This window comes from Microvirga rosea (assembly GCF_020595095.1).
Classification (GTDB): domain Bacteria; phylum Pseudomonadota; class Alphaproteobacteria; order Rhizobiales; family Beijerinckiaceae; genus Microvirga; species Microvirga rosea.
In genome coordinates, this window is the sequence record NZ_JAJDOP010000003.1 from 687,183 (window position 1) to 736,958 (window position 49,776).

Below are 49,776 nucleotides of genomic sequence, written 5' to 3' on the forward strand. Positions count from 1 at the left end.
GCACACTCCAGCAGAAGAGCATGTTCATTGGCGGCGATGTCGCCCCGGTAGCTCAGGGCGATCATCTGGTAGCGCAGGTACTTGTCGAAAACTGCTGCATGATTGTCGATGAGCATCTTTGATCCGCATGCTGAGATGAGCGCCTGATGGAACTGCCAGTCATACCGCTTCCATTCCTCGGTGTGTGTCCAGTCGCCCTGCGCCATCCGCTCCTCCATTCGGGCCAATCTGTGATGAGCGGCGACGACCCGGCCTTCCCATTCCATGTCGCCAGCCCGAAACGACTGCTCCAACGCACGGCACTCGAGAAGCTGCCGAAGAGCCGCTATCTCTCTCAGGTTTGCGATGGAGACAGGCGCCACCTCGAAGCCTTTCTGCCCTTCGGCGACTACGAGCCGCTCAGAGTGGAGGCGATTCAGAATCTCGCGGAGCGTGCTGACGCTGGCTCCATAATCCGCTTTCAAACGATCGAGCTTCAATTTCCTACCGGGAGGAAGCCGGCCAAACACGATATCCGACCGGATCTTCTGGTACGCGCTTTCTCCGACCGTCGAGGGCTGCGAGACAGGCTGCACATCATCGATCATGCCAGCGCTCCCCTTGCCAGCGTATAGGCCACACATTCATTCACATGCCGGGTGAGAACCGCGCAGGCTCGATCGGAGTCCCGGGAAAGAGCGCAATCCAGCAACTGCCTGTGCTCCTCGGCTGCAATGTCGCCCCGGAAGACGACGGCCACCATCTGGTAGCGAAGATATTGGTCAAAGACCCCGCCATAGAGGTCGAGCAGGGTCTGGGAGGCGCAGGCCTGGATCAGAGTTTGGTGAAACTCTCGATCATAGCGTTTCCAGAGTTCGGTTCCCCCTTGGTCCCCAGCCATCATCCGCCGCTCCATGAAGGTCAGCTTGTGATGAGACGCCACGACACGGCTCTCCCATTCCAAATCGCCGGCTGCGAAGGACAAGGGCAGAGCATAGGTTTCCAGGAGTAGCCGCATGGCCGCCACATCCTCGAATCCGGCTGGCGAAACAGGAGCAACCCGGAACCCGCGCTGCCCTTCGGCGATGACAAGGACCTCCGAGGAAAGACGGCTCAAAATCTCCCGCAAGGTGCTGACGCTCGCGCCATAGGCGCCTGCCAGCCGGTCCAATCGAAGACGTTCGCCGGGCTTCAGACGCCCGAACACGATGTCCGCCCGTATCTGTTCATAGGCGCGATCCGCAATGGACGTCGCCAGCAACTCGATGCTCATTCACCCACCAATGCCATTCGTCTTGGTCCCGACAGACCTCCTGGCCCAACGTTTCCTAGGTTGAATTCGAAAATATCAGATGATTTTTGAAATGCCTATTGATTTAGCAAATATCGGAGCGGATAGTGTGAACCAAGACGCAAGATCATTGCGCAGCAATTCAAAGGAGAGGAAATTATGGGATTGAACATCAACCGGCGCTTCCTAATGGCTGCAGGGGCAGCCGTTCTGCTATGGGGCGCAGGCTATCCGGCAAGTGCGCAGACCCCGACGAACTTGAGATTTTCTGCCGTCTTCTCGGAGCAGGACATCCGAGCCGAGATGATGAAGCGCTTCGGAGACGAGGTGAAATCTCAGGGTTTCACTCTTCAGCCCTATTACGGCGGAACTCTCTTTAAGCAAGGCACCGAGTTGGTTGCCATGCAGCGGGGCAATCTCGAGATGGGCAATATCGCCCCGCAGGACATCTCAAATCAGATTCCGGAATGGTCCATTGTTACCTCCGCGTACCTGTTCCGCGATGCCGATCATCTGAAGAAGGTGTTTGCAAGCGATGTCGGGCAGCAATTGAAGAAGCTCGCATCCGACAAGCTGGGCATCCACATCCTCGGACCCACATATTTTGGCGCACGCCATGTCGGGTTGAAGCCGAGCAAGAAAATCAACAAGCCGGAGGATCTCGCCGGTATCAAGCTGCGCATGCCCGGTGGCGATGCCTGGCAGTTCCTGGGCCAGGCGCTCGGAGCCAATCCCACGCCGATGGCCTATGCCGAGGTTTATACGGGGCTGCAGACTGGCGCCATTGACGGCCAGGACAACCCGTTGCCGAACGTACAGAACATGAAGTTCTACGAAGTGATGTCGCAGATCGCCTTAACCTCTCACCTCGTAGGCTTTGATCTGCTTGCTGTCTCCAACAAGGTCTGGAACGCCATGTCGCCTGAAAAGCAGGCTGCATTCCAGGCGGTCGCCGACAAGGCTATCGAGTGGAGTACGCAGGAACACTTGAAGAAGGAAGCGGAACTCGCAGTCTTTTTCAAGGAGAAAGGTCTCGACATCTACACGCCTGACCTGAAGGCATTCCGCGAGTTCGCCCAGAAGAAGTATCTGGCCTCCGATCTCGCGAAGAGCTGGCCAGCAGGCATGCTGGACAAGATCAACGCAATGTAGGGCTTGCGCTGCAACCGCCGGGGCGCTGCGCCTCGGCGGTTCCTTCCATCATTGTTCAGCCCCTTCTCACGACGGGAGCCGCTTTCATGACTGCATCCTGGCGGGCAACCGGCTCATGGTTTGCGCGGCGAGCAGAGAACGTCGCAGCAGCCATGCTGTGCGCGATGTTCCTGGCGTTCCTCCTACAGATCGCATTTCGGTATCTTCTTGGGCTCCCCATAGGTTGGACGCATGAAATCAGCGTCATCCTCTGGATCTGGCTCGTTCTTTGGGGCGCTGCATTTGTCGTCAGAGAAAGCGAGGAAATCCGTTTTGACATCCTCTACGGCGCAGTTGGTCCCAAGGCACGCAGGATCATGGCGCTGATCACCGCCGTTGCACTGATCGCCCTCTACGGCATCTCATTTCCTGCGGTCCTGGACTACGTCTCCTTCATGAAGGTGGAGAAGACCAGCTATCTCAAGATCCGCTTCGACTGGTTGTTCTCGATTTATATCGTCTTCGTCGTGGCGACAATTATCCGCTACATCTGGCTATCCTGGCAGGCTTTGCGAGGTGTGGCGCCCGACGAATTCGATCCCACAAAGGCGAGTTCCGGCGTATGAACCTGACAAGTCCTTTTTCTCTTTCCGTGGTCGCGATTACCGCCCTCGCCTTCCTCGGGCTGCCCATCGGTCATTCGATGATCGCCGGCTCGATCCTGTACCTGCTTCTGGCTGGTCAGGACATGGGCACCGTCGCTGAGCAGCTTCTCAACGGAATGTACTCGAACTATGTCATCCTGTCGGTGCCGCTGTTCATTCTCGCTGCCGAGTTCATGAATATCGGCAGCATGACCGACCGCCTCATGACATTCTGCAATGCGCTCGTGGGGCGGTTCCGGGGCGGACTGGCTCACGTCAATATTCTGCAGAGTATCATCTTCGCCGGAATGTCTGGCTCTGCCGTCGCCGACGCCGCCGGCACGGGGCGGATGATGCAGGTCATGATGACCCGTGATGGTCGATATCCGGCCAGCTATGCGGCGGCTCTCACGGCCGTCTCGTCTGTGATCGGTCCGATCATCCCCCCATCCATTCCAATGGTGCTCTACGCCCTTGTCTCGGATGCTTCGATCGGCTTTCTCTTCCTGGGTGGCGTCATCCCCGGACTGCTGATGGCGCTGAGCCAGATGATCATCGTTGCGACGACGGCACGCCGAAAGAACTTTCCTGTCGAGAAACCGGTGCCTTTACGCAAGCTGCCGCGGATCACTTGGGAGGCCTTCCCGTCTCTCATGATGCCTGTCGTTCTTCTCGGGGGCATTTATAGCGGCGTCATGACCCCTACCGAAGCGGCGGCTGTGGCAGCTGCTTACGCGCTTGTCATCTCAGCCGTGCTTTATCGCAGCGTGAGCTGGCGCGACTTCTACCGTTCGCTGGCAGTCAGTGCCCGAACCACAGCATCCATCGGCATGCTGATCGCAGGCGCCCTCGTCTTCAACTACGTTGTCACTGTCGAGAACATTCCAGAATCCGTGAAGGCGCTCCTGGCCAATTGGGATCTCTCGCCGGTCGGCTTTCTGATCCTCGTGAACGTGTTGCTGCTTCTTCTGGGTTGCGTTCTCGAAGGAACGGCCATTCTGCTGATCGTCGTGCCTGTCTTCATCCCGACCGCACAGGCGCTCGGCATCGATCTCGTGCATTTCGGTGTGGTCGTGGTGGTCAACATCATGATCGGGCTGATCACACCGCCTTATGGGCTTTTGCTCTTCATCATGGCGAATATCTCGGGAGAACCTTTGCGCGATATCGTCCGCGACACGCTACCGTTTCTCTTCGCCATGATCGTGGCCCTCGCCATCCTCACATTCGTGCCCGAAACCGTCCTCTGGCTGCCTCGCCTCTTTGGCTATCAGGGATAACCTGTGGCGTCCTGAAGAGAATTACTCCTATGAACCAGCCAATCTATGTTCTCAATGGACCTAACCTTAACCGCCTCGGAAGTCGCGAGCCGCAAATCTACGGACGGACGACGCTGGCCCAGGTGGAAGCCATGTGCAGGGAGGCTGCGTCCGATCAGGCTATCGTCTTCCGGCAGTCGAATCGGGAGTACGAAATCATCGATTGGGTGCACGAGGCCATTGACGAAGGCAGCGGCATCATCATCAATCCCGCCGCCTTTACTTTCACGTCCATGGCGATCATGGACGCCTTGAAAATGTTTCCTGGCCCCATCATCGAGTTGCACATCTCGAACATTCATCGACGCGAGCCGATCTATCACAAATCCTATATTTCTCCGGTCGCGACAGCCGTCATCGCCGGGCTCGGCACGGACGGCTATCCAGTAGCCGTGCGCGCCATGCGCGGCATGATCGGCGCACTTTCGGCAAAGGCCTGACCTCATGGTAGGCAACGATGCGATCGGATCATCCGTTCGGACAGATGGAGGCCTAGATTCATGGCGCAATCCGTCCATTCTCATCGGGTTGGTGGGTGCTGGAATTCAGGCTTCTCGGACTCCTGCCCTCCATGAGAAGGAAGGCGTCGAGCAGGGTTTGCGTTATGTCTACAAACTCATCGATCTCGAGGTGCTTGGTCTCGATGAAAGCGCGCTTCCGGAGATCCTCACGGCTGCCCAGCGCTTGGGCTTTGCCGGCCTTAACATCACACATCCGTGCAAGCAGGAGGTTATTCCCCTTCTCGACGAACTCTCACGTGACGCAGCGGCGCTCGGCGCGGTGAACACGGTCGTTATGAAAAACGGTCGGCGCATCGGGCACAACACTGACTGGTGGGGCTTCGCCGAGAGCTTCCGGCGTGAGCTGTCGGACGTGCGTCGAGACCGGGTCGTACAATTCGGTGCCGGCGGAGCAGGCGCGGCGGTCGCACATGCCCTTCTGGCTCTTGGGACTCGTGAGGTCATCATCCTCGACAAGAACCAGAGCCGCGCCGAAGATCTCGCCGCGGCCCTCAGTGAACGGTTCGGTGAAAACCGCGCCTCTTTCTGTTCCTCGCCCTCAGACGCGTTGGCCAGGGCCGATGGAATGGTCAACACTACGCCGCTCGGCATGGCGAAATATCCTGGCATGGCGGTTCCCGTCGGCCTGCTGCGTCCCGATCTGTGGGTTGCCGATATTGTTTACTTTCCCCTGGAAACAGAGCTGCTACGCCAGGCCCGTGCTCGCGGCTGCCGCACCATGGCCGGCGGCGGGATGGCTGTGTTCCAAGCAGTCGAAGCCTTTCGGCTCTTTACCGGCATCGAGCCGAGTGCGGAGCGAATGCTCCGGCACTTCAGCGAAATGTAACATCTAAAGATCAGAAATATGCAGCGACCTTCAGAAATGGCCTGGCATCTCCCGGGATGGTGGCGCTTGCCCCGGACCAACGGAGTACCCACCTGCCCCTAAGAGGCAAGGAGAAGCTTGGTCGGCGCCAGCCGGACATCTGGTGCGATCTCGCCCGCGACATTTCCGAGACAGTGCCCCTCACACCCAAAGGCCCCTTGATTCATCCGCACTCCATTCGTGCCGGATCACCGATGTCGGCCCTGTCAGGGTAAACCCTGATGGCTTTCTTATTGCGGATGCTCGACACTAACGAGCATTCATGTGGTTGTCCCGGTGCGAGGGAGCATCGCGAGTGGTTTCGCCGAACCCTTTCAGCAATCTGTTACGAGCGATGATCCTCCTGATCATCAGCTTTTGTATTCTTGGTTGCGCAACCGTGGAAGGCGCTCTCATACCAGTAGAAGCCACAGTGCCCGGCGCCAGCAAGGTCGACATATTGGTTGCCACTACCCGGATGCGGGCAACGGACCCGAAGCAGTTCTTCTCAGGCAACCGCAGTCCCGAGCCAAGCTTTGCCGAGTTCCTGGTCTCCATCCCGCCGGAAGCCAATAGAAGGCAGGGCGAGGTCCAGTGGCCGCGTCGTGTTCCCGGTAACCCGGCCACCGATTTTGTGACCCTGAAGGCCGAAATCATGAGCCGTGCCCAAGCTATGGGACGCTTCCACCAACTGGTTCGGCAAGGACCGCAGCGGCGTGTGCTGGTGTTCATCCACGGCTTCAACAACCGTTTCGATGATGCGGTCTTCCGCTTCGCGCAGATCATACACGACGCGGGAGCACCGGTCGTGCCTGTCCTCTTCACTTGGCCCTCGCGTGGCCGAGTGCTGGCCTATGGCTATGACCAGGAGAGCAATACCTATTCGCGTAACGCCCTTGAGAGCACGCTCGGGACTTTAGCCGCCGATCCGGCAGTCGGGGAGATTTCGATTCTCGCTCACTCGATGGGCAACTTAGTTGCCTTGGAGGCGCTGCGTCAGATGGCGATCCGCGACGGACATATCGCTCACAAAATCCGCAACGTGCTCCTCGCTGCGCCCGACGTGGACGTCGATTTGTTCCGCAAGGCAGTTCTGGATATGGGCAAGCCGCGCCCAGCTTTTACCCTGTTCGTCTCTCAGGACGATCGGGCGCTGGCGATCTCGCGTCGTGTCTGGGGAACTGTGCGGCTTGGCGCCGTCAACCCCGAGGAGGAGCCCTACCGCTCCGAACTTGAAGGCACGGGTATCACCGTGCTCAACCTCTCTGGTCTTCGCACCGGCGACTCGCTGAACCATAGCAAGTTCGCCAGGAGTCCGGAGGTCGTGCGTATGATCGGGCAAGAGCTTATCAAAGGGCAGACCCTTACCGATTCTCGCATCGGTTTGGGTGATCGCATCATTCAGGTTACGACCGGTGCGGCCGCGGCTGTTGGAACGGCGGCCGGTCTTGCAGTCTCGGCTCCGGTCGCCATCATCGACCCGCAGACGCGTGACACCTTCGGAAGTTACGCGGATGACCTCGGGCGGAATCTGTCTGGAACCCTTGCACCATAAGGCTTGAGGTTCTGTCCGCGCGTATTTGTGAACAGGCGCTCCAGAATCCTCCGAAGCAACCTATCGGGTTACGCTGCGAATTGGAGATTTGCGCCGAATTCAAGAACGCGTGGCTCGTGGAAGAGCAGCATAGCCCAGCCACGCTGCACCGTGCACAATGAGATCCATCCCGAGCAGCAATCCGAAGATCCATAGCCCTGTCTTCGGAAATTCGGCCAAGACGATGAGGCCAGCCAGCACGCCGAACGCGCCTGAGAACAACATGATCCAACCGCTCTCTCGCCATCGGCTGTATCCGAGGAGTATCCTGACGATACCTGACAGCAGAAGGACCAGGCCCAGCCCGTAGGTGAGCAACAATTCGCCCTGCCCGGCCGAGCGTACGAAAATATAGGTGAGAACCATCACGCTGGAGCCTGCCACACCGACGAGCACAACCCCAAGGGCGATGTAAAGCAATCCCAGGAGCATCTGCCAGCCGAGCCCTCCCCAGCCTCTCGTCCAGGCCGCATAGGCGACCTCGAACACGCCGACGACAATCGCGACAGCACCGAGAAGGGCCGAACTGACGAGGGAAGCGAACGCGACATCAGCCAGAACCGCGATGCCAGCAAGGATCATAACGCCCCCCAAAGACAGGCGCACCCATCCGGGAGGTCTGGTGGGACTCGTTACACCGTTCATTGAAACGGGCTCCTGGGCAACCATCACGTCCTCCATGCCTCAATCGTCTTGATCCCGATCGCTTGTCTTCCTCGGCAGCTTACTGCTCCTTTCCCGCCTTCGATGTTGCGCCCAGAGGCGATCCCACCGAGTGCCGTCCCATTGCGACCTCGACGATATGCCGCCGCCACGGCAGACACCCCTCTATTTCGACTTGGAGCGCGAAGCTGAGGAAGGTTCGGATCAGGACGATAAGTCCGAGCACGGCCAGGTTCTTGATCGTCGGCTCAACCGCGACAGTGCCGATGATGTCTGCCGCAACGAGAAGCTCCAGCCCAAGCAGGATGCCGCGCCCCAGGTTGGCATGATAATGCCGGAAGGCTTCGGACCACCCGGCCCGCGACGGACCTCCCTGGAGAAAGATCCAGGTCGCGGATATCGCCCCGATCAGGATGACGGCGACGGCCGCAATCTCAACGCCGACCGCAATTGCATACAGCGTCTCATTGAGCACGAAGACCTCCTTCCTCGCGGAGGCAGACGAATCTTGGTCTGGTGGTCGTCGCCCTTCCGGCAGAAGCTTCGGACGGTCGTGTCTCCAGGAATTCGCAGGTGTCTTGGTCGATGGCGTAGAGGATTGAGGTCAGCACGAGGCCGGTCAGGGTGCCAACCGACGGGCCGACGACCACCAGCTCAACCATGGGACGATCTCCTCAAACGCTCAGGGGTCGCATGGGCACGCCATGAGAGTATCGACCACAGGCGGCGTGGCTATCGGGTACAACCCTGAGACAGACCGAGGGATGTCTTGAGACGGCGCTCAACAGAAGCGGCCACGGCGAAGCTGCCTTGGCGCCACGGCCGCCGAGCCTCATCGGCACCTCGCCATTGCTCACCATCCATCGGATCGTGCCTTCGGATCATGGGCCAATGAAAGGGGCTTCCCAGGGGTGTCCCTCAACTAGAGAACAGCTCTTTGCTCTGTATTGCTCGGAATTCCTGTCGCTCCACAGCCCAATTCCCACTTGTTTTCTATTGGAAAGACGGAATTCCTGTGCAATCTTGAAGTAATTCAGAGGTTTGATCGGCGCAATGGCGCCGGGGCTGAAGGCGACTTGGAAGCGCACTGCCCTAGCGTTCCCGCAATTGCTCGTATTCCCTTCCGGAACATGCGGCGGCGTGACTGCGAGCACTACAGGATCTGACCAGGAGGTGACATGTTCTCCTCGGTTCGACTCGGACTCCCGGTCCTCGAAACGGCCCACCTTGGTGGCATCCGGGGACGGATCGCGGTTATTGCGACGGCCACCATCGGTCTTTCACTGCTGACGACCTGGACCGCGTTGCTCTGGCGCGGTTATGGGGAGCGACACGCCATCACGCATCAGGGGATGGCCGCCTCGGTCACGGCGAGCAATGCGGTCGAGCGCGAGGTTCAGGCCATGGGCTACCTGCTCAAGGGGCTGTCGAGATCGCCCCTGCTCGAGTCCGGGGATCTCAAGGGCTTCTACGACCAGCTTCAGGCGACCCCCAGACCGGAAGGTTCATGGTTCACCCTCTGGGATCACGACCGGGTGCTTTTCAGAACCACAGATCCCTTTGGGACCGCCATGCCTCGCATTGACGAGATCCCAGGCATCCGGCAGCGGCTCGAGGTTGTCCGCGCCGTCGGCCTGAGCATATCGGACCGCATGTACTCCCCGCTCATCAAGCGCTGGATCGTTTCCGTGAGCCTACGGTTGAATTCCGCGACCGGCGAGATGAACCGGGTACTATCGCTCCTTGTGCCGGAAGAGCATCTCAACCAAGCCGTCCAGGAAGCGGTCGGATCGAGCACTTGGCGGACAATCGTTCTCGACCGCAAGCTCGAACAACTGGCCACCGGCACCCCCGCAGCGGCCATCGCCCCGGTGCCCCCGGATACGACGGCAATGCTTGCGAACCGCGACCGAAATGGTCTGTTCGGGACCGGACAAGGCCAGCTTGTCGCCTTCGAGCGCTCCCCCAAAACCGGCTATACGACCCTATCGGAACTTCCGGCCACAATGGCCAACGCCCCCATTCTTGCGGCTCTTTATCATGCCACGTTGGCCAGTCTCGCTCTGGTCATGGTCGGCGGCATGGCTGTCAGGGCCCTGCTGCGGAACGTGGGTCCCATCGATTCCCTCAAGCACACCATGGCGGCCACACGGACCGAGCTCCTGGTCACCAATCAGCGTCTGCGCGACATTCTGGAGAGCATGAGCGATTGCCACTTCATGCTCGACCATTCGTTCCGCATCACGTTCGCCAACGCAGCGACCCTTCGCTGGTGTGGCCGGTCATGGAACGAGATCGTCGGCCAATCCTACCTCGACCTCGTGAGACACGATGGCGCCTGCATCGCAGCGGTGACCCAGGCGGTCCGGCATCGCAAGGCCTACCGGGGCGAGCTGCCTTCGGGCCTTTATCCCGACCGCTTCATCGAGCTGCGCGCCTTTCCGACGCCAGACGGGGCCAGCATCTTCTTCAGTGACGTCACCGACCGAGCTCTGGCCCACAAGACGGCGGTCAAGGAACGCAAGCTCTTCCAGGCTTCCCTTGATGCCCTCACGAAGCGCATCGCCATCCTGGACGAAACAGGCCGGGTCATCGCCGTGAATCAAGCTTGGCGACGCTTCGTCGACGGCGCAGGCTCGGATCTTCCAGCCCACGGCCTCGGCGTACCGGGGGAACGCAGCCTTAGCGGGATGGAAGAAGTGATCAACGGACTCCGTCCCAATTTCCAGGCCCTCTATCATTTGGTTTCGCCTGGCGTCGACCGGTGGTTCACGGTGCGGGCCTTCCGGTTCCGTGTGGAGGACGAGACACGCATCATTGTATCCCATGACGATGTTTCGGACCTGATGTCCGCGCGGGCCACCATCAACGAGCTGTCTGACCGCCTGCTCACTCTTCAGGAAGACGAACGCCAGCGCATCGCCTCGGAACTGCACGACTCGACGACCCAATACCTTGTCGCCGTCGGTCTCAACCTGATGAAGGTCGAGCGACTGTTGCCCCAGAAGGATGGGCAAAGGCTTCTTGGCGAGATCGACCACCTGCTGGAGGAGGCGCTGAAGGAGCTGCGCCTCTTCACATACCTGCTCCATCCGGCCAGTCTCGATGAGAACGGGTTCGGCGACACCGTCCAGGCCTTCGCGGAGGGCTTCTCCGATCGGACCGGCCTCAAGGTGACATGCCGGATCGCCGAGGGCCTTGACGATCTGCCGCTCGACCTCCGGAGAGCTCTCTTGCGGATCATTCAAGAGGCGCTATCGAACGTCCACCGCCATGCCAATGCCTCCCAGGTCGCCATCAAGCTGCATCTGACGTCCAATGGCGCCGTCCTTTGCGTCGCAGACGATGGACGCGGGATGCAGGCCCGTCCCAAGACATCGAGAAGCGGCAAGGCCTCGCTCGGAGTCGGCATTCCGGGCATGCGCATCCGCCTGCACCAGTTCGGCGGCACCCTACGGATCCGGTATAGCAGGAAGGGCACGGTCATCCGTGCCCGCGTCCCGCATGGGAGCAGCATCTCGGATGGAGCGATGGTGGCGTAAGGCCACCTCGGCGCCATCGGCGGAGCATCGCTGTCCCTCCGTATTTATCCCTGGCGTTTTCAGGGTTTCACCCGAGTGTCGCGGGTCATCCCGCGGGAGTATGTAGGAACGTCACCGTGAGCAAGCCTTGCCATGACCCGCATCCTGATCGCCGATGACCACGACGTCGTCCGTTCCGGACTTCACTCCATCCTGGGCAGCCAGCCGGGATGGGAGGTGGTCGCCGAGGCTGGGGACGGCAAACGCGCGGTCGAGCTGGCATCGGAGACGCAGCCGGACGTCGCCGTCCTTGATTACCAGCTCCCGTTTCTCAACGGGGTCGACGCCACCCGCGAAATTCGATCCGTTCGCCCTCAGACCGAGGTGCTCATCTTCACCATGCACGAGAGCGAGCCACTCATCCGCGAATTGCTTCAGGCCGGGGCACGGGGATACCTGTTGAAATCGGATGCCCGGCGCTTCCTGATTGCGGCGGTCGAGGCCCTCGCTCGCCACCAACCATTCTTCACCGGACGCGTGTCGGAGACCCTACTGAGCTCCTATCTGGCTGGCGGCTCCACATCCGGCAGCACCCTGACGCCCCGGGAACGGGGGGTGGTGCAGCTCATCGCGGAGGGGCGCACCAACAAGGAGGTCGCCATGGTCCTCGGTATCAACATCAAGACGGTGGAGACCCACCGCGCCGCTGTCATGCGCAAGATCAACGCGAACTCGTCCGCCGACCTCATCCGTTATGCGATCCGCAACAAGCTGGTCGAGCTGTAAGACCGGTTAAGCGAGGCTCAGATTGTCCGCATGTCCACAAAGGGAGGCCTGAATGCATGGATCGTGTTGAGCGGCTTGGTCATCCTTCTTACGGCCTTGAATATCGCCAGCGCGGTTTTCGCACCTGTCGCCTTCGCCCTGTTCCTCATCGCCTTGCTTTGGCCGTTCCAGAAGCGGCTTCAGGCATCGATGCCTCAGCTTCTCGCTCTCTTGGTGAGCATCCTCGTCCTTGTCGTTGCGTTCGCCGGCTTCGCCGCGCTGATCGCATGGGGTTTCGGTCGCGTCGGACGCTGGGGACTCGCGAATTTCGGGCGCTTCCAAGCCCTCTATGACAGGGCCGCTATGTGGCTCGAAGCTCAAGGAATCGTGGTGGCGAGCCTCTGGGCCGACCACTTCAACGTCGGCTGGCTTTTAGGGATCATGCAGAAGTTTACCGGGCACGTGAATACGACCTTGAGCTTCTGGATCATCGTGCTCGTCTACGTGATCCTCGGCCTTCTCGAAGTGGAAGGTACCGCACGGAAGATCAAAGCGTTGCCGGATGGGGCCACGGTCCGGCTTCTAAGTGAGGGCAGCAGGCAGACAGCGGTCAAAATCAGACGCTATATGGCGGTCAGGACCCTCATGAGCCTGTTGACCGGGATGCTCGTCTGGGGCTTCGCGGCCCTCTTCGGGTTGCCGCTGGCTCGAGAATGGGGCGTCATTGCCTTTTCACTCAACTATATTCCGTTCATCGGTCCGTTCATCGCGACCTTGTTCCCAACATTGCTTGCAATGGTGGATCTCGAGAGCTGGGAGGCCGTCATCGCGGTATTCGCCGGCTTGAACGTGATCCAATTCGTAGTCGGGAGCTATGTGGAACCGCGTCTGTCCGGCACTGCGCTGGCGATGTCGCCTTTCCTGGTCCTGTTCTCGATCTTCCTATGGACCTTTCTCTGGGGTTTGCCCGGAACCTTCATCGGCGTGCCGATCACCGTCGCAGTGCTCACGTTCTGTGCCGAACATCCTGCAACACACTGGCTTGCCGTCATGTTCGGGCCACCTGATGACAACGGGCAATCCGGTGTCGCACGGGAACACGCGTGAAGGTGAAGCCGGAGAAGCTCGACCCTCGACCGTGACGCGGGTTGCCAAGGATCACGAACCGGAAAGAACAAGATCAGCGGGAACACTTGCGTGACGAAGTGACGTCGCTGACTTGCCTGACATCATCCCCTGCCAAGCAACAATAACGTCTCGAACCCGATTCACGAGCAATAGCCTGGAAGGACGCGCAAGCACGGTTGATACTCCGTGCAATATGTTACATAGAGCCGCAAGGTCTTACTAAAAAGTCCGGACGCTATGCCCCAGATCACATTGGAATTCACCGAGAACATCGCCAAGCTCGTCGACTACCGGAGCGTTGCTCTTGGGCTGCACGATCTTCTCGTCAAAGAAATCTCGTGCAGCCTTGAAGATTGCAAGACCCGCCTCGCAGCCGTCGAGAACTACGTCATCGGTGACGGCTCTTTCGACGAAGCGTTCGTGCATGTCACATTCTCAATTCTCTCCGGTCGCACACAAGCCGTCAAAGAGAGCCTTGGCACGAAGGCCGTAGAAACGATCGCCAGAGCCATGCCAAGCGCAGTCGCGCAAAGAACCATTCAAATCACCGTCGAGATTCGTGACCTCGAAAGAAGCACGTACAAAAAGCAAGTCGTTCTCGGCTCCCCTGCGCGAAACCTGGCTTAGGTGTCCTCACTCGCTTTGAATGGTCGGCTTCGGATTGTGACCGAGATCGTACGCCGGCAGAAGGCTAGGAAGCGTCGGAGATGCGCCGGACGCTCCACGGCCCACGATATCGAGCAGCGATGAAGAGCTTATGGCTCTCAGCCTTCGACTGCCTGCTCGACAGCGGCTTCAGCATGCAAGGTGGTCGTATCGAACAGCGGCACCGCGCTATCCTCTGCCTGCACGAGCAACATGATTTCCGTGCAGCCAAGAATGATAGCCTCTGCTCCTCGTTCGATCAGGCGCTGAATGATCGCGCGATATTTCTCACGAGAGGCGGCAAGAACCCGGCCCACGACCAGTTCTTCGTAGATGATCTGATGCACCACCGCCCGATCGTCGGCCTCCGGCACCAGAACTTCCAGACCATGCTTTGCCGTTAGTCGGCCCTTATAGAAATCCTGCTCCATCGTGAAGGCGGTTCCCAGAAGGCCGACACGGTTGTAGCCGGCCGCTTTGATCTTTTCCGCCGTCGGATCGGCGATGTGCAGAATGGGAATTGAGACCTTTGCGGCGACCTCGTCGGCCATCCGGTGCATGGTGTTTGTGCACACAAGGAAAAAGTCTGCCCCTCCACGTTCCAAGCGTTGGGCAGCCTCGATCATCTTATCGGTCAGCACCCTCCACTCACCATCGTGCTGCAGCCGCTCGATTTCGCCAAAATCCACGGAGAACATCAGGCTTTGGGCGGAGTGCACACCGCCGAGGCGTTCCCGAACCCCTTCATTGATGATGCGATAGTATTGCGCTGAACTTTCCCAGCTCATGCCTCCGATCAAACCTATCGTCTTCATCTCCGTCGCCCCTTCGCGCGCAGCACTGTTGCGACGACCCCTAACTCACGAGGAGAATTCTATAAATAGGTTTTCGTGTAATTGGTGAACCACGATCTCCTAATGGCTCGAAACGATCTATGGCCTGGATCATGCGGAAATGGCCGGCGCGAGACGATGAGAGAGTTTGTGGCGGCCATCTTTCGAGAGGTCAGGGCTCTTCCTGTGTCCGGCCGCTTTGAAGCTTATGACGAAGAGAAGCCCGGCTTGAGGCCGGACCCCGCTAACTCTATGAACGACGCCGGAGAGGCTCATTAGATTTGCCCAGGGACTGAACGGCAGCCACATCGTCATCCCAACCTATCGCGGCAGGCACCGGCCCAAGGGCTTCGATGGCCATGCCTAATCTGGGAAGTGCGCGGAGCTTTTCAGGCCCGAGTTTCTTTTCCACATCCTTGCTATAGGCCCAGAAAAGGAGGACCAACAGCTCTTCCTCCGGGCTCAAATGGACAGCTTCATTACTCATGGTTAACCTGCTAGTCGACGCCAGGTCGTGCCAGGTTCAGCCAGAACCTTTTCGTGATCGCCTCTCATTTCCTGAAGGCGAGCGAGAGTGCGCTGATCGAAGGTCGCCGTCACGGCGATCACGTCCTGATCACCGATCTTCTGCGGCAGGCCCAGTGGCATCGTGCGGAAATGGAGCTGAACCAGTCGCAGGAGCCAAAGCGGATTCATCTCGATTATGATGGTCGAGATCCCGCCGGCCAATCCCCATTCGACAATTCCGGACAGAAGCGCATTGGCAACGGGGCTGAGTGCCCTGCCCCGCTCACGATGGCCCGGTTCAACACAATAGCGGGTCCATTCCCAAACATGGCTCCCGACCGGGCGCTCGACCTCGCAGAGCTGGGGCAGGACATGGGAAAGGAGATGGGGCCTCGTCGAAGGCAGCATGCGCTGATAGCCAAGTACCTTGCCTTCGTCGATATACAGCATGTGAACGGCATGCTCGTTGTCGAATTGATCGATCTCCCGGCCGTCGTCCTTTGCCAGATCGGTCCACTTCATTTCCTCGACAAAGACCCGATGGCGCAGTTGGTAGGCCTGTTCCATCTCGTCACGGAACAAATGTTCGTTTTCAGGCGTCACGATGTGAATCATGGTCCCTCCTCTGGGTTAGTGGCAGCCAATCTGCCACGTTCCACGGAGGGCAAAAGTACGCGCTCGCGTACTCTCTAATTAATGAGGCCCATGCGGATAGCTTCCGCTACGGCATGCGTGCGACTCGTCGTACCAAGCTTCATACGCGCCGCACGCATGTGCTTATCAACACCGTGCTCGCTGATGCCCATAATCTCACCGATCTCCCATTCCGACTTGCCCTCGGCGGCCCATTGCAGGGCTTCACGCTCACGGGGAGAAAGTTTGGCGATTGTCTTGAGATCGGCCTCCCGCAAAAGGAGCGCCCGTCCCAGTGCGTAGGTCGCGAGCAAAGTCAGCATGCCCCGTTCTTCCGGTGGGATCTCCAACCGCTCCCCGGCAATGGAAAAACCAGCAACGTCACCTTCAAGGGTGGCAAGCGGTATCGTAAAACCGGATTTGAGCCGAAAGTCCGAGGCCTCCTCCATGACACGCCACGCTGCGGGACTGTCCCGATAGAGTGGTCTCAGATCACTCCACAGGAACGGTGAGGCGCCCAGAGAAACGCTTTTGATGGCAGGATCCCGAGCAATGTAACCATGGGTAAAGTACCGGCGGCTCCAATCTGCGGGCCAGTGATCCAGGATGATATGAGAGATCTGCTGTTGACGATTGCTGTCCGGTCGAGGGATCAGACCAGCCAGGATATGCTCGGCGCCGAAACGGCTGAGAATAGGCAGCAACATGCCGCAGACCTCGGTCGGGCTGCGTGCCCGTTCGAGCTGTTGAATAAAGCCGATCGTCTGAGTGAGAGCCTTGCGCGGCGAGCTTTCGTTCATATGGAAACAATGTTTCCTATATGGCCATTCGTCAATCGAACCAGTTTGAGACCAGTCGTGGTACTCACCTGAGCCGTCGCTGACGTATTCGGCTCCCACAGCTGCAGCCGAACCCAGATTCGAGGAGGCCTATGAATGACTGCCCTCGGATTGGGACGACAACCGGTCGACATAGGCGATCCCGATAGCCGAGAGGATAAAGACGGAGTGGATGGCCGTCTGGAGGATGATCCCAGTTTCCGTATAGGTGCTTCTCGCGGTGCCGACGAAGCCCGCTTCGATAAAGGTGCGCAGGAGATGGATCGATGAAATCCCAATGATTGCCATGGCCAGCTTCACCTTGAGAACACCAGCATTGACGTGGCTCAGCCACTCGGGCTGGTCCGGATGTCCTTCGAGATTAAGGCGGGACACGAAGGTCTCATACCCACCGACGATAACCATGACCAGCAGGTTCGAGATCATCACGACATCGATGAGCCCGAGCACCACGAGCATGATCTGCATCTCGGTAAAGTCGGCGGCATGAAGCACCAGGTGCACCAGTTCCTTTAGAAACAGGTACACGTAAACGCATTGAGCGATGATCAGACCGATATAAAGGGGCAGCTGCAACCAGCGAGAGCTGAAAATGAGCGCAGGCAAGGGCCTGAGGGCGGCTGAACGAGCAACCGACGACTTATCTCGGATTTTGTCCATGATCTTTCAGATTATTCAGGATGGAATCGAGGCAGGTGGGACTTGGTAGCTGGAGTACCGGTCCGGACATGGGATGACAGGTGACGAGGCGCAAGATCTTTCAATGCGCGATCTGCCGACAATCCGAAGATGTCATTTTGTTCCATAAGCTGCAGTCGTTGCCGACGGATCGGCTTACTCCTCCGGACAAGGGCCGCAGCATTCTTAAAACGCATCATCGAGAATCCACGGCAATCCGGCTCGCCCTCCAGGCTCGGCAGACAAGTATCGCGACAATCGTCGCCTTGAAACTCACTTACAGTCGGAACGTTTTCCCAGCCCTAAGAATTCTGTTCCTCGTTCGTCAGGGACGGCTGAACACTCGTGAAAAGTTATACAGTTCGACCAGGCCTATCAGTGGTGGCCCTTGTTTTGGGCGACCTGTCACCCATAACGCTACAGTCGGCCAACCCAAGGTGAAGTGCATGCCTTCCTCCTCACATGCTGCCCCAGCACTTCCGCTCCACCCTGGATGGATTCTGCGTGACCGGGTTCTGCCGGGCCTTGGTCTCTCCGTCAGCCAAGCGGCCCGTGAGCTTCGCATCGCGCGTCAGACTCTCCACAGGGTTCTGGCCGGCACCGCCGCGGTCAGCCCCGAGATGGCGACGCGTCTGGCCCGTCTCTCAGGCACGACACCGAATTTTTGGCTCGATCAGCAGCAGCAGCATGACCTCTGGCATGTGGAGCAGGCGCTCGCTGGCGTGCTCAGACTTATCCCGGCCCACACCCTTCCGGCCATTGTTCAGAAAGAGATTGGACTTCGTTATGATCGCTAAGCCTCAGCCCTCCCCAAAAGCACGCACGGGCGTTGCAGGGCTGGACAACATCCTCATTGGCGGTTTGTCCCCGGGACACGTCTACCTTCTGGAGGGAAGTCCCGGCACCGGCAAGACCACTATTGCTCTCCAGTTTCTGCTCGAAGGAGCCAGGAATGGAGAACAGGGACTCTACATCACGATGTCCGAAACGGAAAAAGAACTGCGTGAGGGTGCGGCCTCCCATGGCTGGGATATCGGAGATGGCGTTCAGGTGTTCGAACTGGTTCCGCCAGAGAACCTCCTGGACGACGAGCACCAGCAGAGCCTGCTCTACTCCTCTGATCTTGAGCTTGGCGAGACTACCAAGGCCGTGTTCGAGGCTATAGACCGGACACAGCCGGTTCGGATCGTCATCGACAGCCTGTCCGAGATCCGCCTGCTGGCGCAAAGCTCCCTGCGCTATCGTCGCCAGATCCTCGCGATGAAGCACTATTTTGCCCGGCAGGGCGCAACCGTGTTGATGCTGGATGATTTGACCACGGACACGAATGACAAGACCGTGCATAGCTTGGCTCACGGCGTCATCCGTCTGGAAGAACTTACCCCAACCTACGGATCCGAGCGCCGCCGCCTGCGCGTCATCAAGTACCGCGGCCAGTCGTTCCGGGGAGGCTTCCACGACTTCATCATCGCCGAGGGTGGCGTCCAGGTGTTCCCGCGCCTGGTCTCAGGCGAGCATAAGACAGGCTTTGCCCGACACGTGCTCACCAGCGGAATCCCTGAACTTGACACCCTTTTGGGAGGGGGTCTCGAGCAAGGATCAAGCACATTGCTTATGGGGCCTGCTGGGGCGGGCAAATCCCTTCTGGCGGTGCAGTTCGCTGTCGCTGCCGCATCACGCGGCGAGAGAGCAGCGCTGTTCATCTTCGATGAGGAGCTTGGTTTACTCATCGACCGAACCAAACTGATGGGCATCGATTTGGACGCGCTGTGCAGCAGTGGCCACCTGTTCATCGAGCAGGTCGACGCCGCTGAACTCTCCCCCGGAGAATTTGCCCATAGAGTAAGGGCCAGTGTCGACCGCAACAGGGTGAAAACCATCGTGATCGATGGCCTCAACGGCTATCAATCCGCGATGCCGGAAGAGAACTTTCTGATCCTGCATCTTCATGAGCTGCTGCAATACCTGAACCGGCAGGGTGCTTCGACCTTCCTGACGGTAGCCCAGCATGGACTTGTCGGTGATATGAAGTCCCCGGTCGATCTGACCTATCTCGCCGACACAGTGGTCCTGCTGCGCTACTTCGAGGCCTTCGGCCAGGTCCGCCGCGCGATCTCGATCATCAAGAAGCGGTTTGGTACGCACGAGAACACCATCCGCGAAATCCGGATTGATAGCAAAGGCATTGCCATAGGAGAGCCCTTGGAGGGGTTCCAGGGGATTCTGCGCGGCACGCCGGTCTTGGTCGAAGACGACCAGGCCCGGCTGCTCGAAGACCGTTGACCATGAGCGATACTCTCCACCCGTATTCGGAGCGGGGTCTCATTCTGGCTCCGCATGGACGGGATGCGGCCGTTGCAGCGGATATCCTGCGAGCCGCAGGGATTGCGTCCGAGATCTGTCCCGACCTACCTGCGATGGTAGGTGAGCTTGCCCATGGGGCAGCCTTCGCCCTCGTTGCAGACGAAGCCTTACGCACCGCCGATCTGAGAGAGCTTTCCCGGTGGCTTTCGGATCAACCCCCTTGGTCCGACTTTGCCTTCGTGCTTCTCACGCGTCGTGGCGGCGGGGTCGAGCGCAATCCAGCTTTGACGCGTCTCTCCGAGCTTCTCGGCAATGTGGTCTTTCTGGAGCGTCCTTTTCATGCCGGCACACTGGTGAGCGTTGCTCGTTCCGCCTTGCGGGGACGTCTTCGGCAATACGAGGCGCGGGCCCGTCTGGAGGCGCTGCACGCAGGCGAGGAGCGGCTGAGGGGAGCGCTCGACAAGGAAAGGCGCGCTGCCGAGCATCAAAGGGTGCTCATCAATGAGTTGAACCACCGCGTGAAGAACACTCTTGCGACCGTACAGTCGATTTCAGCCCAGACCCTGCGCACGGCCGAGACGAAATCGGATGCGAGCGAGGCGCTGGAGATGCGGCTGCTCGCCCTGTCGAGAGCCCACGACGTCCTTACCCGGGAGAGCTGGGAGGGCGCCGACCTGGCGGAGGTGGTCGCGAACGCCCTCAAGCCTTACGAGAGCACGGGGGAAGGTCGCTTCCACATCACAGGGCCCCATGTTCGGGTCACACCTCGTATGTCGCTGGCCATGGCGATGGCTCTCCATGAGTTGGCGACCAACGCGGTGAAGTACGGCGCCTTGTCCAACAAGTCCGGTTCCATTGCTGTGTCGTGGACGCTGCAAAACGGAACGGCGCCGCCTCGGCTGACCCTGCGCTGGATGGAGGTTGGGGGCCCGCCCGTGGTCACCCCGCGCCGGCGTGGCTTCGGATCGCGTCTTCTCGAACGCACCCTGGCGCATGATCTGGACGGTCAGGTGGAGATCGCCTTTCCCCCCACGGGAGTGGTGTGCACTGTCGATGCTCCCGTCGTATAGTTCTCCAGGTGAAGTCTGGATGCTGCCGACGACCCCGATCGACTTGGAGTCACCTACCCTGCCATCCACGATGAACGTGCCTTGCCGCATGGGTTGAGTGGAGCAGATCGTCGGCGCCTTGACGTCTTTCCGCGATCGGTCGCAGGTCTCATCGTCCAAACCAACAGTCCATGATACAAACGCCCCGTATCGGCACTGGAGGGGGTTGTTATGAGGATTGGGCTTGGTCACGGGAGCATCGACAAGGCATCTCGTCTCCCTACAAGGCCGAGGGGACGCCTTGTCGCGAGCGTGTTGTCCTGCCTGCTGGCAGTTGCTGGCTTTGGTGGCCTGAGCGCTCCGAGTACCGCCCAGGCAGTGAAGACGTCGCCGCCGCGACCCGAGATCGAAGCGCAGGTCCAGTCCCTCATTCCGGAGGTCGAGACCTACATTGCCACCGGCATGAAGGCGTTTGACGTTCCCGGACTTGCGATTGGCATCGTAGTCAATGACCGGCTCATCTACGCAAAAGGATTCGGTGTACGCGGCAAGGCCGACGCCAGGCCTGTCGATCCGCGTACGGTGTTCCAGATCGGGTCGGCCACCAAGGGTTTCCTAGCAGCCACCTTGGGGATCATGGTCGACCGCGGCCGATTTCGCTGGGACGACCGCGTGGTCGATCTCGATCCGAGCTTTCAACTGAAGGATGCTTGGGTGACGCGAGAGTTCCGCGTCTTCGACCTCCTTGCGCAGCGCTCCGGCCTGCCCCCCGCCGTGAATGACGGGCTGGGCATCTTCGGCATCAGCCAGGATGGGCTGATCCGGTCCTTACGACATGTGGAACCGGTCTCGAGCTTCCGATCGACTTTCTCCTATACCAATATCACCCACATTCTCGCCGGGAATATCGTCGCGAAGGCGGCTGGGGCGACGGACTGGAATTCGGTGCTGCATCAGGAAGTTCTCAAACCCCTGGGGATGGCGGATACCTCCACCAGCGCCGAGGCCATCGAGGCATCGCCCAACCACGCGAGAGGCCATCGCTGGACACCGGCCGGTACCGTCGAAGTACCCTTCACGCAGCTTTTTCCCTACGACTTCGAGGGCGCAGGCGACATCAACTCCACGGTGGAGGACGTGTTCCATTGGGTCCGGCTCCAGCTCGGGAAAGGGACTTTCGAAGGCAAGCGCCTCGTCTCACCCGAAAGCCTTGCCTTTACCCACACACCAAAGGTCGCGATGACGGATCGCGTCTCATACGCACTCGGGTGGGTGATTCAGCAGACGCCGAACGGCACCATCGTTTGGCATAACGGAGGCACCTTGTCCTTCGGCTCCTATGTGGGGATGGCGCCTGACAAGAAGGTGGGCGTGATTGTACTCACCAACGAAACGAATGTGGGTCTTCCCGACGCCGTTGGCATGTGGGTCATGGATCGCATTCTCGGAAACGACAAAGTCGACCATGTGGCGAACGGCCTTAAATCAGCTACGGCAGGGTTCGAGGCAAGCAACGCGCTGTTCGCCAAGCCCGCACAACCACGCCCCTTCCCGCCCACGCCATCCCTGGCTGGGAAGTTCCTCAATCCAAGTTTCGGCCAAGTGGAACTGACCGTCGATGGAGATGCCCTTGCCATGAAGATCCAGGCCACCGGCGCGACGTTGAAGCTCGAACCCTGGGACGGAGATATCTTCACGGCCCGCCTCATGCCCCTCGGCGTTTTCGCCCCCATGGTCGAAAACATCGGTCCCCATCCGAGCGCGTTCGTTCAATTCCAGATCGATAAGGAAGGCAAACTCGACCTGTTCCGTCTCTCTTTGGACGACGGTCAAGCGTACGAGTTCAGTCGCGAATAAGCGCGCTGAGTCGGAAACTCGCCATGGGACTGCACACTCAATGGCGGGCTGTACCTGGTCCACAGGATGAGGTCGCGCCTTGGGGAATGTCGGCCGGATAGGGAACCTTTTTGTCGAGAGATCAGCAGCCAGGCTTCCTCCGGGTCACACCGAAGGGGCCGGCTGCCATCTCTCTTGAGGCTCAAGCTTTCAAGTGAACCGTTACAAGGACCTTGCATTCGGAGCCGGGTGGATAGTCCGCTGCAACACGGAGCCAGTTGCCGAAGTGCTTCACGCGGAAAACCGCAATGCCTCCCTCGCTCGAAGGCATCGGAACCTCGGTGCCTTCGGGCACCCAGCGCATTCCGTCTGGCGAAATCTCGACCCGGGCGACCGGTTGCTCGCCCTTCGGCTCCTTCAGAGCACGAACGAAAATGACGGCTTCACGCGCCCACCCCGCCTCGAAAGGCTCCGACGCCGCCCGGCCCGACCAGCTCTCGTTGCGACCGACCACAAGGGTTATGTTCTCGGGCAACATTAGAAATCTCCCGAGATGCAGACGGAATCGACATAGAGGAAAGCCCGCTTGTCCGAGTCGGTCTCGGCAAAAAGGCAGAAGTTCAGCATGCACCAGAGATTTCTCATCGCCGGCATGTGAATGGGTTCGAAAGCCGACATGTCGAAGGTGCGATCATTGCAGCGGAACGACAGGGCCTTCATTTCCGCCAGATCGAAGTCGAATGCCAGATAGGTCCAATTGATCTTGGTCGGAATCTCGTTGTAGCACAGGCGCTGCGAACCTCCGGGCAGATCTTCCCAGTCCTCGGGCGCCAGGTGATAGTGACTGAGGGTCTTGTCGCTATTGCCGATTGGCTTGAATTCGGTGGTTCGACGCTTGAACTGCCACTTCTGCACATGCTCTCCGTCCAACGCGTTGAGGAAGCGCAGATGAGGCATCACGCGCTGGCCGCCGACATCCTGATCTCCCGACTGGAGATCAAAGAGAAAGCCGACGGAACGCACATCGGTTTCGCTGAGCTTGAGTTCCGTCGCCTCCGGTTTGAACGTGAAATACACCTCGAACCGGATCCGCCCGCGGTGGCGGAAGGTGTGACGCTTGATGGCGACGTTCTGGGCTCCCTTACGTGGGCGCGTCGCAATCTTGAGGGCGTAGGACGATCCCATGCCGCCGTGCGAACCGGAGTCCCAATGCGACAATGTCGAGAGCATTGCGCTCGTATGCTGGGCATAACCCGGAAGCATCGTGTCGAGATCGTTCTCGTAATTGCCGACGAGCTGCGACCAACCGCAATGGCCGGTGGAAAAACTGTCGTGACTGATGATGCGCGGCAGAGGATCGAAGCGACTGAGCTTGGGGTCGGCACGCAGCAACGCGAGCCGCATGGCCTCGGTCAAGTCGTTCGTCGGCACATTCATAGTCATCCTGATCTCCATGCTCCGCTATACGCGAAGCCGTGCGACAGCGTCCCAATCGATTTCAATGCCGAGCCCGGGGCCGGTCGGCACCGGCATCATGCCGTTCTTCTGTCGGTCGGCGCCGGGAGCGGCGCCCGTCAGTTCGGTCTTGAACGGACTGGAGTCCGTCTCGCATTCCATAGCGCGGATGTTCGGCATCGCCGCGGCAAGATGGACGCTCGCGACTTCACAGATGATGCCGGACATGCCGATATGCGGCGCGTATTGAACGTCATGCGCTGCGGCGAACTCGGCCATGCGGCGCGTTTCACTGATTCCGCCGGAACGCGCGACGTCCGGCTGCAGGTAGGAGAGCGTCCGGTTGGCAACGAGCCGCATCGCCTGATCGAGCGTGTAATTGCTTTCGCCTGCCGCGAGTGGCGTGGCGCACCGGCGATGAAGCTCTTCGTAGCCGGCCTCGTCCTCGGGCCTCAACGGCTCCTCGAACCAGAAATAGCCATTGTCGGTCAGGGCGCGTCCGACCTCCACCGCCTCTTCCAGAGTGTAGGCCCAATTGGCATCGACGCAGAGTTCGATGTCGTCGCCCGCCCGTTTGCGCAGGCGGGCGATGCGCTGGCATGCGTCCTTGACCGGGTTTGCGATCTTGATTTTGATCCGCGGGAACCCCTTCTCCAGATAGCGGTCGAGTTCACTGTCCATGAACTCCTCACTGCCCCAGTTCACGGAAGCCGCATAGACAGGCACCTCTGTTCGGCCCATGCCGCCGAGGAGCCGATGAACCGGCAGGCCTGCCAGCTTGCCGAGGATGTCCCATAGGGCGATGTCCACTCCGGCGATTGCCTCGAACAACATGCCTCCGGAACGTCCGGAAAGCGCGCGCCTCATGGCGCGCCAGTGCGCCTGGATATCGGTAGGATTGCCGCCGACCAGGCGCGGCTTCAGGGAGGTCTCGATCAGATCCGCGTAAGCCCTCGGCGAGAACCGCGCCAGCGCCTCACCCACACCTGTAATGCCGGCATTGGTGCGCACCTCGACCAGCACGATCGAGACTTCGGTATAGGCCCCCCACGACGTGACCGTCGGCTGCGGGAGCCTTTGCGTGAGCGGGTGGGCGATCACATCGGTGATGCGGATATCCGTGCTGTTAGTCTCCGTCGACACCCTGCCCCCCTTATTTCATGGCACAGCGTCATAACGTGGAACAGGACTACTTGGCAACTACAAATCATAGTTGCTATGTTTGCACTTGATGTGTTACCGATAAGAAAAATCGGGACCGCCATGAACGCAGGATCGGCCAGAAAGCCTCTTTTCTCTTCAAAGCCGGTCGTGCCCGCCCGGCTTGCGGATACTGTTTCGGACGCAATCGCCGCAGCTCTGTTCGATGGGCGCATCGCACCTGGAGAGGCGCTGCCGGCCGAAGGCGAAATTGCTCGCGAATTCGGGGTTTCAAAGCCCATCGCCCGTGAGGCGCTCCGCCAGCTGGCGGCAGCCGGGCTGATCTTTACCCAGCAGGGCAAGGTCGCACGGGCCAAGGCGATCAACGGCGAGCCCATGGAGCGCATTTACGGCTACGCCGCGCGCTCGAGCCTCGAGCGGCTGCGCGAAGCGAACGAGATGCGGCGAGTCATCGAGGCGGGGATTGCGCGACTGGCGGCGGAGCGCCGCAATCCGGCCGGATTGGCCACCATGGAGCGAGCCCTGCATGACATGGTCGGCTCGATCGAGGAGCCCGCGGGGTTCACCGAAGCCGATATTCTCTTTCACATCGGCATCGCGCTCGCGACGGGCAACACCATGATCCGCGTTCAGATGGAGGGTATGCGCTCCGTTCAGCGCGAGGTCTCGGAACTCTTCTCGCGCCGGGCCAACCGATCCCATGCCGACTGGAACGCCACTGTCGAGCGCCATCGCGCGATCTACGATGCGATTGCGGCCGGCACACCTGATCTCGCCGAGCAGAAGATCATTGCTCATTTCGAGGCAGCGGACATCGCGTCGCTCGAAGTCGCGCAAAAGCTCGGCAACAACGGGGACCCGCAGCAATGACGGCCCCCTTCTCCCTCCTCGGACGCCGCGCGGTGGTCACGGGCGCCAATTCAGGCATCGGACGCGCGATCGCACTCGGCTTGGCCAAGCAGGGCGCAGCGGTGGCAGTGCACGGTCATGGTGACCCGAGCGGCTTGGCTTCAATCCGTGCCGAGATTGACGCTGTCGGCCGTGCCGCGATGGACTTTGAAGCCGACTTCCTGGACCCGTCCGCGCCGGAAACCCTCGCACACCAGATAGAGAACGAATTCGGTCCCGTCGATATCCTGATCGCCAACGCGGCCATCGAGAACCGCGTGCCTTGGCAAGACCTGACGGACGACCACCTCGCACGCCATTTCACCGCGAATTTCGCCTCGCTCGTAGCGCTCTGCCGCGCGTTCGTCCCTGCGATGGCGAAACGTGGATGGGGGCGCGTTGTGGCGACGGGCAGTGTCATGGCAACCAGGCCACGGGCGGAAACCGTCGCCTATGCCGCGTTCAAGTCGGCGCAACTCACGGCCATTCGGGCGATCGCCCGTGAGGTCGCCGCTCATGGAGTCACCATGAACGTGATCTCCCCCGGCGCCATCGAGACGGAGCGCACGGCAGCCCGGTATGCCGACGCGTCCTTCCGTCATGCGGTCGCCGCCAAGATTCCCGTTGGACGGCCTGGCCGGCCGGAGGACTGCGTCGGCCCCGCGATCTTCCTGTGTTCGGATGAGGCGGCCTATCTGACCGGCGTGGACATCCCGGTCGATGGCGGTTGGACGATCGGCGATGCTCCGGGCTCGCTCCCGGGCGAATTCGGACTGAGATAAATACTGCAGGGAGGAGAACCATGAAAACAACAATGAAGAGAGTGACGACGACGGTACTGGCGCTTGGGATGATGTCAGGCCCTCTCGCCGCCGCCGAGCTCCGCTTTACCATTTGGACAGGCAATGAAGCGCATCTCAAGATGCTCAATGGGTTCGCGGAGAGCTTTAAGGCGAAGCATCCAGATGTGACCGTCAAGTATGAGACGATCCCGCCTGGCGACTACACCCAGAAACTGACCTTCCAATTGGCCGGCGGCAATCCGCCTGATGCCGGGTGGTTGATGGAGGACGCAGCGCCGACCTTCGCTTCGGCAGGCGTTCTGGAAAATCTCGCCCCGGTGCTGAATAAGGCCGAAGGTTACGACTTCGCGGACTTTTCCAAACCTGCGCTAGGTCTCTGGACGGCGGGAGACAAGGTCTACGGGGTGCCCTTCTCGACCTCACCCTTCGTGATCTTCTACAACAAGGACCTCTTCGACAAGGCAGGTCTGGAAGATCCCAATGCGTTGGCGGCGAAGGGCCAATGGAACATGACGAAGTTCCAGGAAGTCGCCAAGAAGCTCAAGGATACTTCCGGCAAGTGGGGCTTCGAGTTCAAGGACGGCCAGGGCTACGACACACGCATCATGCACGCGCTGATGCCGCCGATCCGCGCTGCCGGAGGGGATGTGTGGGCCAACAAGCAGTGCGGCTTCGACAAACCCGAGGCTGTAGCGGCGGTCAAGCAGTTGCACGACATGGTCTTCAAGGACAAGTCGATCGTGCCCCCGGGCGAACAGGGAGACTACTTCTCTGGCGGCTCCGCCATGACCATTAACCAGATCTCGCGCGCCTCGCTCATGCCGAAAGCGGGCTTCAAGTGGGGCATTGCTCCCCTTCCCACGGGCGCAGGGGGCGAGTCACCGGTCATAGGACAGGCCGGCGTTGTCGTTTTCTCTGCAGGAAAGCAAAAGCAGCTCGCCGCCGAGTTCGTGGCTCACGTGACGAACAAGGAGAATGTGGCCGCTGCCGCCCAGTTTTTCCCGCCCGCGCGCAAGAGCGTTCTCGAAAGCGACGCCTTCATCAAATCCAACAACCTCATTCCGCCTGAGCAAATGAAGGTGGTTGCCAACGCTATCGCCAAGGGCAGAGTGTTGCCGGCCCATGAAAAGAGCCCGCAGATCCTCGCTGCGATGAAGCCGCGGGTTGACGCTCTCTGGCGCGCCAATGCCGACGTGGAGGCTTCGTTGAAGGCCATCTGCACCGCCATTCAACCGCTGCTCTGAGGCTGCGCGGTGGCGAAGACGTTGACAATGAGAGACACGACGGACCGAGAGAAAGCGTCGTGGCTCACCTTGAAGATGCGTGAGGCGATGGAGGCGTGGCTCTTCATCAGCCCCACGCTAGCCGGGTTTCTGATTTTCTTCGTGGGGCCGCTGATCGCTGTGGCCTGGTATTCCCTGACTGAGTGGAACCTGCTCACGCAGCAGGCCACCTTCGTCGGGCTCGACAACTACGAGGATGCCCTGTTCCGCAATCCGGACTTCTGGCACGTCGTTCGCAACTCGGTGATCTTCGCGGTCGGACTGGTGCCTCTCAACATGGCGCTGGCCCTATCGCTGGCGCTTCCCCTGTCCGGCCGGTTCCCGGGCGTCGTCATCTTCCGCACCGTGTTCTTCGCGCCGGTCGTCACATCTGCGGTGGCCTGGGCAATCGTCTGGAAATTCCTGCTTCAGGGAGAAGCGGGTTTCATCAATCAGATCCTTGCTCAGATCGGCATCGACGGACCCAACTGGCTGCGCGAGCCGAACTGGGCGATGGCGGCGGTGATCGTGACCCGGGTCATCAAGATGGTCGGCCTCAATATGATCCTCTATATCGCCGCGCTACAAGCGATCCCGCGCGACTATGAGGCAGCCGCCCGGCTCGAGGGCGCATCGGGTTGGCAGATATTCCGCTGGATCACCTGGCCGCTTTTGGGACCCACGACGCTGGTCATCATGGTTATCACCACGATCGGGTCGTTCAAAGTGTTCGATCACATCTATCAAATGACCGGCGGCGGCCCGGAGAACGGCACGCTTGTCCTTGCATTCTACATCTATCAGCAAGGTTTCCAGTTCTTCGATGTCGGCTATGCGTCGGCGCTTGCCATGATCATGTTCGTCATCGTCATGATCCTGACTCTCTTCCAACTCGTGCTGCGCCGGAGGGACACGTGAGCGTATCTCTGACGCGGCGCCGAATTCGCCTTCTCAATCGAGCCTGCTGGACGATTGCGCTCTGTGTTGTCGCAATTCCGTTCGTGTTTCCGTTCCTCTGGATGGTGTCTTCGGGCTTCAAGAGCGCGGCCGAGATATTCGGATCGCCCAGCCTTGTTCCGCGTGAATGGCAATGGCGGAACTTCATCGACGTCTTCAACTATCAGCCCTTTGCGCGGCAATATTTCAATTCGCTCTACATTGCCGTCACCGTGACGACATTGACGCTGCTCGTCTCGTCCCTGGCAGGCTATGCGCTCGCACGCATGCGGTTCGCGGGCGCTGCGCTGATTGCTCTTTTCCTGATGTCAGCGCTGATGGTCCCGGAGGAAGTGACGATCATACCGAACTTCTTCATGATGCGCTGGGCCGGCCTCGTGGACACGCATTGGCCCCTGATCCTGCTGCCGACATTCGGGCCGCAGGGCATCATGGCGACCTTCCTCATGCGGCAGTACTTCCTCGCCTTGCCGAAGGAACTGGAGGATGCAGGGAAGATGGACGGCCTGTCGCGGCTGGGGGTTTGGTGGCGCATCGCGCTGCCGATGTCCCGTCCGGCGCTTGCCGCCGTCGCCATCATCACGTTCCTCAATTCCTGGAACCTCTTTCTGGAGCCGCTGATCTTCGTCTCGTCGCTACAGAAGTTCACGTTGCCGCTCGCACTGTCCAACTTTACGGATCCCTACGGCATGCCGCTCTGGCACCTGCAATTGGCCGCGACCAGCCTTGCGGTCGTCCCGATCCTCATCGTCTATCTCATCGCCCAACGTCAGATCATCGAGAGCTTCGCGCTCTCCGGCGTAAAGGGCTAGGCTGCAATCTCGGCCGCATATCGGATCTTGCCATGACCAGTCTCTCTCTCAGCAACATTAAAAAGAACTTTGGCAAGGTCGAAGTCATTCGTGGCGTCGATCTGTCGGTTGACGATGGGGAATTCGTCGTCTTCGTCGGACCGTCCGGCTGCGGGAAATCCACATTGCTGCGAATGATCTCGGGCCTGGAGGACATTAGCTCAGGCGTACTCAGGATCGGCGGACGGACCGTCAACGAGACGCCGCCGGCCCGCCGTGGGGTTGCGATGGTGTTTCAGTCATACGCGCTTTATCCGCATCTCAACGTGCGCGACAATATGGGCTTTGGCCTTAAGGTGCGAAAGGTGCCGACCGAAGAGCGCGCCCGGCGCATCAACGACGCCGCTCGGACGCTGAAGCTTGAACCTCTCCTCGACCGTTATCCGCGCGAACTCTCCGGCGGGCAGCGGCAACGCGTCGCCATCGGTCGCGCGATCGTCGGTGATCCGGAGGTGTTTCTGTTCGACGAGCCTCTGTCGAACCTTGATGCGGAGCTGCGGGTGCATATGCGCTCTGAGCTCGCCTCCCTGCACAAGCGTCTCGGCAGTACCATGATCTATGTGACGCATGATCAGATCGAGGCCATGACGCTGGCGGATAAGATCGTCGTGCTGCGTGACGGCCTCGTGGAGCAAGTCGGCACACCGCGCGACCTCTACGAACGACCCGGCAATCTGTTTGTTGCGCAGTTCATTGGCAGTCCCAAGATGAACATCCTTCCGTTCGGCTCGGTCGCGAAAGCGCTGCCGGGCAGCCCCGGTCGTGCGAGTCATGTCGGAATGCGGCCCGAGGATCTCACGCTGACCGATCCCGGTTCGGGTCTCGTCAGCGGGCGGGTGCTTCTCAGCGAGTATACGGGCGCGTCGTCGCTGCTGCATGTGGAACTGCCCGGAGGCGAGGTCTTCCTGGTTGCATATGACGGTCCATCGATCGAACCGGATACGCTCTTGGGCCTCACCATCGCGCCGGACCGATTGCACTTCTTCGACAGCGACGGCCGGCGGACCCAATAGTCGTGTAAGGTCATGGATCGTCCGTCTTGGAAGGCAAGGCGACGGGGTTCGAGCGCCTGGCGCACCGGACATCTTTCACGCTGCAACGGAATGGAATGAAGATCCGGGCGTCGCTGTAAGAGCGTCCCCTCCCCACCGGCAGGTCCGGAGGCAACCGCCTGCGTCGCCATTGGATAAGCTGGGCGTCGCATTTCGTCGCCCTCGCTTCCGAAGGCGGCCGGATCCGGGAAGATCGAGGTCTGCCATTACGGCCAGCAATCTATTTGCGGTCCGGACGGAAACAGATCAAAGGGCAGATGCCGGTAACCCTTTGAAAGTATTGGTGAGCGCGCTGGGACTCGAACCCAGGACCCTCTGATTAAAAGTCAGATGCTCTACCGGCTGAGCTACGCGCTCCCAGAGGTGAGCCCGAAATAGGGGCTATCGGCTGGCGGGTCAATCAAAAAGGCCTAGTATGGGTCCCAAATTCCGCAACTGCGGGGTGGATTCGCCGTGCGTGGGCCACTCCGCTCCCATTTTTGGGCATCTCCATGACCGACCCTCGCCTGCCTTACCTCAGTGAGTTCGAGCGCAAGATCCTCTGGCTGTCGAGCTGGACCATTCACCATGCCAATCATCTCCGCCCGAACCGGGATGGGTTGAAGATCGGCGGGCACCAAGCCTCCTCGGCCTCCCTTTCAACCATCATGACGGCACTCTATCTCGCCGTGCTAAAACCGGAGGACCGGGTGGCCGTGAAGCCTCATGCCAGCCCGATCTTCCATGCAATCCAATACCTTCTCGGCCACCAGACACGGGAAAAGCTCGAGAATTTCCGCGGTTACAAGGGTGCCCAGTCCTACCCGTCTCGAACGAAGGACATCGACGATGTGGATTTTTCCACCGGCTCGGTCGGGCTTGGCGTCGCCCAAACCCTCTTCGCCAGCCTGGTTCAGGACTACGTGAAGGCCCACGGATGGCGACAGAGCCATCCGGAGGGCCGCATGATCGCCCTGGTCGGCGATGCGGAGATGGATGAGGGCAACATCTTCGAAGCCCTTCTCGAAGGGTGGAAGCAGGGCCTTCGCAACACCTGGTGGATCATCGACTACAATCGACAGAGCCTCGACGCGGTCGTGAGAGAGGGACTTTACGCCCGTTTCGAGTCGATTTTCCGCTCCTTCGGCTGGGACGTCGTGGTGCTCAAGCACGGCTCCCTCATGCAGGATGCTTTCCGTGAGCCGGGCGGTGAGCGCCTGCGCGACTGGATCGATTCGTGTCCGAACCAGCTCTATTCCGCCCTCACCTTCCAAGGCGGAGCTGCCTGGCGCAAGCGCCTGATGGACGATCTCGGCGACCAGGGCGACGTGACGAGGCTCATCGAGCGCCGTTCGGACGAAGAACTCGCGCGTCTGATGTCCAACCTCGGCGGGCATGATCTCCCGAGCCTCCTTCAGGCGTTCGAGTCCATCGACCACGACCGTCCGACAGTCTTCATCGCCTACACGATCAAGGGGTTCGGCCTGCCGCTGGCCGGGCACAAGGACAATCATGCCGGCCTGCTGACGCCGACCCAGATGGATGGGTACCGGGCAAGCGCCAATGTGAGGCCGGAACACGAGTGGGAAAAGTTCGAGGGCTTGGGTCTGCCGCAGGCGGAGCTCGAGCGGTTTCTCGCGTCCGTTCCCTTCAACGCTCAAGGCAGGCGTCGCTTCGACGCGCCGAAAGTGCCCGTTCCGGCTGCACTGACGACGCCGCAGCAGCCCGCCATGTCGACCCAGCAGGGGTTCGGCCTCATCCTCAACGAACTCGCCCGCTCCAATGAGGCTCTGGCCGACCGCATCGTCACCACCGCACCTGACGTGACGGTTTCGACCAACCTCGGAGCCTGGGTGAACCGGCGCGGTCTTTTCGCCAAGGAGGAGATGAAAGACATCTTCCGGTCCGAGCGCATCCCTTCCACGTTCACCTGGGACTTCAGCCCGAAGGGGCAGCATATCGAGCTCGGCATCGCCGAGATGAACCTGTTCATCCTGCTATCCGCCCTTGGACTGTCCCATTCCCTTTTCGGGGAGCGCCTTCTGCCGATCGGCACCCTCTACGACCCGTTCATCGCCCGGGGGCTCGATGCGCTGAACTATGCCTGTTACCAGGACGCCCGCTTCATCGTCGCAGCCACGCCGTCAGGCGTGACCCTCGCCCCGGAGGGCGGCGCTCACCAATCCATCGGAACGCCGCTTATCGGCATGGCGCAGGACGGGCTCGCCTCCTTCGAGCCGGCCTTCGTGGACGAGTTGTCCATCATTCTGCGATGGGCTTTCGACTATCTCCAGCGGGATGGCGAAGGCGAACCGAACGAGCGCTCCTGGCTTCGCGACGAAACGGGTGGATCCGTCTATCTTCGCCTGTCCACGCGCAGCATCGACCAGCCGCAGCGCGAGATGAACGCAGCTCTTGAGTCGGATATCGTCGACGGTGCCTATTGGCTGCGCAAGCCGGGACCCAATGCGCAGGTGGTGGTCGCCTATACGGGCGCGGTGGCGCCGGAGGCCATCGAGGCCGTGGGGCTCATGGCCGAAGACCGGCGGGACGTCGGTCTCCTCGCCATCACCTCGGCCGATCGCCTCAACGCCGGATGGACCGCTGCTCAGCGCGCCCGTGAACGGGGCCTCGTCCATGCCCGCAGTCATATCGAGCGCCTGCTCGGAGATCTGCCGCCCCATTGCGGGCTCGTGACGGTTCTGGACGGGCACCCCGCGACGCTCGCCTGGCTCGGCTCGGTCATGGGCCACCGCACTCGCTCCTTGGGCGTCGAGCATTTCGGCCAGACCGGAACCGTGCAGGATCTCTACCGACATTTCGGCATTGATGCGCAAGGCATCATCGCTGCGGCGGAAATGATCGCGCCGGGGCGACCGATCCGGCATTTGAAGGCCTTGGGCTGAAGTGAAGGCCCTGGGCTGAAGCGGAGCGCGATCCTGCGCGACCGCGAACAATAAGGGGGCGAGGATCTAGTCCTCGCCGCCGGTCGCCATGTTGTCGAGATGCTCGGCGATACCGTCGCGCTCGCCCTTGGCCCAGCCTTCCTTGACTTCGGCGATGTGGTCCTCCAGCCGGCCCTCGGCGATGGCCTTGCGCAGCCCGGCCATCAAGTCCTGATAATACGCGAGATTGTTCCAGGTCAGCAGCATCATCCCGAGGATCTCGTTCGAACGGACGAGATGGTGGAGGTAGGCGCGGGAATAGGTGTTCGAGGCCGCACACTTCGATCCTTCGTCGAGAGGCCGGATATCCTCCGCGTATTTCGCATTGCGCAGGTTCATGCGCCCGAAACGGGTGAAGACCTGCCCGTGGCGTCCCGCGCGGGTCGGCATCACGCAGTCGAACATGTCGACCCCGCGACGGACGGCCTCAACGATGTCGTCGGGCGTTCCGACACCCATCAGGTAACGCGGCTTTTCCTTGGGCATATGCGGCTCGACGGTCTCGATCATGCGCAGCATGACGTCCTGCGGCTCGCCGACCGCGAGCCCACCGATGGCATAGCCCTTGAGGTTCAGGTCGGCGAGTTCCTTCGCGCTCTCAACCCGCAGCCGCTCCACGGCCCCGCCCTGAACGATCCCGAACATCGCCTTGCCGGGCTGCTCCCCGAAGGCGATGCGGCAGCGCTCAGCCCAGCGCAGCGACAGGCGCATGGCCTTCTCGGCGACGTCGTCCGAACATGGCAATCGCACGCATTCGTCGAGCTGCATCTGGATATCGGAGCCGAGCAGACCCTGGATCTCGATGGACCGCTCCGGTGTCATGACATGGGTGGAGCCGTCGATATGCGACTGGAACGTCACCCCGGTTTCGTCGATCTTGCGCAGGGCCGCCAGGGACATCACTTGGAAGCCGCCCGAATCCGTCAGGATCGGGTACGGCCAGTTCATGAACTTGTGAAGCCCGCCGAGCTTTGCGACGCGCTCTGCGCTTGGGCGCAGCATGAGATGATAGGTGTTGCCCAGCACCACGTCGGCCCCGAGTGCCTTGACCTGATCGGGATACATGGCCTTGACGGTCGCAGCTGTGCCGACCGGCATGAAGGCAGGTGTGCGGATCACCCCTCGCGGCATCCGGATTTCGCCAGTCCGGGCGTTCCCGTCGCTCTTGGTCACGGTGAAGGTGAATTGGTCCGTGGTCATTAAAGCCTCTTTGTTGCTTCCCGTCGAACAGACCGACGGAAGAGCATCTCTCAATCGTGATGGAATGAATTCGTCTGCGCTGTTTGCGACGCGTCAGGCGCCGTATGGGCCTGCACCCTGAACAGCAGGCTCGCATCGCCATAGGAGTAGAACCGATAGCCCGTCTCGATCGCGTGGGCATACGCACCGCGCATGGTCTCGAGACCGGCGAACGCGGAAACCAGCATGAACAGGGTCGAGCGCGGCAGATGGAAATTCGTCATCAGGATATCCACCGCCCGGAACCGATATCCAGGCGTGATGAAGATATCCGTGTCGCCCGAAAACGGCGCGATCGTGCCATCCTCCCGGGCGGCACTTTCAAGAAGGCGCAGCGACGTCGTGCCGACCGCAACGATACGCCTCCCTTCGGCGCGGGCCCTGTTGAGCGCATCGGCCGTCGCAGCGGAGACACTTCCCCACTCGGCATGCATGCGGTGCTCCGTCGTGTCCTCCGCCTTCACCGGCAGGAACGTCCCGGCCCCCACATGCAGCGTTACGAACTGGCGGTCGATCCCCCGTTCATCGAGGCGGCGGAAAAGGTCATCGGTAAAGTGCAGACCGGCGGTGGGCGCGGCGACGGCCCCCTCGTCCTTCGCGAAAACGGTCTGGTAGTCGCGCTCGTCCTTTTGATCGGTCTCCCGCTTTCCTGCGATATAGGGAGGCAGCGGGAGTTCCCCCAGCCTTGCGATCGCTTCATCGAGAAAGGCGCCGGTGAACGAGAAGCGCAGGGTTACGTCCCCGCCCTCGCCTTTCGCTTCCACCTCGGCATCGAGGCGGACAAGCTCGCAGGCGGTGCCTTCGGACGCCTCCCCGAAACGGATCCGATCCCCGACCTGAAGCTTTTTGGCCGGGCGAGCGAAGGCGCGCCAACGGTCCTGCCCCTCACGCTTATGCAGCATGATCTCGACGCGGGCGCTCGTTTCGTCCCGAACACGCAGGCCATACAGGCGCGACGGGATGACCTTCGTGTTGTTGAGGACCAGCACGTCGCCGGGTTGCAACAGGTCCGGAAGATCGCGCACGATCCGATCCTCGAAGCAAGGCCCCTCCGGCTTCACCACGAGCATGCGCGCTCCGTCGCGCGGCTCCGCGGGACGGAGCGCGATGCGGTCTTCTGGAAGTTCGAAATCGAAAAGGTCGACGCGCATGGCGCTTGAACTCGTCACTCCGACGAGCAGGTCATCCCTCTCGCCGGAGTGACAAAAGCCTGACGTGACGTTTAGGCGGCGTCCGCCGCGACCTTCATGGAAACGATGCGATCCGGATCGCGCACGGGCTCGCCGCGCTTGATCTTGTCGACGTTCTCCATGCCTTCGGTCACCTTGCCCCAAACCGTATATTGCTTGTCCAGGAAGCGCGCGTCATCGAACACGATGAAGAACTGAGAGTTGGCAGAGTGCGGATAGTTCGTCCGCGCCATGGAGCAGACGCCGCGCACGTGCGGTTCGGCGTTGAACTCGGCCTGAAGGTCAGGCAGATCCGAACCGCCGGTGCCGGTGCCCTGGGGGCAGCCCGTTTGGGCCATGAAGCCTTCGATCACCCGGTGAAAGGCGATCCCATCATAAAAGCCCTGGCGGGCCAGCGTCTTGATCCGCTCCACGTGCTTTGGCGCGAGGTCAGGGCGGAGTTCGATGACGACCCGGCCCTTCGTGGTTTCCATGATGATTGTGTTCTCGGGATCGGCCATCGTCGTCTCCTGAATTAAGTGATGTCTTGAACGCGAAAAACAGCGCTTCTGCCGGTCACATAGGCCGTGTGTCGGAGAAACGGAAGGTGAAAATCCTCCCCGCGATGGCACCGCCGAGCTTTTCCGAGAAGGGGAACGGCGTGCAACGCGTAAAGGCCTCACGAATCGAGCGGGTGAAAGGCTCCCGCTGATCGGGCAGGTTACCGGCCCTGTAATAGGTGATCCGAGGCTGGCCAAGAACCTCTCCATTGCGCTTGAACGCAATGCGAATCGTAACCTCCTGGCCGGAAAACCCGCTACCGGCGGGCGGATGCCAGCACGCCTGCAAAGCCTGGAACACGCCCGACAGATTGTCGATCCGGCTGACCTGCTCGCCTTTGCCCGGGCGGATCGTCCCGTTGATGCTCTCCGGCAATCCTGGGGCCGGATCGAGCTGCTGGAGCGGATCCTCGAACTGATCGGACGGCGACAAGTCCTGCGCGGCGGCGGGCATGAGCCCGATCATCGCGAGAAAGAGCGCGGCGGTAAGCCACCGCGCCCGATGTGCCGACCGATCAGCCATCATTTGGCATCGGCGGCCAGTTGCATTTTGACGATCTTGTCGGGGCTATTGACCATGCCGTTGGAGGCCGGATCACCCTTCTTGATCTTATCAACCACGTCCATTCCGGAAACCACCTCGCCAAAGAGGGTGTATTGCCCGGTCAGCGGGCCGCAGCCCTCGTAGCAGATGAAGAACTGGCTGTTGGCAGAATCGGGGCTCTGCGAGCGGGCCATGCCGACCGACCCCTTCTTGTATTGGGTCTTGGTAAACTCAGCCGGGATATTCGGGAGGTCGGACTTGCCCGTGCCGGTGCCGGTGGGATCGCCGGTCTGGGCCATGAAGCCCTCGATCACCCGATGGAACGGAACGCCGTTATAGAAGCCACGCTTCGTGAGTGCCTTGATCTGCTCAACGTGCTTCGGCGCGAGGTCCGGACGCAGGCGGATGGTGATGCGGCCATCCTTCGTATCGAGGTAGACCGTGTTCTGCGGATCCGCGGCCTGCTGGGCAGCGGCGGGAACCAGACCCGCGAGCACGAGCGCTCCGGCGATGAGCAAACGCTTCATGAAGTAGACTCCTTCGAGGAAAGGCGGCGCTATTGCCGCTTGAATTTGGCCTTCAATCGCGCGGCGACAAGAGCCGGCACGAAAGCCGAGACGTCGCCGCCCATTCCGGCGATCTGACGTACGAGCGTGGCGGTGATGGGGCGGACCGGGGGCGAAGCCGGCAGGAATACTGTCTGAACACCGGGAGCCATGGCCGCATTCATGGAGGCCATCTGGATTTCATAGTCGAAATCCGTTCCGTCCCTTAGCCCTCTGACGATCAACGTCGCTCCGTGGCGCCGGGCTGCCTCGACGGCAAGGTCGTCAAAGGTCGTGACTTCCAGCGCCGTTCCCGTTTCGGCGGCGAGCGGCGCGCAGACGGCCCGGAGCAGCTCGGCCCTTTCCTCCGCCGAGAAAACGGGGGCCTTGGAGGAATGGACACCAATGGCGAGGACGAGCCGGTCTGCCAGACGGCAGGCTTGCCGCACCACATCGAGGTGGCCGTTGGTCACGGGGTCGAAGCTGCCGGTATAGAGCGCGGTGCGGTTCATCGCGACAAGGCGTAGCTTGAGAATGGGCTCGGGGCAAGCCGTGCGCCGACGCACAGCCGTCCGGCCAACGCCATATCATAACAAAGGCGACCTTTTTGGAAGGAGGGTCCCATGATCGTTCGCTTGCTGATCGTCGTCGCCACGGCCGTTCTCGTCCTCAGCCCAGCAGCTCTTGCCGGAATCACTCACGCGCCGGTGTAACCGGACGACAGCCATGTGGTATCGGGCTCGGCCGACGGCCCGGACCGAGATGCATCGCTCGTTCTGACTTGCTCGAACGTTTATCCCGGCGCCACTCACAATCGCGGACAGATCGGCTTTCGTCCCGGCCGTGAAATGGAAACCTCCATAAAAAAGGGGCCGGCACCGGGCCGACCCCTTGAGACAATCGTCCAAGAACGCCTTATTCGTCGTTCGCCTCGGCGACTTCGGTTTCCTCTCCGCTGTCGCCATCATCCTCGGCATCTTCACCTTCGATGTGCTCCACCGAGACGACACGTTCCTTGCCCTTGGTCGAGAAGACGGTGACGCCCTGCGAGTTCCGGCCGACCGTCCGGATCCCATCGACCGGCACGCGGATCAGCTGGCCGCCGTCGGTGACGAGCATGATCTGATCGGAATTTTCCACCGGGAACGACGCCACGAGCTGGCCATTGCGCCCGTTCACGGCCATCGCCGTGATGCCTTTGCCGCCGCGGCCCGTGATCCGGTACTCGTAGGAGGAGGTCCGCTTCCCGAAGCCCTTCTCGGAAAGGGTCAGGATGAACTGCTCGAGGGCACTCATCTCCGTATAACGCTCCATGGAGAGCGCATCGGCCGACACGTTTTCCTCGTCAGCGGCATCTGCGGTCTCGGCGTCGCCGTTGGTCTGCTCACCGGTGACGGCGCGGCGCATCTTGAGATAACCGGCCCGCTCCTCACCCGTCGCGTCCACATGGCGCAGGATCGCCATGGAGATGATCCGGTCGCCATCGGCGAGATTGATGCCTCGAACGCCCATGGAGTCGCGCCCTTTGAAGACACGCACTTCGGGCACTGCGAAGCGGATGCACTGGCCCTTGGCGGTGGTGAGAAGCACGTCGTCATTCTCCGTGCAGATCTGCACGTCGACGATGGCCTCGCCCTGGTCCAGCTTCATGGCGATCTTGCCGCCCCGGTTCACCTGCACGAAGTCCGACAGCTTGTTGCGGCGCACAGTCCCACGGGAGGTCGCGAACATCACGTCGAGCTTGTCCCAGGACGCCTCGTCCTCGGGCAACGGCATGATAGTGGTAATCCGCTCATCCTGCTCCAGGGGCAGCATGTTGACGAGTGCCTTGCCCTTCGCGTTAGGCGCGGCGAGAGGCAGACGCCAGACCTTTTCCTTGTAGGCCTTGCCTTTCGAGGAGAAGAAGATCACCGGCGTGTGGGTATTGACCACGAACAGCCGCGTGACGAAATCCTCATCCCGCGTCGTCATGCCGGAACGGCCCTTGCCGCCGCGCCGCTGCGCCCGGTAGGTCGAAAGCGGCACCCGCTTGATGTAGCCGGCATGGGAGACGGTGACGACCATGTCCTCGCGCTGGATCAGATCCTCGTCGTCGACATCCGAATCCCAATCCACGATCTGGGTCTTGCGCGGGGTCGCATAGGCATTCCGGATCTCGGTGAGCTCATCCTTGATGATCCCCATGATGCGATCGCGCGAGCGCAGGATGTCGAGATAGTCGGAAATCTCGGCAGCCAGCTTCGAGAGCTCATCGCCGATTTCATCGCGGCCAAGGGCTGTCAGGCGCTGCAGACGAAGATCGAGAATGGCACGCGCCTGTGTTTCCGACAGACGGTAGGTGCCGTCCTCGTTGATCTTGTGGCGCGGATCGTCCACCAGCGCGATCAGCGGCGCGATATCCTGGGCCGGCCAGTTGCGGCTCATGAGGGACTCGCGGGCGGCATTCGGATCCGGCGCAGTCCGGATGAGGCGAATGACTTCGTCGATGTTGGCAACCGCGGTGGCCAGACCGCACAGGACATGGGCCCGCTCGCGAGCCTTGCCGAGCAGATACTTGGTCCGGCGGGACACCACCTCCTCGCGGAAATCCACGAAGGCACGGATCAGATCCTTGAGCGTCATCAGCTCAGGCCGTCCACCGTTCAGGGCCACCATGTTGGCGCCGAAGCTCGTCTGAAGCGGCGTATAGCGGTAGAGCTGGTTCAGCACCACGTCGGCCATCGCGTCGCGCTTGATCTCGACGACGATCCGCATTCCGTCGCGATCGGACTCGTCGCGCAGGTCGGAGATGCCTTCGAGCTTCTTCTCGCGAACGAGTTCGGCGATCTTCTCGATCAGGGAGGCCTTGTTCACCTGATAGGGAATCTCGGTGAAAACCAGAGCTTCCCGTTCCTTGCGGACCTCCTCGACTTCCGACTTGGCGCGCATCACGATGGAACCGCGGCCGGTCGTATAGGCCGAGCGCACGCCGGAACGGCCCAGGATGAGGCCGCCGGTCGGGAAATCGGGACCCGGGATGATCTCGATCAGGCGCTCCGCCGAGATATCGGGATCGTCGATATAAGCCATGCAGCCGTCGATCACCTCGCCGAGGTTGTGGGGCGGCATGTTCGTCGCCATGCCGACCGCGATGCCGCCGGCGCCGTTTACGAGCAGGTTGGGGTAACGCGCCGGGAGAACGGCCGGCTCGTGCTTGGACTCGTCATAGTTTGGCGTGAAATCGACCGTGTCCTTGTCGATGTCGTCGAGGAGCGGCATGGCCGCCCGCGAGAGACGGGACTCCGTATAGCGCATCGCCGCAGGCGGATCGCCGTCGACGGAGCCGAAATTGCCCTGCCCGTCCACGAGCATGACCCGCATGGCGAAATCCTGGGCCATGCGCACGAGGGCGTCGTAGATCGATTGGTCGCCGTGGGGGTGGTACTGACCCATCACGTCGCCGACGATACGGGCGGACTTCACGTACTTCTTGTCCGGCGTGTAGCCGTTCTCGTGCATCGAATAGAGGATGCGCCGATGCACCGGCTTCAGGCCGTCGCGCGCATCGGGAAGAGCGCGGCTCACGATCACGCTCATGGCGTAATCGAGATAGGAGCGCTTCATCTCGTCGACGATGGAAATCAGCTTCACGTCGCTGGCCGGCTGGTCGCCCCCGGGGCCACCCGTGCGGTTGTCATTCGGATCGGTCAAAGTCGGTCTTTCTCAAATCAGCCCCCGCCGGCCCGTGGCGACCTGCCGCCGCATCTTTCAAGCCTGGGAGACCCATGCGAATCCAAAGAAAATCAATTCCTTAGATGGTCGATCGGGAGCAATTTTTCAAGGCATTTCGGGCGTTTTCCAAAGGGGAGAGCACCAAAGTTCAGGACGCAATCTGCCGCATGGAGCTCTCTTCCGCACCGGCATGCCTTTTCGGCCACCTAATGGCCTATCCTGAAACGTCATAACTTGCCGTTTCGGAGCAGTCGTGGCATGGGTGACGAAAGGGAATTTGGGGGCTGAAAGCCATGAATTGGGTCGTCTGGGCGGTTGGCGCCTTTGTCGTGCTGTATGCGATCATCGTCTATAACGGCCTCGTGACTCTGCGGACCCGGGTCAATCAGGCCTTTGCCGATATCGACGTGCAGCTCAAGCAGCGGCACGATCTCATTCCCAACCTCATCGAGACTGTGAAGGGCTATGCGGCCCATGAACGGAATACGCTCCAGGCCGTCGTGGAAACGCGCAATGCGGCCCTCAAGGCGCAAGGTCCCGCCGATCAGGCAGCGGCCGAGAATGCCCTTTCCGGTGCCCTGGGCCGGTTGGTGGCGTTGGGGGAGGCATACCCGGACCTGAAGGCGAGCGCCAATTTCCAGCAGCTTCAGACGGACCTGGCGGACATCGAAGACAAGCTCGCCTCGGCCCGGCGGTTCTTCAACAACGGAGTCGGCGAGTACAATGCGGCGATCCAGCACTTTCCCGCCGTCCTCTTCGCGGGCCTCATGGGCTTCCGCCCCCAGGTCTTCTTCGATGTGGGAGAGACCGAACGCAAGGCCCTCGAGGTCCCGCCCAAGGTTGCCTTCTAAACGGGGATCCGCGTGTTTCCGGCCTTCGGCCTCTACACTCACATCCAGAGCAATCGCCGGCGCTCGGTTTTCCTGATCGCCGGCCTGTTCGTGCTGTTCTACCTGATGGCCTTCGGCTTGGCGCTCCTGCTGCGTGCCCTGCAGGACGACGGTTCCGGAACTTTCGAAGGCCTTCTCCAGGGCGCCATCCGGGACAGCCTGTGGTTTTCGCCGCTCGTCACGGCCCTGGTCGGGCTCTGGGTCTGGTGCGGCTTTCGTTTCAACGGGTTTATTCTTGACCTCGCCACCGGCTCACGGGCGATCGGCCGGAAGGACGAGCGTCGTCTCTCCAACCTCCTGCAGAATCTCTGCATTTCCCGCGGCATGACCCCGCCTAAGCTACGCATTCTGGAGGTGAAGGCTCCCAACGCTTTCGCAAGCGGAACGCGGCCGGAGCAATACACGATCACCCTCACCCGCGGGCTCGTCGACCTCCTGAACGAGCGGGAGCTGGAAGCCGTGCTCGCGCACGAGCTCACCCATATCCGCAACGGCGATGTCCGCACCATGATGGTCGCCGTGCTGGTGGTCGGCATCATGTCGTTCATCGGCGACATGATCTATCGCTTACTTTGGGAGAGCCCGGATCTGCTCACGGATTCGTCGGACTCGAAGAAATCCGGCGGCGGCAAGTTCGTCGCGATCGTCGTCGCCGCGCTGTTCATCATGGTGGCGTGGGGCCTTTCCGTCGTCATCCGGTTTTCCCTGTCGCGGCGGCGCGAATTTCTCGCCGATGCAGGCTCCGTCGAGCTGACCAAAAACCCGGATGCCATGATCTCGGCTCTCAGGAAGATCGAGGGCAAAGGCGAGCTCGAAGGCGTGCCCTCCGCCGTGATGGAGCTTTGCCTCGACAATCCCCGGTCAGGCTTTGCCGATCTGTTCGCCACGCACCCATCCGTAGAGGACCGGATCGCCGCCCTCGTCCGCTATGCGGGCGGCCACGCCCCCGCGTCCGAGGCGCAGCCCCCCGCGACCGAGCCTGCCGCGCCGGCCGCTTAAGCCCTCACGAGCAGGGCCGTGGCATCATCGCTTTCCTTGAAGCGTGGATAGCGCGTACCGGAAGGATCTTCCTCCGTTTCGATCGCCCGCGCCCGCCGCACGAGCGGTTCAAGGCCGTTGTCAAGCGCTGCTTCCAGGAGAGAACCGGCATCGAAGGCTCCATAGAGATCCACCAGCGCCGAAAACCCGTCGCTGGCGAGAAGAATCACCGCGCCGTCCTCACATGGAACGCGCTCATGGCGTAGGCGGCTCGACGCATCGGGATCAAGTCCCAACAGCGCAAGGCCCTTTCCGGCCTTTTGGCGCTGGCGGCGCTCCGTCAGCCAATCCTGGAAGAGAGGCGCATCGAAGATGGTCTTCGGGGTAGACCCGGTCGCCTTGAGGAGTTCGGCGGCTTTCGCCGATTCATGCACGCGCAGCTCCGGAGCCTCGCCGACCGTTTGAACGCGGCCGTCCGGATGGCGGATATAGGCCGTCGTGTCCGCGAAGGTCCAGGTGTCGAGCATCCCGCCGTTCCGATAAACGAGGGTCATGGCGCCCACCGGCCAGGAGAGGAAGTCGTGGCGCTCCTCAGGGGCTTTCGCCATGAAAGCCACCCTCGCCTCCTCCATCACGTGCCGCAGGAGGGCGGGACCGTCGCCCTCATAAGCCCGGGCGGCAAGTTCCGAGAGTCTCTCCGTCGCGAACCGCGCGAGCCAGGTGGCGTCGCTCTTCTCATGCATGATCGGACGCGTTCCGGGAAAAATGGACGTATCGATGACCCATGCCCAATTCTCGGACGCACCGCAGGCATCCTCATTGGCCTTCTCGGCCGAACCGGGCCAGCTGATTTGGTCCAAAATCGTAAACATCGTTGCAACGCCCTCTCGTCAAACCCCGGTGACGACGCCATAAAGCAAAGCTCACGACAAGGTCCCACCGATGCTTTTCGACTACATTTCCGGCGCCCTGGTAACGCTCCTGGTGACTCTCGATCCGCCAGCGCTCGCGCCCATCTTCATCTCCCTGACCGGCGGCATGAACGCGGAGGAGCGGAAACGGGTCGCCATCCGGGCCAGCCTGATCGCTTTCTGCATCCTGGCCTTCTTCGGCCTGGGCGGCGAGGTGCTGCTGCGGCTTCTGGGCGTCGGCATTCCGGCCTTCCGCATCTCCGGCGGGCTGCTGCTGTTCTGGATCGCCTTCGAGATGGTGTTCGAGCGCCGGAACGAGCGCAAGCAGCATACGGCGGACGTGGCCATCACCGAGGATCACATCCGCAACGTCGCGGCCTTTCCTCTTGCGATTCCGCTCATGGCGGGCCCGGGCGCCATCACTGCCGTCATCCTGCTCGCCGGCCGGGCAAACGGTGATGTCGTCTACCTTTCGTCCCTGATCGCCCTCATCGGGCTCGGCGTCATCTCCTGCTTTGCCGTCTTCATGGCTGCGGAACGGGTTTCGCGCCTTCTCGGCGTGACGGGCAACATCGTGCTCAGCCGCCTCCTCGGCGTTATCCTCGCAGGCCTTGCCGTACAGTTCATCATCAACGGGGTAAAGGCGCTCCTGGAAACGGCCAAGTAGTGGAGAGAATGACCCTTCGAACACTCACAAAATTAAAATCATAGAGTCGACATACTTAAATAGAACGCTATATCGTATTTATGAACAGAGCCTCCCATTACGCGGAGGAGCATTTAAGTTTGGAGACGTTATAATGGTTGAGAAGGTTGGTGGACCTCACTCTCAGACTATTAAAGGCTCAGGCCTGAACGATGACCTTTATGGAGATTACGCCAGCCCTTTTTCTGCCGGATACGGGGGCAACGACAGGCTCTACGGCTACAACGGCCTCGACAAGCTTTATGGGGATGCCTTCAAGATCTCAGGAAAAGGCATCGGCGGCATCGACGTCTTCTGGGCCGGCAGCGGCAACGATTATCTCTATGGCGACGCTTACGCGATGCTCGGCTCCGCCCGTGGCAATCGTGACGTTCTGTACGGCGAAAAGGGCAACGACATGATGTTTGGCGACGCCAAGCTAATGTCCGACAAGGCTCGCGGTGGCCACGACAAATTGTATGGCGGGGCCGGCAACGACATTATCCGAGGCGATGCCTTTCAAATGACAGGCAAGTCCATTGGGGGCAACGATTACATCGACGGCGGCACAGGAAATGATCTCATCTTCGGCGACGCTCAACGCATGTATTCTCCACAGGCGGTTGGTGGCAGGGACACCATCTTCGGCGGTGAGGGTGACGATGACATCTGCGGGGACGATGTCTTCACCATTTTCGGAGGGCCTGGTGAAGGTATGAGGGATCCGGAGACCTCGCATTTCGGAGGGAACGACAAGCTCTACGGCGGCGACGGCAACGATAGACTTTCCGGCGGCCTCGGCAATGACCTTCTGGTGGGCGGGGCTGGCAATGACTACGTAGACGGCGAGGAGGGCGTGGACGTTCTTGTCTTCGACAAAGGTTTCGGCAGTGACACGGTCATCTTCCGATTCACTGGTTTCGTCGGTCGTGGTTATGAAGACAAGATTGACCTAAGAGCGTGGCACTTCAAGTCGTTTGCCGAAGTGGAAGCTCTGATCGACTATACACCCCAAGAAGTCGGCTCCCTGGCTTCGATGACGTTCTCGGACGGCAGTAAAATTGTCTTTAGGGAAGATAGTAACAAGTATGGAAGCCATGCCTATCTCTATCAACCGCCATACTTCGAAACGGATGACTTCATCCTTTAAAGCTCTAAAGGTTCTTTTCTAAAATCAAGGCGTAGCAAAAAGAGTCCTCGCAGGCCCTTGAGCGCGATGGACCTTAATGGAGTGCGGGCACCACATGGCAGAGCCGGGTCTTAGGCGGCGTGCTCCCGGATCAGAACATGCAGCCCCGGCTTGGAGACGTTTTCCTCAAAAATCGTCCATCCGCGCTTTTCATAGAAGCTGCGCCTTCTTTCGCCTGAAAGGAGGTAGACACGGTGGATCCCGAGCTCACCTGCGCGATAGAACGCACGCGTGACGAGCCGCTCTCCTATGCCTTGCTCGCGGAATTCCGGCTCGACCCAGAGCGCAGCGATCCAAGGCGAATATTCAGGACGGCTCTCCTCATCGCAGAGGATCAGTGAAACCGTCCCGACAAAGCGCTCATCGTCGTGCGCTACGAACGCGGTCGGAATCGGGTCGGCTCCAAGGCTTTGACCGACCAGATCCGTGAGCAGGCTGAGAGGATGTCCGTCCTCCTGCCAGAACGCCCGCCAGATGCGGTCCGCGACCGTCGCGGCAAATCCAGGCCGAGCGCGCAGGTCGCTGATTTGGACCATGCTCAGCGCAGGGTTTCGAGAAGGCGCGTCATCAGCTCCTGGCGGGGAGCGATCGATGAAATCAGGCCGTATTCGTTGAGCGTATGGGCGCCGTCCCCGTCGATCCCGAGACCGTCCAATGTCGGGACGCCGATGGCGGCGGTGAAATTACCGTCAGAGCCCCCGCCGACCTTGTCGCAGGACACGAGGTCGATCCCGATCTCGGCCGCGATTGTCCTGGCATGGTCGAACAGCTTCGCCGTGCCCTCGGAGCGCTCATAGGGCGGCCGGTTCATGCCGCCGGTCACATTGACCTTGAAGTCGGAATTCTGCGGCGCCAATCCGAGGATCGCTTTCGTCATCTGCTCTCCGTCCGCGACGGTTTCCACACGCAGATCGACCGGAAAGCGGCAATGCTGCGGGATCGTGTTCACGGCGGTCCCGCCGGACACCATGCCCACCGTCGTCGTGATGCCGCGCGCGTAATCGGTCAGGGCCTCGATCGCCAGGATCTGGCGCGCCGCCTCATAGATCGCATTGCGTCCGTCCTTATGGCGCGAGCCCGCATGGGCGGGACGACCCTCCACATGCACGTCGAAACGGCCGACCCCTTTGCGCGACGTGACGATCCGGCCGCCATCCCGCGCAGGTTCCGTTACGAGAGCCATAGCGGAAGCACGGCCGATATCCTCGATGACCGGCCGCGTCGTCGGGCTTCCGATCTCTTCATCGGGCGTGACGATGAAGACCATCGGCCGGGCCGCGCTTCCCCGGCGGGCCACGTCCTTGAAGGCTTCAAGGGCGAAATAAGCCCCGCCCTTCATATCGTAGATGCCGGGGCCGTAGAGCCGGTCCCCCTCGACCCGGAGGGGCAGGTCCTTCTCGATCGTTCCCACGGGGTGAACCGTATCGAGGTGGGACATGATGAGGATGCCGGGCTCGCCCCGTTCCGGGCCGGCGCGCAGCACCAGCGTATCGCCCAGACCCTGCTGGCCCGGCAGCCGCTCGACGGCCACGGGCGCGTCGGCCATCTGAGCCACCACGAGATCCATCATCAGGTTGACGCCCGCCACATCGTGGGTGGGGCTTTCCGTGCGGATCCAGGTGAAGAGCGTGTCGAGGGCTTGGGAGGTCATGATCAATCGCGCAAATGAGGGGGGACGGAACGTTCAATCGCCGACCGTTCATACCGGCGGGAACCCGGGATGTCATCTCCCATGCGGGCAGCCGCAGCGACCCTTTGAACCGTTCGCAGGCACCGTCCGGCAACATCCCGTGTCAAAGGCAACATGACGCATGCACGTTAATTGATACGTTATAAATATTCACATACATCTGCTGCTTCTGATTTCTGGTGAGTGGCAATGACGACAAAAACAGGTTCTCTGAGTGGCAATTTCCTTGAAGGTACAGAGCTTTCGGACCGAATCTTCGGGGACGCGAGGGGCACGTTCTCCAGCACCCGTGCGACAGGCAGCGACCAGATCCACAGCTATCGTGGTGCCGACTTCATCTATGGAGACGCCTTTACGCTGAGTTCAATTGCGCGCGGCGGTGGTGACACGATTTGGACAGGCCCCGACCGCGATGTCGTTTACGGCGACGCCTACGCCATGAAGAGCTATGCCCGTGGCGGAGCCGACAAGATCTGGAGCGAAAGCGGCTATGACAGCCTCTTCGGTGACGCCTATAACCTCACCCAGTATGCCGTCGGCGGAGCCGACAGGTTGTATGGCGGCGACGATGACGACGTGCTCTATGGAGACGGCTACCTCCTGTCCAACCGAGCAAGAGGCGGGGCCGACTCCCTCTACGGCGAGAACGGCCGCGATACGATCTACGGCGATGGTCGTTATCTCAAACATTCCGCGATCGGCGGAAGCGATGTCCTTCAGGGCGGCAGTTCCGAGGATAAGCTCTATGGCGACGCCTCGACGATGTACAACACGACGCTGGGCGGGAACGACAGGCTGTACGGCGGTTCAAGCAACGACCGGATCTATGGGGATGCGTATGCGATGTCCGGAGCCTCGAAAGGTGGCGCGGACTTCATCTATGGAGAGAGCGGCAACAATCTTCTCTATGGCGATGCGCTTACGCTGACCGGCACGTCGACGGGCGGAGACGACCACATCTATGGAAGCTCCGGCGTCGATATCCTATACGGCGATGCCGCGACCCTGGCGGACCAGAGCATAGCAGGACACGATTATCTCAGCGGCGGCTCCGGCAACGACATCCTTTATGGCGACGCTGCCGTCACCAGTCCGTCCGTAACCTATGGAAACGACACCCTCCTTGGGGGCGCCGGGAACGATCGGCTGATCGGCGACTCGACCTATGGCGGGACAGGCGTCGATTATCTTAACGGAGGCGCCGGGAACGACACCATGGATGGAGGCGGAGGCCGTGACGTGTTTGGCTTTGACCGAGGCAGCGGCAAGGATACGATCACGTATTTCAAGCCGGGTGAAGATCAGATCGACCTTCGCGCGTGGCGCTTTGCTTCTTTCGACAAGATCAGCATCGCGCAAAAAAGCGGCTATACGCTGATCTATCTGTCGGGAACAACCGAGTACATCAAGCTGAACGATGTCTTGAAAGCCAATCTCTCGGCCGCCGATTTCATTCTATAGCAAAAAATCCGGGATTTTGGCCCGGATTTCTGCTGTGGTGCGGCCTAGAACGGAATGTCGTCGTCGATATCGCTAAAGCGCGAGCCGCCGCCCGCCGGTGCCGCCGCCGGCCGCCGCTCCATCGGCG

At 60.7% G+C, this 49,776-nt stretch carries 48 protein-coding genes and 1 tRNA gene (1 of these 49 cut by a window edge); 26 read left to right on the forward strand and 23 right to left on the reverse strand.

Annotation, left to right across the window (positions count from 1 at the left end; genetic code table 11):
• On the reverse strand, positions 1–587 hold the 5' portion of the coding sequence (locus LJD17_RS11195) for a GntR family transcriptional regulator (RefSeq protein ID WP_227384234.1). Its footprint begins 94 nt before the window's first position; 587 of the gene's 681 nt are visible here — the first part of the coding sequence; the start codon lies at positions 585–587; its stop codon lies off the left edge, out of view.
• On the reverse strand, positions 584–1,252 hold the full coding sequence (locus LJD17_RS11200; protein ID WP_227384235.1) for a GntR family transcriptional regulator: 669 nt from the start codon (positions 1,250–1,252) through the stop codon (positions 584–586). Before LJD17_RS11200 ends, LJD17_RS11195 begins: the two co-directional genes overlap by 4 nt.
• Before the next feature lie 177 nt (positions 1,253–1,429).
• Between LJD17_RS11200 and LJD17_RS11205 the strand changes: the two genes are divergently transcribed.
• From LJD17_RS11205 to LJD17_RS11230, 6 genes are all read left to right on the forward strand, one after another.
• Positions 1,430–2,422 carry a sialic acid TRAP transporter substrate-binding protein SiaP gene (locus LJD17_RS11205; protein ID WP_227384236.1) on the forward strand — a complete coding sequence of 331 codons (993 nt, stop codon included), beginning with the start codon at positions 1,430–1,432 and terminating at the stop codon, positions 2,420–2,422.
• 86 nt (positions 2,423–2,508) lie between these two features.
• Entirely contained in the window at positions 2,509–3,027 is a 519-nt protein-coding gene (locus LJD17_RS11210; RefSeq protein WP_227384237.1) for a TRAP transporter small permease, read from the forward strand.
• Entirely contained in the window at positions 3,024–4,325 is a 1,302-nt protein-coding gene (locus LJD17_RS11215; RefSeq protein WP_227384238.1) for a TRAP transporter large permease, read from the forward strand. Before LJD17_RS11210 ends, LJD17_RS11215 begins: the two co-directional genes overlap by 4 nt.
• A 29-nt stretch (positions 4,326–4,354) precedes the next feature.
• Positions 4,355–4,804 carry a type II 3-dehydroquinate dehydratase gene (aroQ, locus tag LJD17_RS11220; protein ID WP_227384239.1) on the forward strand — a complete coding sequence of 150 codons (450 nt, stop codon included), beginning with the start codon at positions 4,355–4,357 and terminating at the stop codon, positions 4,802–4,804.
• 4 nt (positions 4,805–4,808) lie between these two features.
• Positions 4,809–5,711 carry a shikimate dehydrogenase gene (locus tag LJD17_RS11225; RefSeq protein ID WP_227384240.1) on the forward strand — a complete coding sequence of 301 codons (903 nt, stop codon included), beginning with the start codon at positions 4,809–4,811 and terminating at the stop codon, positions 5,709–5,711.
• A gap of 334 nt (positions 5,712–6,045) precedes the next feature.
• A complete protein-coding gene (locus LJD17_RS11230) occupies positions 6,046–7,284 on the forward strand; it encodes an alpha/beta hydrolase (RefSeq protein ID WP_406600790.1) in 1,239 nt (412 codons plus the stop codon).
• Positions 7,285–7,383: 99 nt separating this feature from the next.
• Here the strand turns inward: LJD17_RS11230 and LJD17_RS11235 are convergent, their stop codons facing one another.
• The 3 genes from LJD17_RS11235 to LJD17_RS11245 are packed head-to-tail and all read right to left on the reverse strand — an operon-like array spanning position 7,384 to position 8,648.
• Positions 7,384–7,992, reverse strand: coding sequence for an HdeD family acid-resistance protein (locus LJD17_RS11235; RefSeq protein WP_406600793.1), 609 nt, complete (start codon positions 7,990–7,992; stop codon positions 7,384–7,386).
• Between the two features lie 55 nt (positions 7,993–8,047).
• Positions 8,048–8,461, reverse strand: coding sequence for a DUF1622 domain-containing protein (locus LJD17_RS11240; protein ID WP_227384242.1), 414 nt, complete (start codon positions 8,459–8,461; stop codon positions 8,048–8,050).
• Positions 8,451–8,648 (reverse strand): hypothetical protein, encoded by a 198-nt coding sequence (locus tag LJD17_RS11245; RefSeq protein WP_227384243.1) that lies wholly within the window; start codon positions 8,646–8,648, stop codon positions 8,451–8,453. Before LJD17_RS11245 ends, LJD17_RS11240 begins: the two co-directional genes overlap by 11 nt.
• Positions 8,649–9,164: 516 nt before the next feature.
• Between LJD17_RS11245 and LJD17_RS11250 the strand changes: the two genes are divergently transcribed.
• The 4 genes from LJD17_RS11250 to LJD17_RS11265 all read left to right on the forward strand — a co-directional run bounded on the left by LJD17_RS11250 (position 9,165) and on the right by LJD17_RS11265 (position 14,027).
• The gene (locus LJD17_RS11250; protein ID WP_227384244.1) at positions 9,165–11,528 is read left to right on the forward strand and encodes a PAS domain-containing sensor histidine kinase; all 2,364 of its coding nucleotides are present in this window, start codon (positions 9,165–9,167) and stop codon (positions 11,526–11,528) included.
• 132 nt (positions 11,529–11,660) lie between these two features.
• On the forward strand, positions 11,661–12,293 hold the full coding sequence (locus LJD17_RS11255; RefSeq protein WP_227384245.1) for a response regulator: 633 nt from the start codon (positions 11,661–11,663) through the stop codon (positions 12,291–12,293).
• A gap of 30 nt (positions 12,294–12,323) precedes the next feature.
• Entirely contained in the window at positions 12,324–13,379 is a 1,056-nt protein-coding gene (locus LJD17_RS11260) for an AI-2E family transporter (protein WP_227384246.1), read from the forward strand.
• 258 nt (positions 13,380–13,637) lie between these two features.
• Entirely contained in the window at positions 13,638–14,027 is a 390-nt protein-coding gene (locus tag LJD17_RS11265) for a 5-carboxymethyl-2-hydroxymuconate Delta-isomerase (protein WP_227384247.1), read from the forward strand.
• Between the two features lie 137 nt (positions 14,028–14,164).
• Here the strand turns inward: LJD17_RS11265 and LJD17_RS11270 are convergent, their stop codons facing one another.
• From LJD17_RS11270 to LJD17_RS11285, 4 genes are all read right to left on the reverse strand, one after another.
• Entirely contained in the window at positions 14,165–14,860 is a 696-nt protein-coding gene (locus LJD17_RS11270) for an aspartate/glutamate racemase family protein (protein WP_227384248.1), read from the reverse strand.
• Between the two features lie 507 nt (positions 14,861–15,367).
• A complete protein-coding gene (locus LJD17_RS11275) occupies positions 15,368–16,000 on the reverse strand; it encodes an acyl-homoserine-lactone synthase (protein ID WP_227384249.1) in 633 nt (210 codons plus the stop codon).
• Between the two features lie 74 nt (positions 16,001–16,074).
• A complete protein-coding gene (locus LJD17_RS11280) occupies positions 16,075–16,818 on the reverse strand; it encodes a helix-turn-helix transcriptional regulator (protein ID WP_227384250.1) in 744 nt (247 codons plus the stop codon).
• A gap of 129 nt (positions 16,819–16,947) precedes the next feature.
• Positions 16,948–17,517: a TIGR00645 family protein gene (locus tag LJD17_RS11285; RefSeq protein ID WP_227384251.1), complete on the reverse strand. Its 570-nt coding sequence runs from the start codon at positions 17,515–17,517 to the stop codon at positions 16,948–16,950.
• Between the two features lie 464 nt (positions 17,518–17,981).
• On the opposite strand from LJD17_RS11285, the gene LJD17_RS11290 reads away from it, so the two are divergent.
• The 4 genes from LJD17_RS11290 to LJD17_RS11305 all read left to right on the forward strand — a co-directional run bounded on the left by LJD17_RS11290 (position 17,982) and on the right by LJD17_RS11305 (position 22,745).
• A complete protein-coding gene (locus tag LJD17_RS11290) occupies positions 17,982–18,332 on the forward strand; it encodes a HigA family addiction module antitoxin (RefSeq protein ID WP_227384252.1) in 351 nt (116 codons plus the stop codon).
• Positions 18,322–19,818 (forward strand): ATPase domain-containing protein, encoded by a 1,497-nt coding sequence (locus LJD17_RS11295; protein WP_227384320.1) that lies wholly within the window; start codon positions 18,322–18,324, stop codon positions 19,816–19,818. Before LJD17_RS11290 ends, LJD17_RS11295 begins: the two co-directional genes overlap by 11 nt.
• A 2-nt stretch (positions 19,819–19,820) precedes the next feature.
• Positions 19,821–20,909, forward strand: a complete 1,089-nt coding sequence (locus tag LJD17_RS11300) for a sensor histidine kinase (RefSeq protein ID WP_227384253.1) — start codon at positions 19,821–19,823, stop codon at positions 20,907–20,909.
• 210 nt (positions 20,910–21,119) lie between these two features.
• Positions 21,120–22,745, forward strand: coding sequence for a serine hydrolase (locus tag LJD17_RS11305; RefSeq protein WP_227384254.1), 1,626 nt, complete (start codon positions 21,120–21,122; stop codon positions 22,743–22,745).
• Positions 22,746–22,926: 181 nt separating this feature from the next.
• On the opposite strand, the gene LJD17_RS11310 is transcribed toward LJD17_RS11305, so the two are convergent.
• Genes LJD17_RS11310 through LJD17_RS24245 form a run of 3 tightly spaced genes read right to left on the reverse strand, consistent with a single transcriptional unit; the run spans position 22,927 to position 25,322 of the window.
• Positions 22,927–23,262: a hypothetical protein gene (locus tag LJD17_RS11310; protein ID WP_227384255.1), complete on the reverse strand. Its 336-nt coding sequence runs from the start codon at positions 23,260–23,262 to the stop codon at positions 22,927–22,929.
• Positions 23,262–24,128, reverse strand: coding sequence for a DUF6772 family protein (locus LJD17_RS11315; protein WP_227384321.1), 867 nt, complete (start codon positions 24,126–24,128; stop codon positions 23,262–23,264). The genes LJD17_RS11310 and LJD17_RS11315 overlap by 1 nt, the downstream gene beginning before the upstream one ends.
• 57 nt (positions 24,129–24,185) lie before the next feature.
• Positions 24,186–25,322: a mandelate racemase/muconate lactonizing enzyme family protein gene (locus tag LJD17_RS24245; protein WP_227384256.1), complete on the reverse strand. Its 1,137-nt coding sequence runs from the start codon at positions 25,320–25,322 to the stop codon at positions 24,186–24,188.
• Positions 25,323–25,442: 120 nt separating this feature from the next.
• On the opposite strand from LJD17_RS24245, the gene LJD17_RS11325 reads away from it, so the two are divergent.
• From LJD17_RS11325 to LJD17_RS11350, 6 genes are read left to right on the forward strand one after another with little or no spacing between them, the layout of a single operon-like run.
• The gene (locus tag LJD17_RS11325) at positions 25,443–26,210 is read left to right on the forward strand and encodes a FadR/GntR family transcriptional regulator (RefSeq protein ID WP_227384257.1); all 768 of its coding nucleotides are present in this window, start codon (positions 25,443–25,445) and stop codon (positions 26,208–26,210) included.
• On the forward strand, positions 26,207–27,010 hold the full coding sequence (locus LJD17_RS11330) for an SDR family NAD(P)-dependent oxidoreductase (protein ID WP_227384258.1): 804 nt from the start codon (positions 26,207–26,209) through the stop codon (positions 27,008–27,010). Before LJD17_RS11325 ends, LJD17_RS11330 begins: the two co-directional genes overlap by 4 nt.
• A 32-nt stretch (positions 27,011–27,042) precedes the next feature.
• Complete coding sequence (locus LJD17_RS11335) at positions 27,043–28,275, forward strand: ABC transporter substrate-binding protein (RefSeq protein ID WP_406600794.1); 1,233 nt, start codon at positions 27,043–27,045, stop codon at positions 28,273–28,275.
• A 27-nt stretch (positions 28,276–28,302) separates the two neighbouring features.
• On the forward strand, positions 28,303–29,211 hold the full coding sequence (locus LJD17_RS11340; protein WP_227384260.1) for a carbohydrate ABC transporter permease: 909 nt from the start codon (positions 28,303–28,305) through the stop codon (positions 29,209–29,211).
• 8 nt (positions 29,212–29,219) lie between these two features.
• Complete coding sequence (locus tag LJD17_RS11345; protein ID WP_227384322.1) at positions 29,220–30,062, forward strand: carbohydrate ABC transporter permease; 843 nt, start codon at positions 29,220–29,222, stop codon at positions 30,060–30,062.
• A gap of 32 nt (positions 30,063–30,094) precedes the next feature.
• Entirely contained in the window at positions 30,095–31,114 is a 1,020-nt protein-coding gene (locus LJD17_RS11350) for an ABC transporter ATP-binding protein (RefSeq protein ID WP_227384261.1), read from the forward strand.
• 320 nt (positions 31,115–31,434) lie between these two features.
• Here the strand turns inward: LJD17_RS11350 and LJD17_RS11355 are convergent.
• Positions 31,435–31,510: transfer RNA gene (locus LJD17_RS11355), tRNA-Lys, on the reverse strand.
• A gap of 134 nt (positions 31,511–31,644) precedes the next feature.
• On the opposite strand from LJD17_RS11355, the gene LJD17_RS11360 reads away from it, so the two are divergent.
• Positions 31,645–34,038, forward strand: a complete 2,394-nt coding sequence (locus tag LJD17_RS11360) for a transketolase-like TK C-terminal-containing protein (protein ID WP_227384262.1) — start codon at positions 31,645–31,647, stop codon at positions 34,036–34,038.
• A gap of 66 nt (positions 34,039–34,104) precedes the next feature.
• On the opposite strand, the gene tgt is transcribed toward LJD17_RS11360, so the two are convergent.
• From tgt to gyrA, 7 genes are all read right to left on the reverse strand, one after another.
• A complete protein-coding gene (tgt, locus tag LJD17_RS11365) occupies positions 34,105–35,277 on the reverse strand; it encodes a tRNA guanosine(34) transglycosylase Tgt (RefSeq protein WP_227384263.1) in 1,173 nt (390 codons plus the stop codon).
• A gap of 50 nt (positions 35,278–35,327) precedes the next feature.
• A complete protein-coding gene (gene queA, locus LJD17_RS11370; protein WP_227384264.1) occupies positions 35,328–36,467 on the reverse strand; it encodes a tRNA preQ1(34) S-adenosylmethionine ribosyltransferase-isomerase QueA in 1,140 nt (379 codons plus the stop codon).
• Positions 36,468–36,538: 71 nt separating this feature from the next.
• The gene (locus tag LJD17_RS11375; RefSeq protein WP_227384265.1) at positions 36,539–37,006 is read right to left on the reverse strand and encodes a peptidylprolyl isomerase; all 468 of its coding nucleotides are present in this window, start codon (positions 37,004–37,006) and stop codon (positions 36,539–36,541) included.
• Between the two features lie 55 nt (positions 37,007–37,061).
• Complete coding sequence (locus LJD17_RS11380; RefSeq protein ID WP_227384266.1) at positions 37,062–37,571, reverse strand: hypothetical protein; 510 nt, start codon at positions 37,569–37,571, stop codon at positions 37,062–37,064.
• Positions 37,568–38,116 carry a peptidylprolyl isomerase gene (locus tag LJD17_RS11385; protein WP_227384267.1) on the reverse strand — a complete coding sequence of 183 codons (549 nt, stop codon included), beginning with the start codon at positions 38,114–38,116 and terminating at the stop codon, positions 37,568–37,570. The genes LJD17_RS11380 and LJD17_RS11385 overlap by 4 nt, the downstream gene beginning before the upstream one ends.
• A gap of 29 nt (positions 38,117–38,145) precedes the next feature.
• Positions 38,146–38,646, reverse strand: a complete 501-nt coding sequence (gene coaD / locus LJD17_RS11390) for a pantetheine-phosphate adenylyltransferase (protein WP_227384323.1) — start codon at positions 38,644–38,646, stop codon at positions 38,146–38,148.
• A 403-nt stretch (positions 38,647–39,049) separates the two neighbouring features.
• On the reverse strand, positions 39,050–41,737 hold the full coding sequence (gene gyrA / locus LJD17_RS11395) for a DNA gyrase subunit A (RefSeq protein ID WP_406600795.1): 2,688 nt from the start codon (positions 41,735–41,737) through the stop codon (positions 39,050–39,052).
• A 401-nt stretch (positions 41,738–42,138) separates the two neighbouring features.
• On the opposite strand from gyrA, the gene LJD17_RS11400 reads away from it, so the two are divergent.
• Together LJD17_RS11400 and LJD17_RS11405 are read left to right on the forward strand one after the other, a co-directional pair.
• On the forward strand, positions 42,139–42,696 hold the full coding sequence (locus tag LJD17_RS11400; protein WP_227384269.1) for a LemA family protein: 558 nt from the start codon (positions 42,139–42,141) through the stop codon (positions 42,694–42,696).
• A 12-nt stretch (positions 42,697–42,708) separates the two neighbouring features.
• Positions 42,709–43,734, forward strand: coding sequence for a M48 family metallopeptidase (locus tag LJD17_RS11405; protein ID WP_227384270.1), 1,026 nt, complete (start codon positions 42,709–42,711; stop codon positions 43,732–43,734).
• Here the strand turns inward: LJD17_RS11405 and LJD17_RS11410 are convergent.
• Positions 43,731–44,585 (reverse strand): protein phosphatase 2C domain-containing protein, encoded by an 855-nt coding sequence (locus LJD17_RS11410; protein ID WP_227384271.1) that lies wholly within the window; start codon positions 44,583–44,585, stop codon positions 43,731–43,733. The genes LJD17_RS11405 and LJD17_RS11410 overlap by 4 nt on opposite strands.
• 70 nt (positions 44,586–44,655) lie before the next feature.
• On the opposite strand from LJD17_RS11410, the gene LJD17_RS11415 reads away from it, so the two are divergent.
• Both LJD17_RS11415 and LJD17_RS11420 read left to right on the forward strand, forming a co-directional pair.
• Positions 44,656–45,291 (forward strand): MarC family protein, encoded by a 636-nt coding sequence (locus LJD17_RS11415; RefSeq protein WP_227384272.1) that lies wholly within the window; start codon positions 44,656–44,658, stop codon positions 45,289–45,291.
• 133 nt (positions 45,292–45,424) lie between these two features.
• On the forward strand, positions 45,425–46,459 hold the full coding sequence (locus tag LJD17_RS11420) for a calcium-binding protein (protein ID WP_227384273.1): 1,035 nt from the start codon (positions 45,425–45,427) through the stop codon (positions 46,457–46,459).
• A gap of 110 nt (positions 46,460–46,569) precedes the next feature.
• On the opposite strand, the gene LJD17_RS11425 is transcribed toward LJD17_RS11420, so the two are convergent.
• Both LJD17_RS11425 and LJD17_RS11430 read right to left on the reverse strand, forming a co-directional pair.
• Complete coding sequence (locus LJD17_RS11425) at positions 46,570–47,034, reverse strand: GNAT family N-acetyltransferase (RefSeq protein WP_227384274.1); 465 nt, start codon at positions 47,032–47,034, stop codon at positions 46,570–46,572.
• Positions 47,035–47,036: 2 nt separating this feature from the next.
• A complete protein-coding gene (locus LJD17_RS11430; RefSeq protein ID WP_227384275.1) occupies positions 47,037–48,149 on the reverse strand; it encodes a M20 family metallopeptidase in 1,113 nt (370 codons plus the stop codon).
• A 228-nt stretch (positions 48,150–48,377) separates the two neighbouring features.
• On the opposite strand from LJD17_RS11430, the gene LJD17_RS11435 reads away from it, so the two are divergent.
• On the forward strand, positions 48,378–49,649 hold the full coding sequence (locus LJD17_RS11435; protein WP_227384276.1) for a calcium-binding protein: 1,272 nt from the start codon (positions 48,378–48,380) through the stop codon (positions 49,647–49,649).
• Positions 49,650–49,776: the final 127 nt, after the last annotated feature.

Excerpts from the sequence above, each read along its gene's own strand:
- LJD17_RS11205 (WP_227384236.1), top strand. The coding sequence starts at position 1,430 with ATGGGATTGAACATCAACCGGCGCTTCCTAATGGCTGCAGGGGCAGCC.
- LJD17_RS11375 (WP_227384265.1), bottom strand. The coding sequence starts at position 37,006 with ATGGCCGATCCCGAGAACACAATCATCATGGAAACCACGAAGGGCCGG.
- LJD17_RS11270 (WP_227384248.1), bottom strand. The coding sequence starts at position 14,860 with ATGAAGACGATAGGTTTGATCGGAGGCATGAGCTGGGAAAGTTCAGCG.
- coaD (WP_227384323.1), bottom strand. The coding sequence starts at position 38,646 with ATGAACCGCACCGCGCTCTATACCGGCAGCTTCGACCCCGTGACCAAC.
- LJD17_RS11245 (WP_227384243.1), bottom strand. The coding sequence starts at position 8,648 with ATGGTTGAGCTGGTGGTCGTCGGCCCGTCGGTTGGCACCCTGACCGGC.
- LJD17_RS11310 (WP_227384255.1), bottom strand. The coding sequence starts at position 23,262 with ATGTTGCCCGAGAACATAACCCTTGTGGTCGGTCGCAACGAGAGCTGG.
- LJD17_RS11275 (WP_227384249.1), bottom strand. The coding sequence starts at position 16,000 with ATGATTCACATCGTGACGCCTGAAAACGAACATTTGTTCCGTGACGAG.
- queA (WP_227384264.1), bottom strand. The coding sequence starts at position 36,467 with ATGCGCGTCGACCTTTTCGATTTCGAACTTCCAGAAGACCGCATCGCG.
- LJD17_RS11285 (WP_227384251.1), bottom strand. The coding sequence starts at position 17,517 with ATGGACAAAATCCGAGATAAGTCGTCGGTTGCTCGTTCAGCCGCCCTC.
- LJD17_RS11280 (WP_227384250.1), bottom strand. The coding sequence starts at position 16,818 with ATGAACGAAAGCTCGCCGCGCAAGGCTCTCACTCAGACGATCGGCTTT.
- gyrA (WP_406600795.1), bottom strand. The coding sequence starts at position 41,737 with ATGAAGCGCTCCTATCTCGATTACGCCATGAGCGTGATCGTGAGCCGC.
- LJD17_RS11290 (WP_227384252.1), top strand. The coding sequence starts at position 17,982 with ATGCCTTCCTCCTCACATGCTGCCCCAGCACTTCCGCTCCACCCTGGA.
- LJD17_RS11385 (WP_227384267.1), bottom strand. The coding sequence starts at position 38,116 with ATGAAGCGTTTGCTCATCGCCGGAGCGCTCGTGCTCGCGGGTCTGGTT.
- tgt (WP_227384263.1), bottom strand. The coding sequence starts at position 35,277 with ATGACCACGGACCAATTCACCTTCACCGTGACCAAGAGCGACGGGAAC.
- LJD17_RS11420 (WP_227384273.1), top strand. The coding sequence starts at position 45,425 with ATGGTTGAGAAGGTTGGTGGACCTCACTCTCAGACTATTAAAGGCTCA.
- LJD17_RS11300 (WP_227384253.1), top strand. The coding sequence starts at position 19,821 with ATGAGCGATACTCTCCACCCGTATTCGGAGCGGGGTCTCATTCTGGCT.
- LJD17_RS11215 (WP_227384238.1), top strand. The coding sequence starts at position 3,024 with ATGAACCTGACAAGTCCTTTTTCTCTTTCCGTGGTCGCGATTACCGCC.
- LJD17_RS11315 (WP_227384321.1), bottom strand. The coding sequence starts at position 24,128 with ATGCGGCTCGCGTTGCTGCGTGCCGACCCCAAGCTCAGTCGCTTCGAT.
- LJD17_RS11325 (WP_227384257.1), top strand. The coding sequence starts at position 25,443 with ATGAACGCAGGATCGGCCAGAAAGCCTCTTTTCTCTTCAAAGCCGGTC.
- LJD17_RS11430 (WP_227384275.1), bottom strand. The coding sequence starts at position 48,149 with ATGACCTCCCAAGCCCTCGACACGCTCTTCACCTGGATCCGCACGGAA.
- LJD17_RS11400 (WP_227384269.1), top strand. The coding sequence starts at position 42,139 with ATGAATTGGGTCGTCTGGGCGGTTGGCGCCTTTGTCGTGCTGTATGCG.
- LJD17_RS11295 (WP_227384320.1), top strand. The coding sequence starts at position 18,322 with ATGATCGCTAAGCCTCAGCCCTCCCCAAAAGCACGCACGGGCGTTGCA.
- LJD17_RS11260 (WP_227384246.1), top strand. The coding sequence starts at position 12,324 with ATGTCCACAAAGGGAGGCCTGAATGCATGGATCGTGTTGAGCGGCTTG.
- LJD17_RS11210 (WP_227384237.1), top strand. The coding sequence starts at position 2,509 with ATGACTGCATCCTGGCGGGCAACCGGCTCATGGTTTGCGCGGCGAGCA.
- LJD17_RS11265 (WP_227384247.1), top strand. The coding sequence starts at position 13,638 with ATGCCCCAGATCACATTGGAATTCACCGAGAACATCGCCAAGCTCGTC.
- LJD17_RS11425 (WP_227384274.1), bottom strand. The coding sequence starts at position 47,034 with ATGGTCCAAATCAGCGACCTGCGCGCTCGGCCTGGATTTGCCGCGACG.
- LJD17_RS11200 (WP_227384235.1), bottom strand. The coding sequence starts at position 1,252 with ATGAGCATCGAGTTGCTGGCGACGTCCATTGCGGATCGCGCCTATGAA.
- LJD17_RS11250 (WP_227384244.1), top strand. The coding sequence starts at position 9,165 with ATGTTCTCCTCGGTTCGACTCGGACTCCCGGTCCTCGAAACGGCCCAC.
- LJD17_RS11410 (WP_227384271.1), bottom strand. The coding sequence starts at position 44,585 with ATGTTTACGATTTTGGACCAAATCAGCTGGCCCGGTTCGGCCGAGAAG.
- LJD17_RS11255 (WP_227384245.1), top strand. The coding sequence starts at position 11,661 with ATGACCCGCATCCTGATCGCCGATGACCACGACGTCGTCCGTTCCGGA.
- LJD17_RS11305 (WP_227384254.1), top strand. The coding sequence starts at position 21,120 with ATGAGGATTGGGCTTGGTCACGGGAGCATCGACAAGGCATCTCGTCTC.
- LJD17_RS11225 (WP_227384240.1), top strand. The coding sequence starts at position 4,809 with ATGGTAGGCAACGATGCGATCGGATCATCCGTTCGGACAGATGGAGGC.
- LJD17_RS11360 (WP_227384262.1), top strand. The coding sequence starts at position 31,645 with ATGACCGACCCTCGCCTGCCTTACCTCAGTGAGTTCGAGCGCAAGATC.
- LJD17_RS11415 (WP_227384272.1), top strand. The coding sequence starts at position 44,656 with ATGCTTTTCGACTACATTTCCGGCGCCCTGGTAACGCTCCTGGTGACT.
- LJD17_RS11335 (WP_406600794.1), top strand. The coding sequence starts at position 27,043 with ATGAAGAGAGTGACGACGACGGTACTGGCGCTTGGGATGATGTCAGGC.
- LJD17_RS11340 (WP_227384260.1), top strand. The coding sequence starts at position 28,303 with ATGAGAGACACGACGGACCGAGAGAAAGCGTCGTGGCTCACCTTGAAG.
- aroQ (WP_227384239.1), top strand. The coding sequence starts at position 4,355 with ATGAACCAGCCAATCTATGTTCTCAATGGACCTAACCTTAACCGCCTC.
- LJD17_RS11235 (WP_406600793.1), bottom strand. The coding sequence starts at position 7,992 with ATGGTTGCCCAGGAGCCCGTTTCAATGAACGGTGTAACGAGTCCCACC.
- LJD17_RS11330 (WP_227384258.1), top strand. The coding sequence starts at position 26,207 with ATGACGGCCCCCTTCTCCCTCCTCGGACGCCGCGCGGTGGTCACGGGC.
- LJD17_RS11350 (WP_227384261.1), top strand. The coding sequence starts at position 30,095 with ATGACCAGTCTCTCTCTCAGCAACATTAAAAAGAACTTTGGCAAGGTC.
- LJD17_RS11380 (WP_227384266.1), bottom strand. The coding sequence starts at position 37,571 with ATGATGGCTGATCGGTCGGCACATCGGGCGCGGTGGCTTACCGCCGCG.
- LJD17_RS11435 (WP_227384276.1), top strand. The coding sequence starts at position 48,378 with ATGACGACAAAAACAGGTTCTCTGAGTGGCAATTTCCTTGAAGGTACA.